The sequence below is a fragment of the Lentimicrobium saccharophilum genome (assembly GCF_001192835.1).
Taxonomy (GTDB): domain Bacteria; phylum Bacteroidota; class Bacteroidia; order Bacteroidales; family Lentimicrobiaceae; genus Lentimicrobium; species Lentimicrobium saccharophilum.
Window position 1 is genome coordinate 2,553,468 of sequence record NZ_DF968182.1, and the last position, 57,671, is coordinate 2,611,138.

The 57,671-nt window shown below is 48.1% G+C and carries 41 protein-coding genes (1 of these 41 only partly in view); 24 read left to right on the forward strand and 17 right to left on the reverse strand.

Translation table 11 applies throughout. The features are described from left to right. The 4 genes in view from TBC1_RS09860 to TBC1_RS09875 are tightly spaced (at most 46 nt apart) and all read right to left on the reverse strand, a layout consistent with a single transcriptional unit that may run on beyond the window. Positions 1-1,358, reverse strand: partial view of a S46 family peptidase gene (locus TBC1_RS09860; RefSeq protein ID WP_082189553.1) — the 5' portion only. The gene continues 856 nt to the left of window position 1, outside the view; only the first 1,358 of its 2,214 coding nucleotides appear in the window; the start codon lies at positions 1,356-1,358; the stop codon falls past the left edge of the window. A gap of 18 nt (positions 1,359-1,376) precedes the next feature. Further along, positions 1,377-2,468, reverse strand: coding sequence for a mannose-1-phosphate guanylyltransferase (locus TBC1_RS09865; protein WP_062041563.1), 1,092 nt, complete (start codon positions 2,466-2,468; stop codon positions 1,377-1,379). Between the two features lie 46 nt (positions 2,469-2,514). Next, positions 2,515-3,156 (reverse strand): SprT-like domain-containing protein, encoded by a 642-nt coding sequence (locus TBC1_RS09870; protein WP_062041566.1) that lies wholly within the window; start codon positions 3,154-3,156, stop codon positions 2,515-2,517. Then, entirely contained in the window at positions 3,143-3,328 is a 186-nt protein-coding gene (locus TBC1_RS09875; RefSeq protein WP_062041568.1) for a hypothetical protein, read from the reverse strand. Before TBC1_RS09875 ends, TBC1_RS09870 begins: the two co-directional genes overlap by 14 nt. Positions 3,329-3,808: 480 nt before the next feature. On the opposite strand from TBC1_RS09875, the gene TBC1_RS09885 reads away from it, so the two are divergent. The 4 genes from TBC1_RS09885 to TBC1_RS09900 all read left to right on the forward strand — a co-directional run bounded on the left by TBC1_RS09885 (position 3,809) and on the right by TBC1_RS09900 (position 7,038). Further along, positions 3,809-4,849 (forward strand): hypothetical protein, encoded by a 1,041-nt coding sequence (locus TBC1_RS09885; RefSeq protein WP_062041574.1) that lies wholly within the window; start codon positions 3,809-3,811, stop codon positions 4,847-4,849. A gap of 168 nt (positions 4,850-5,017) precedes the next feature. Next, positions 5,018-5,764, forward strand: a complete 747-nt coding sequence (locus TBC1_RS09890; RefSeq protein WP_201781648.1) for an MlaE family ABC transporter permease — start codon at positions 5,018-5,020, stop codon at positions 5,762-5,764. Beyond that, positions 5,761-6,504 carry an ABC transporter ATP-binding protein gene (locus TBC1_RS09895; RefSeq protein WP_062041577.1) on the forward strand — a complete coding sequence of 248 codons (744 nt, stop codon included), beginning with the start codon at positions 5,761-5,763 and terminating at the stop codon, positions 6,502-6,504. The genes TBC1_RS09890 and TBC1_RS09895 overlap by 4 nt, the downstream gene beginning before the upstream one ends. A 9-nt stretch (positions 6,505-6,513) precedes the next feature. Further along, positions 6,514-7,038 (forward strand): CvpA family protein, encoded by a 525-nt coding sequence (locus TBC1_RS09900; protein WP_062041580.1) that lies wholly within the window; start codon positions 6,514-6,516, stop codon positions 7,036-7,038. Between the two features lie 41 nt (positions 7,039-7,079). On the opposite strand, the gene TBC1_RS09905 is transcribed toward TBC1_RS09900, so the two are convergent. Next, complete coding sequence (locus TBC1_RS09905; RefSeq protein ID WP_062041583.1) at positions 7,080-7,571, reverse strand: deoxycytidylate deaminase; 492 nt, start codon at positions 7,569-7,571, stop codon at positions 7,080-7,082. A gap of 296 nt (positions 7,572-7,867) precedes the next feature. Here TBC1_RS09905 and TBC1_RS09910 point away from each other — a divergent pair, with 296 nt between their 5' ends. From TBC1_RS09910 to TBC1_RS09920, 3 genes are read left to right on the forward strand one after another with little or no spacing between them, the layout of a single operon-like run. Beyond that, entirely contained in the window at positions 7,868-8,248 is a 381-nt protein-coding gene (locus TBC1_RS09910) for a BlaI/MecI/CopY family transcriptional regulator (protein WP_062041586.1), read from the forward strand. Then, the gene (locus TBC1_RS09915) at positions 8,245-10,605 is read left to right on the forward strand and encodes a M56 family metallopeptidase (RefSeq protein WP_062041589.1); all 2,361 of its coding nucleotides are present in this window, start codon (positions 8,245-8,247) and stop codon (positions 10,603-10,605) included. The genes TBC1_RS09910 and TBC1_RS09915 overlap by 4 nt, the downstream gene beginning before the upstream one ends. 10 nt (positions 10,606-10,615) lie before the next feature. Further along, positions 10,616-11,071 (forward strand): toxin-antitoxin system YwqK family antitoxin, encoded by a 456-nt coding sequence (locus TBC1_RS09920; protein ID WP_062041592.1) that lies wholly within the window; start codon positions 10,616-10,618, stop codon positions 11,069-11,071. 22 nt (positions 11,072-11,093) lie between these two features. Here TBC1_RS09920 and TBC1_RS09925 read toward each other — a convergent pair whose 3' ends face one another. The 5 genes from TBC1_RS09925 to TBC1_RS09945 all read right to left on the reverse strand — a co-directional run bounded on the left by TBC1_RS09925 (position 11,094) and on the right by TBC1_RS09945 (position 17,797). Then, positions 11,094-12,824 carry a carboxylase gene (locus TBC1_RS09925; protein WP_082189554.1) on the reverse strand — a complete coding sequence of 577 codons (1,731 nt, stop codon included), beginning with the start codon at positions 12,822-12,824 and terminating at the stop codon, positions 11,094-11,096. A gap of 739 nt (positions 12,825-13,563) precedes the next feature. Next, positions 13,564-14,457, reverse strand: coding sequence for an Omp28 family outer membrane lipoprotein (locus TBC1_RS09930; RefSeq protein WP_062041595.1), 894 nt, complete (start codon positions 14,455-14,457; stop codon positions 13,564-13,566). 24 nt (positions 14,458-14,481) lie between these two features. Then, positions 14,482-16,158 carry a DUF6029 family protein gene (locus tag TBC1_RS09935; RefSeq protein WP_137305569.1) on the reverse strand — a complete coding sequence of 559 codons (1,677 nt, stop codon included), beginning with the start codon at positions 16,156-16,158 and terminating at the stop codon, positions 14,482-14,484. A gap of 73 nt (positions 16,159-16,231) precedes the next feature. Then, positions 16,232-16,759, reverse strand: a complete 528-nt coding sequence (locus TBC1_RS09940; protein WP_062041601.1) for a TlpA family protein disulfide reductase — start codon at positions 16,757-16,759, stop codon at positions 16,232-16,234. Positions 16,760-16,804: 45 nt separating this feature from the next. After that, entirely contained in the window at positions 16,805-17,797 is a 993-nt protein-coding gene (locus tag TBC1_RS09945) for a type I phosphomannose isomerase catalytic subunit (RefSeq protein ID WP_062041604.1), read from the reverse strand. 197 nt (positions 17,798-17,994) lie between these two features. Here TBC1_RS09945 and lipA point away from each other — a divergent pair, with 197 nt between their 5' ends. Further along, positions 17,995-18,855 carry a lipoyl synthase gene (gene lipA / locus TBC1_RS09950; protein WP_062041607.1) on the forward strand — a complete coding sequence of 287 codons (861 nt, stop codon included), beginning with the start codon at positions 17,995-17,997 and terminating at the stop codon, positions 18,853-18,855. 72 nt (positions 18,856-18,927) lie between these two features. Here lipA and TBC1_RS09955 read toward each other — a convergent pair whose 3' ends face one another. Continuing rightward, positions 18,928-23,679, reverse strand: coding sequence for a T9SS type A sorting domain-containing protein (locus TBC1_RS09955; RefSeq protein WP_062041610.1), 4,752 nt, complete (start codon positions 23,677-23,679; stop codon positions 18,928-18,930). A gap of 109 nt (positions 23,680-23,788) precedes the next feature. Beyond that, positions 23,789-25,888 carry a T9SS type A sorting domain-containing protein gene (locus TBC1_RS09960; protein ID WP_082189555.1) on the reverse strand — a complete coding sequence of 700 codons (2,100 nt, stop codon included), beginning with the start codon at positions 25,886-25,888 and terminating at the stop codon, positions 23,789-23,791. A gap of 649 nt (positions 25,889-26,537) precedes the next feature. Here TBC1_RS09960 and TBC1_RS09965 point away from each other — a divergent pair. The 10 genes from TBC1_RS09965 to TBC1_RS10010 all read left to right on the forward strand — a co-directional run bounded on the left by TBC1_RS09965 (position 26,538) and on the right by TBC1_RS10010 (position 39,551). Beyond that, positions 26,538-27,185, forward strand: coding sequence for a DUF47 domain-containing protein (locus TBC1_RS09965; RefSeq protein WP_062041616.1), 648 nt, complete (start codon positions 26,538-26,540; stop codon positions 27,183-27,185). 14 nt (positions 27,186-27,199) lie between these two features. Beyond that, positions 27,200-28,948 carry an inorganic phosphate transporter gene (locus tag TBC1_RS17435; protein WP_082189556.1) on the forward strand — a complete coding sequence of 583 codons (1,749 nt, stop codon included), beginning with the start codon at positions 27,200-27,202 and terminating at the stop codon, positions 28,946-28,948. A gap of 11 nt (positions 28,949-28,959) precedes the next feature. Further along, entirely contained in the window at positions 28,960-30,345 is a 1,386-nt protein-coding gene (locus TBC1_RS09975; RefSeq protein ID WP_062041619.1) for an OprO/OprP family phosphate-selective porin, read from the forward strand. Between the two features lie 31 nt (positions 30,346-30,376). After that, positions 30,377-32,449, forward strand: coding sequence for a lamin tail domain-containing protein (locus TBC1_RS09980; protein WP_082189557.1), 2,073 nt, complete (start codon positions 30,377-30,379; stop codon positions 32,447-32,449). Positions 32,450-32,551: 102 nt separating this feature from the next. Continuing rightward, on the forward strand, positions 32,552-33,193 hold the full coding sequence (locus tag TBC1_RS09985; RefSeq protein WP_062042958.1) for a hypothetical protein: 642 nt from the start codon (positions 32,552-32,554) through the stop codon (positions 33,191-33,193). Between the two features lie 14 nt (positions 33,194-33,207). After that, the gene (locus TBC1_RS09990) at positions 33,208-33,675 is read left to right on the forward strand and encodes a CYTH domain-containing protein (RefSeq protein WP_062041625.1); all 468 of its coding nucleotides are present in this window, start codon (positions 33,208-33,210) and stop codon (positions 33,673-33,675) included. 17 nt (positions 33,676-33,692) lie between these two features. Further along, complete coding sequence (locus tag TBC1_RS09995; protein WP_236695650.1) at positions 33,693-35,312, forward strand: SLC13 family permease; 1,620 nt, start codon at positions 33,693-33,695, stop codon at positions 35,310-35,312. Between the two features lie 35 nt (positions 35,313-35,347). Further along, positions 35,348-36,805: a hypothetical protein gene (locus TBC1_RS10000; RefSeq protein WP_062041628.1), complete on the forward strand. Its 1,458-nt coding sequence runs from the start codon at positions 35,348-35,350 to the stop codon at positions 36,803-36,805. 10 nt (positions 36,806-36,815) lie between these two features. Beyond that, positions 36,816-37,958 (forward strand): T9SS type A sorting domain-containing protein, encoded by a 1,143-nt coding sequence (locus TBC1_RS10005; RefSeq protein WP_062041631.1) that lies wholly within the window; start codon positions 36,816-36,818, stop codon positions 37,956-37,958. Between the two features lie 144 nt (positions 37,959-38,102). Continuing rightward, positions 38,103-39,551 (forward strand): SDR family oxidoreductase, encoded by a 1,449-nt coding sequence (locus TBC1_RS10010; RefSeq protein WP_062041633.1) that lies wholly within the window; start codon positions 38,103-38,105, stop codon positions 39,549-39,551. 2 nt (positions 39,552-39,553) lie between these two features. Here TBC1_RS10010 and TBC1_RS10015 read toward each other — a convergent pair whose 3' ends face one another. Next, on the reverse strand, positions 39,554-40,876 hold the full coding sequence (locus TBC1_RS10015; protein WP_082189558.1) for a cyanophycinase: 1,323 nt from the start codon (positions 40,874-40,876) through the stop codon (positions 39,554-39,556). 93 nt (positions 40,877-40,969) lie between these two features. Here TBC1_RS10015 and iadA point away from each other — a divergent pair, with 93 nt between their 5' ends. Further along, positions 40,970-42,136 (forward strand): beta-aspartyl-peptidase, encoded by a 1,167-nt coding sequence (iadA, locus tag TBC1_RS10020; RefSeq protein ID WP_062041640.1) that lies wholly within the window; start codon positions 40,970-40,972, stop codon positions 42,134-42,136. A 38-nt stretch (positions 42,137-42,174) separates the two neighbouring features. Here iadA and TBC1_RS10025 read toward each other — a convergent pair whose 3' ends face one another. Together TBC1_RS10025 and TBC1_RS10030 are read right to left on the reverse strand one after the other, a co-directional pair. Then, complete coding sequence (locus TBC1_RS10025) at positions 42,175-43,083, reverse strand: nitroreductase family protein (RefSeq protein WP_062041643.1); 909 nt, start codon at positions 43,081-43,083, stop codon at positions 42,175-42,177. Positions 43,084-43,314: 231 nt separating this feature from the next. Next, complete coding sequence (locus TBC1_RS10030; RefSeq protein ID WP_062041646.1) at positions 43,315-45,135, reverse strand: ABC transporter ATP-binding protein; 1,821 nt, start codon at positions 45,133-45,135, stop codon at positions 43,315-43,317. A 127-nt stretch (positions 45,136-45,262) separates the two neighbouring features. Between TBC1_RS10030 and rbfA the strand changes: the two genes are divergently transcribed. From rbfA to TBC1_RS10055, 5 genes are all read left to right on the forward strand, one after another. After that, positions 45,263-45,601, forward strand: a complete 339-nt coding sequence (gene rbfA, locus TBC1_RS10035) for a 30S ribosome-binding factor RbfA (protein WP_062041650.1) — start codon at positions 45,263-45,265, stop codon at positions 45,599-45,601. A 26-nt stretch (positions 45,602-45,627) separates the two neighbouring features. Then, positions 45,628-46,869, forward strand: a complete 1,242-nt coding sequence (locus tag TBC1_RS10040; protein ID WP_062041653.1) for an FtsX-like permease family protein — start codon at positions 45,628-45,630, stop codon at positions 46,867-46,869. Between the two features lie 278 nt (positions 46,870-47,147). Then, the gene (locus tag TBC1_RS10045) at positions 47,148-51,068 is read left to right on the forward strand and encodes a C25 family cysteine peptidase (protein WP_062041656.1); all 3,921 of its coding nucleotides are present in this window, start codon (positions 47,148-47,150) and stop codon (positions 51,066-51,068) included. A gap of 20 nt (positions 51,069-51,088) precedes the next feature. Then, the gene (locus tag TBC1_RS10050) at positions 51,089-54,922 is read left to right on the forward strand and encodes a C25 family cysteine peptidase (protein ID WP_172668870.1); all 3,834 of its coding nucleotides are present in this window, start codon (positions 51,089-51,091) and stop codon (positions 54,920-54,922) included. A gap of 431 nt (positions 54,923-55,353) precedes the next feature. Continuing rightward, entirely contained in the window at positions 55,354-56,262 is a 909-nt protein-coding gene (locus tag TBC1_RS10055) for an NYN domain-containing protein (protein WP_062041662.1), read from the forward strand. A 46-nt stretch (positions 56,263-56,308) separates the two neighbouring features. On the opposite strand, the gene TBC1_RS10060 is transcribed toward TBC1_RS10055, so the two are convergent. Beyond that, the gene (locus TBC1_RS10060) at positions 56,309-56,914 is read right to left on the reverse strand and encodes an outer membrane beta-barrel protein (protein ID WP_062041665.1); all 606 of its coding nucleotides are present in this window, start codon (positions 56,912-56,914) and stop codon (positions 56,309-56,311) included. A gap of 53 nt (positions 56,915-56,967) precedes the next feature. After that, positions 56,968-57,585, reverse strand: a complete 618-nt coding sequence (locus tag TBC1_RS10065; protein ID WP_062041668.1) for a CAP domain-containing protein — start codon at positions 57,583-57,585, stop codon at positions 56,968-56,970. Positions 57,586-57,671 lie beyond the last annotated feature (86 nt).

A 57,671-nucleotide genomic window follows, 5' to 3' on the forward strand; every position in this document is an offset into this window, starting at 1 on the left:
GACAATAATTTCACATCCGTCGGACGGTTATAGTTTTTGAAATGCCGCTCCACACTTTTGGTGAGCGCCTGTTTCATCCGGTCAATTTTTTCCTGTGAAGGGGCTTTCTCTCCGAGCTCATTTCCCAATCCGGTGAACGACTGGGCAAGGGTCATCACTTCGGCACCGCGCATCACCGATTCAATAAAGTACCAGCGTTGCAATGTATATTCTCCGTAGGTTTTATAAGCTGCTTCGATATCGCTGAGTACCTTCCCGTATTTCTCCATCCTGACGGGATCAGCATTCACCCATACCTGAAATTCATTTTCGATCTTTTGCTTGTCTTCCAGCACCTTCAGCCTCTTCAGGCCCCTGGTCTGACCGATAAAGTACTTCCAGTAATTGGAAACACCAGCATACTTCGATGCATATTTGATGGCAACTTCCCGGTTGGCATCCATGTCCTTGCGCATGATATCCAGCTTTTTCCCGCGTATCTTTACGATGGTGGGATTGCTGATTTCAATGGCAAGATTAACGCCCCAGGAGGTAAGATAGCGGTCGGTACTTCCCGGATATCCCATAATCATGGCAAAATCGCCCTTTTCATAACCATCGAGCGAAACAGGCAGGTGATGCCTTGGCTTCATAGGAATGTTCTCATCTGAGAACGACGCCGGTTTGCCATCCGGACCGGTATATACCCTGAACAGAGAGAAATCTCCGGTATGGCGCGGCCACAACCAGTTATCGGTGTCGGCCCCGAATTTACCGATGGATGATGGAGGGGCCCCCACCAGCCTGACATCACGAAAGACTTCGTAAACGAAAAGGTAAAACTCATTTCCATTAAAGAATGAAGCAACCCTGGCATCATAACCGGTACCCTGGGTGGCTTCCGACTGAATGGCTTTCGAAAGTTCAGAAATTTTTGCATTGCGTTCACGCTCAGTCATCTGATCATTCAGCCCTTCGAGCACGCGTGCAGTTACATCTTCGATTCTTACCAGAAAACGTGCGGTCAACCCTTCATTCGGCAATTCTTCTTTCAGGTTCATCGCCCAGAAACCATCGGCAAGATAATCATGTTCAATGGTACTGTGCGATTGAATGGCCCCATAACCGCAATGGTGGTTGGTAAGCACCAGCCCCTGGCTGCTGATCATCTCCCCGGTACATCCGTTCCCGAACTGAATGATGGCATCCTTCAGGCTCGAATGATTGATGCTGTATATTTCCTCAGCGGTGAGTTTCAACCCCTCTTTCTGCATATCGACATAGTTCAGCCGGTCAATCAGCAACGGCAACCACATCCCTTCATCTGCACGGCCAAGGGTAGCCAGAAATACAAAAAACAGAACAAACAGCTTTTTCATTTTGATTTATTGATTGAGTTATACATACTTTTCACCTTTTTCTATAAGCACATCATTCACAAACTGCCTGATCTGCTGCTCGTCACCCTTTCGGCAAACCAGCAACACCCCTTCATCTTCAACAACGATGTAATCGTCCAGTCCATGTAAAACCACCAACTTTTCCTTAGGCATGTTTACGATGCAATTCCGGGTATCATACATCATCACGTTCTGACCTACTACGGCGTTGCCCTGCTCATCCTTCAGGCGGGTTTCATAAAGCGATCCCCAGGTGCCCAGGTCGCTCCAGCCGAAATCGGAAGCCAGCACATAAACATTGTCGGCTTTTTCCATCACACCATAGTCAATGGAAATACTTTTACAGATGGTATAGGTTTTCCGGATAAAGGTTTCCTCTTCAGCCGTATTGTATTTCCCGATACCGGCCCTGAAAAGCTGGTCAACCTCGGGCAGGTATTTATCAAACGCGGCAAGGATGGATTTAAGCTTCCAGATAAAAATTCCCGAATTCCAAAGGAAATCACCGCTGGCCAGAAACTGCATGGCCATTTCGAGCTGGGGTTTTTCGGTAAATGTTTTTACCTTCCTGATCCTGCTGTCGGCAGCATAACTCCGCGACTCGTCAAACTGAATATATCCGTAGCCTGTGTCGGGACGGCTCGGCTGAATGCCCAGAGTCAGCAACCAGTCGTTTTCCCTTGCTGCATTGAGCGCCGACGTGACAACTTCAATAAACAGATCCTCCTTGAGAATTATATGGTCTGAAGGAGCCACAACAATATTGGCATCGGGATTTATCTGAAGGATGCGGTAATTTGCATAAGCGATACAGGGGGCAGTATTTCGCCTGGAAGGCTCGCAAAGTACCTGCTCCTCATGAATCAGTGGCAATTGTTCAAGAACCTGGCTTTTATAAATTTCATTGGTAACAATGTAAATATTTTCAGGCGGACAAATTCTGGTGAACCGTTTAAAGGTCGCCTGTATCAGCGTTTCGCCGTTGCCCAGGATATCAATAAACTGCTTGGGATGATGCTGCCGGCTCAGGGGCCAGAATCTGGCGCCGATGCCTCCCGCCATAATGATGCAAAAATTGTTTTTATTCATCTCCTTGATGGTTGGTTAGTCAATAATTTTGATTGCCTTTACCGTTTCAGCCAACACTTCCGGATTGCTCCGGAATAAATGGAACGATTTCGGCCAGTGGACTGAAGAGGTATACGCGCTTGTTGTTCAGACACTCACACTTGTATCGCTTCCTGAGCTTATTTCCTTTTCTGAAAACCCGTCCATCGGGCAACGCAAACACAGCCTCCTCCGGCAATTCCGAAATCAGGGTGACGTTCCGCGGCGGATCATAACCACGGAGTACAACGGCCAGATTGATATCAGATGTGCTGGAAGCAGCGGGATTGATCAGGTAATTGCCGAACGCCTTTCGGATATCTTCCGGAAGTATTCCATGAGCAAGATAAGGAAGGCTAAGACGTCGGTAAGCGTCTTTCCACTGCACTCCATGCGGTTGCAAATGACGCTTGTACTTCAGGAAAACCTCGGCATGCGCCATTTCATGCAAAAGTGTAACAAGAAAGCTGTAAGGATTGAGGGAATGATTCACCGAGATTACCGGCGGACGGGATGGACTTCCGCTCCGGAAGTCGCCCAGTTTGCTCCGCCGGGCCCTTGTAATACGCAATATAACATGGTTCTGGTTGAACCACGAAACTACCGGTTCTGAACATCCGGCAGGCAGGTAGGCTGACAGGGAATCCCCCGTTAACTTACTTCTGCTCATTATAACTCAGCATCATATATTGGTCGGCAGGCTTTACCAGACAACCGCAATCCCTGCTGCTGCGCCTGGCCTTTTTGTACTTATTCTGCTTGTAGGTCGGCGTTGAACAGGAAGCTGCACCAAGGGCAAACAAAAGAACGGGTATAAAAAAATAACTGCTTTTGAGTTTCATAGCATTGTTTTAATAAATGATTAGCGACTTCAAAAATAATAAATCCTTCATGGCTGATGGTAATTTATGGAACTTAAACAGGGATTATTGCTATTTTATCTGATCTTAACCCGCTGTCCTTCGGGAGTGCCGTTTTTAAATTACCTTAATTCTCCCCGATGCCATCAAATAAGATGATCCTTAGGATCTTTTTTCCGAAAACACCCAACATGAGTTTATCCTGAAAATATCATTAATGGATTTCATAAAAATCCAGGGCCCGGAATCACCAGAAACTGATGTAACCCTATTGACTTTTATTCCCGGTTTTAGTATCTTTATTCCCCTTTTCTCAAGCCTGTCCAGATTAATTGATACCCCGGCCACGCTAAGGTTTACTCCGGAGCACATTCAGTTGTTAAAGATTTGTTAATGCCCCAACATAATCATTTCTTCTTTGTTTAAGCCTGACCATAATCATTAACCAAAAGAGATTAAAACATGAAAACCAGAATCAAACATGCACTGCTTCTTATGATGACAGTGCCGTTTATACTCGTTTCGTGCCAGAAAAATGAGTACAACGACAAACCGGAAGCCACCGCTCCGGCGGCAGGGCAGTTGAAGACTGACCTGGTTTACTGCGGAACCCCGCTGGTAGCCCCTATGGTTAACTATGCGCAGTCCATCGCGCCTGCAACAGTTACAGTTATGAACGACGCCACCAACCTGCTTGTAAAGTTTGAACTCAGTGAACCGGGATGGTTTATCAACCTTCCGGCCCTGTTTATCGGAACTCCCGGGCAGCTGGCAGCCCTTCCGGGGGTGACCGTTGATTTTAACGGACCCAACACCGTTTATTTCAATTCAACAAGCGCTCCTTTCGGCCTTCCCATCGGACCCGGCAACTACGCCAATTACGGCAACTACTGGGAGTACTCCATGCCCCTCAGCGATTTGCCTGAATGCTTTGCGGTGGTAGCTTACGCAAGAATCAGGAATATTGACACCAACGGGTTCCTTGATATCTGGGGCAAGAGTCCTTCTAAAACCTCAGGTTACTATCTGAACTATTGCAGGCAGGAGTGCCCTCCGCCTCCCCCGCTCGGAGGATGTGAAACCGCTTATGCTTTCGGTGAGTCCGTGGCAAACTGCTTTATCAGCATTCCCGGGGTACAATCCAACAACTGGGGATGGTCCAACGGCCCGATAGGCGCCGGAAATTATTCATGGCCCATGTATGCCGGCGCGGGACAATGCAATATCGGCAACGGAACCCACGTCGGAACCCTAACGGTTAATTACACCCCGCCGACTGCCATTGTGACCTACACTGTTTTCGACGGATACGTGCTGAACGAAACCCATCTGTTTGTCGGTAATGACATCCTTCCAAAGAAAAAGAACAAATACACCACGGCGCCGGGACAATTCCCCTACAAGCACGGGAATCTGAACGGCGTTACATCCGACACATTCACCATCAACGGTTTGTCGGGCAATATCTATGTTGCCGCACATTCTGTGGTATGTGATGAATAAAGGCTTTATTCAATCCGCTGAAGTGCAGGATATTCGTCCTGCACTTTTTTTTCTGCCAGGCCCGGAGCGTTGTCCGGCACGATTCCAAATCCTCATTTCAGATTACATCATCAGATTCTGTAACCTTCTTTAAAAAATATTCTCTAATTTAGCACAAACGAAAATACCGTGCTTAAAGGATTTCTGTTTCACATCGGAAGGTATATACTATTGATGCGTCAGGTTTTTAAACGGCCTGAAAAACAATCGATCTATATCCGCCAGATAATGGTGGAAATAGATAATCTCGGGCTGGATTCGGTGGGAATTGTTGCATTTATTTCCACTTTCATGGGAGCCGTGCTCTGCATACAAATGGCTTTCAACATCGATACCCCCTTTATCCCGCTTTATACAATTGGTTTTGTAACACGGCAGTCGGTGGTGCTGGAATTCTCACCCACCATCATCAGCCTGATTCTTGCCGGGAAAGTCGGTTCAAGGGTGGCTTCAGAACTGGGAACTATGCGGGTAACCGAGCAAATCGACGCCATTGAGATCATTGGCATCAACCCGGCAACCTACCTTATTTTTCCGAAAATCATCGCCGTGGTGCTGATCAATCCCATTCTGATTACCATGAGTATGGTGATGGCTATTATGGGCGGATGGCTTGCCGGAATCCTCACCGGACTGGTGCCCACCAGTGAATATGTATACGGGATCAAGGCATTTTTCGAATCTTACGATATTATTTACGCCCTGATCAAAACGGTGGTATTTGCCTTCCTGATAGTCTCTATCTCGGGATATCACGGCTATTACACCAAAGGCGGCGCGCTGGAGGTCGGCGCTTCCAGCACCAAAGGGGTGGTACACAGCAGCATTGCCATCATCGTTTTTAATCTTATCCTCACCCAACTCCTGCTGTCATGATCGAAGCTAAAAATGTCTCCAAATCCTTTGGCGAACACCTGGTGCTCGATAATGTCTCATGCCGGTTCGAGGAAGGCATGTGCAACCTGATCATCGGGCAGAGCGGATCCGGTAAAACCGTGCTGATGAAATGCCTGGTCGGGCTTTTCGAAATCGACAAGGGAAATGTGGAATATGACGGAAGAATCTTCTCGAAGATGTCGTTTGATGAAATGAAGGTGATCCGGCAGGAAATCGGCATGATGTTTCAGGGCGGAGCACTCTTTGATTCGATGAACGTGGAAGAAAACATAATGTTCCCCCTCTCCATGTTTACCGATCAAAGCCTTGAAGAAAAGCTGGAAAGGGCCAATTTTTGTCTTTCCCGGGTGCGGCTCGAGAACGTCAACAAACTCTTCCCTGCCGAGCTGAGCGGCGGAATGAAAAAACGGGTGGCCATCGCCCGGGCCATTGCCATGAACCCCAGGTATCTGTTCTGCGACGAGCCCAACTCCGGCCTCGATCCGCTCACTGCCAACGTGATTGATAACCTGATCAGCGAAATCACGCAGGAATACAATATCACAACGGTAATCAATACCCACGATATGAATTCCGTGATTGAAATCGGCGACAAAATCGCTTATGTGCACAAAGGGAAACTCTGGTGGGAAGGAAACAAGGATACCATCCTGAAAAGCGATAATCCGGAACTCAATGAGTTTGTTTTTGCGACCGAGCTTACCCGTAAACTGAAATAAATCCGCCTTATGCACTGGATTGATATTGTAATACTTATATCGCTGGTTATCGCAGCGATCTCAGGTTTCTCGAAAGGGTTTATCGTCGGACTGGCTTCGCTGACAGGATTTGTCCTCGGTATTTATCTTTCACTCCGGTATGCGGGCGTCATCGAGCAGATTCTGTGCAATGCCACCGGCTCTCAGGCGCCTTATATGTATGTGATCGCTTTCTTTCTTTGTTTCATAGTGGTGGTCATCTTTGTCCACTTCCTGGGAAAATCGGTTGAAAAAATCGTGGAAATCGCCGCGCTTGGCTTTGTAAACCGCCTGGCAGGTGCGGGTTTTGGAGTGATCAAATCCCTGCTTGTATTCGCCATCATCATTCACCTGCTCAATGTATTTGACACAGGTCACAACATCATCAAGCCTGAAAGCAAGGAAAAATCGATCTTCTACAATCCACTGAGCCAGGTAATCCCCGGCGTTCTGCCGTTTCTCAAAAATCAGATCGACAGAAACAAGGATGAAAACGAAACGCCCGCCATCGTCTGACAAACAGCGATGACCGGAAGCAAACCGGGCGAAAGGATGGATTACTGGTTATCGTATTTCAGCGTATCCTCACTCACATAATCAAGTATAATTCCCGCTTCACGAAACATCTCTTCGGATTCCTGCCCGGCGTGATATTTCTTTTCACACACCACCCGTTCAATCCCGCAATTGATGATCAGCATGGCACAGGTACGGCAGGGGGTCATACGGCAATACAGCGTGGCGCCTTCCAGGGCAATCCCCAGCCTCGCGGCCTGGCATATGGCGTTCTGCTCGGCATGTACTGTGCGTACACAATGATTGGTCACCTTTCCGTCGTCGTGAACCACTTTTTTGAACAAATGCCCCACATCATCGCAATGCGGCAATCCCCTCGGCGAACCGACATATCCGGTAACCAGAATCTGCTTGTTGCGGGCAATCACGCATCCGCTCCGGCCCCGGTCGCAGGTTGCGCGTTTGGCGATGGTATTGGCCACCTCCATAAAATACTCGTCCCAGGTCGGGCGGATATATTTCTGTTCTTCCATAGTCGCAAAGCCGGTAATTTTTATTGGAAAACCGGTCAGCCTGCAAAGATAACATCTTAATCGGGTTGGCTTGCACAAGCGTCCCATATAATCAGAACCAACCCAACGCCTGACCATTTCTCACCTGTATCCCGATTGATTGCTTTTAGCAGGATTAACACACTTCTATTATATGCCTGATTTACATTGATTTACGCTTATGATAATTTTAATTCAAAAAAACACTTGACAAACTAAGTTTTTAGTTGTAGTTTTGTATGACTGAACAACTAATAATTTAGTTACACCGGAAAACAATGAAAGAACTTACCCGTGCAGAGGAGCAGATCATGCAGATATTGTGGCGCATCGGCAAAGGTCATGTGAATGATCTGCTGGAATATTTTCCCGAACCGAAACCGGCCTACAATACGGTTTCAACCATTATCCGCATTCTCGAAAAAAAGGAATTTGTGGATCATGAGGCCATTGGAAAATCGCACCGCTATTTCCCGAAAGTAAGCAAACGCGAGTATGCCCGTTTCACCATGAAACAAATGCTGAATGGCTACTTCAGCAATTCATACAAGCAGATGGTCTCCTTTTTTACCAGGGAACACGACCTTTCGCTGAAGGAAATGGAAGAGATCCGCCAACTGATAGAACAACAGATCCATCAGAAAAAGCAACTGCCATGACACCGGTTTTTATATACCTGATCAAAGCGGCCCTGATCAATGCCCTGATGCTGGGGGTTTATTACTATGCCATACGCCCCGGCCGCAACTTTTCATTAATGCGGGCGACATTGCTGGCCACCATCGTCCTGCCGCTGCTGCTACCCCTTATTCCGCAGCCTGTCATTCATCAGGGCGACACAGCAATACCGGTTTATGTGATTACATTGCCGGAGCCATCCGGAATGGTCACCATACAAGCCGGATCTGAAACCGCACCTGCGCCATTACCTCCACTTCATGAAATCATATATTATGCAGTTTCAGTGATCCTTTTACTGTCCGCAATGATCGCGGTATTGTCTGTATTGCAGAAAATACAAAAATCAAACGTCAGAATTACTGCCTACGGAAAAATATACATCGATGATAAAGCCACCAGCCCTTTCTCCTTCTTCAGGTGGGTATTTTTCCCCGGCAGCAGTCTTGAGCTTCCCGGAACAGAATTACTGCTCAGGCATGAATTCAGCCACGTAAGGCGGCGCCACAGCATCGATCGAATGATATCCGCGCTATTCAGGTCCTTCTTCTGGTTTAGTCCTTTTGCACACCTCAGCCATAAATTATTGGCCGAGGTAAATGAATATCAGGCTGATGCCGACGCAATTCAGGTAACCGGCGACAAGGAAGGTTACAACAACCTGATGATAGAATTTGCTGGAATTTACAAGAACAACCCCATAAGTCATCCCTTTAGTGCACACTTAAAAAAACGCATCATTATGCTCAATCACCTCAAGCCCGGCAAACTGAACCTGACCGCCATCGTTACCGGTATGATGCTGGTGGCTGCTTTTGCCATCCTTTCAGCCATGATACAACCGGGAACTTCTTCCACTGAAACCATTGGCCCTGAGCAGAACATTCAGGACCTGCCGGAAACCGCAAACACCCTGTACGCCAACATTGAGCAAACCCATGGACAGGCAGGCGCTGCGGAAGACACCACCCTAAAGGAAGCGGCCTATCCGGGCGGGGAAGCTGCCAAGCTGAAATTTCTGCAGCAGAACATCCGCTACCCGGCTGAAGCCCGGAAGAACAACATTCAGGGCACGGTGCTTTGCAGATTTACCGTGGAAACTGACGGAAAAGTCACTTCACCGGAGATCATACGGGGGATTGGTAGCGGCTGTGATGAAGAGGTAATCCGGGTAGTGGCTTTGATGCCGCGCTGGCAGCCTGCCGAAAAAAACGGGAAACCGGTGCGATCATCCATGGTGATGCCGGTCAAGTTTGCCCTTTCGGGCGATTCGGACGATGCCGTTTCGGAAGAAGTCTTTATGGTAGTGGAAAACCCGCCTCAGTTCCCCGGCGGCGATGAAGCGAGGGCAAAATATTTCTCCTCGGCCATCCGGTATCCTGAGGAGGTCAGAAAAGAAAAAATCGAAGGGACCGTGTATGTTACCTTTGTGATTGAAAAGAATGGCAGTATCAGCAACGCGAAGGTAATCCGGGGCGTAGACCCCAGGCTTGACAAAATTGCCCTGGACGCGGTAAACGCGATGCCCGCCTGGACGCCCGGCACGCAGCGGGGAAAAACGGTAAGGGTGCAATTTAACATCCCGGTGAAGTTCAGCCTTAAAAGTGAACCGGCAAGACCAAAAGAAGTGAAAACAACCAGTCAACTCCCTGACGGCAGGGAAGTTTACAACGTGGTGGATGAAACGCCTGAATTCCCCGGTGGAATGGAAAAACTGGCTGAGTTTATAAGCGCGAATACCAAATACACCGAAACCGCGAAAAAGGAAAAAATCGAAGGGACTGTTTATGTTTCATTCGTGATTGAAGCCGATGGAAGCGTAAGCAATGCTCAGGTTCTGAGAGGTATAGGCGGAGGACTAGACGATGTTGCCAGAGAGGCTGTAATGAAAATGCCCGGTTGGAAGCCCGGGAAAAAAGACGGTGTGGCTGTTCCGGTAAGGTTCAATATGCCTGTGAAGTTTAAACTTGATCCCAGCGCGCCCGACAAACCCATGGAACTGCCCGAAAAGATCGTTTACCAGGGCCGTGAGGTGTATTACAAAGCGGAGCAGATGCCCGAATACCCGGGAGGAAATGATGCGTTGCTGAAATACTTCAGAAATTACATATCCAACCTGGAATTTGACTCAGAACACGGTAAATCAACCATCTACGTAAGTTTTATTGTAGAACCCGATGGCAGCATCACACCGGCTGGAATTGCAGGCTCGCCTGAAGTTACTGTTTCCGATAAATTTACGGAAGCCATAGGAAAGATGAAAAACTGGAAACCCGGCAAAACCCGGGGAGCAGTGGTTCCGGTGAAACTGAACTACTTTTTCAGGTTAAACAAGTAGTTGCCCGCGTATGATCTGCCGCCTGATCCTCTTATTGCTGATTGTACCGGCTTCCGCAAATGCCACCGGAGGATGGCCGCTCAGGGCGAAAACCAACCGGTATAACGAAAACGGCCTGCGCGAAGGGCGCTGGATCTATTACTGGGATGATGGGCAGAAAAAGCCGATGAACAAGCTCCGCTTCAAAAACGGGAGGGAGCACGGCCTGAACCGCTATTACAATGAAAATGGGAAGAAATGGCTGAAATTCAGGGCTTTCAAGGACGGCAGAATGAATGTCACCTATTATGATGACCACGGCCGCCGGGAAAAGAAAGGCAAGGCGCTGATGATATACGACAAGGCTGAACTCAGGTATTGCTGGCACGGCAAGTGGAAATACTATGAGAACGGACGCTATGTCCGTGAGGCGGTGTACAACATGGGCAATGAAACGCCCGTACTGCGGAAACAGCGACGGCGATGAAAAGCAATCCGTTAACTGACAATCAGGAATGCCCCAGCGTATCCGCGCCTTCCGTGGTCCAGTCGTAGTTGTACAACCCTTCAAGCAACCGCTGCTGCTTTTCCTCGGGTGAGAGGCTTTCATAAGCCTGTTTCTCGGCTTCAAACGCGGCGCGCTTTTCGGCTTCCACCCGGTGAATCTCATCCAGGTATGCCTGCTCCACCCTGCGCTTCAGAAAATCGGTAGCCACGGCCGGGAATAATTCAAGCAGTAATTCTTCCTTTTCATCAGCAGCAAGTTTCACTCCGCCGTATTCATGGAAAACAGGATTTTCCTGACGCTTGTAAAACCGGGTATCATAGGGTGTTTCGTCTCGAACGCCCGCGATGCTGTATCGGAATTCAGGATCAACCGGAACAGGCGTTTTGCCGTAAATCCCCTTCACCAGATTGACAAACTGAATCGACTTTGTGGTGTACATGGGTTGCCCTTTTGACTCATCAATGGCGCAGTTCACCGCCTGCACTCCCACAATCTGGCTGGTTGGCGTCACCAGGGGCGGGCAGCCGGCATCCATGCGCACGGAAGGAATTAATTCAAGTGTCCGGGGAAGCAGTTTTTCCAGCTTCAGCTGTTTCAACTGTGCCAGCATATTGGAATACATTCCTCCGGGCACTTCCGCCTCCTTTACCTTCTCATCCGGCTCCGGAAAATTAAAATAACTCTCAATCCTGCCGCAGGTGCTCAGCAGATCATCTTCCTTGTCAGCCTTGGCATAGGCAATGGCCAGTTCAAACAGCTCATCAATATCCCTGGGCAGTTTGTCCGTAACAATATTGAACTCCTTCGGAAATTCCTTATACTGATCATATTCAGCCAGTTCGAGCCTGATTTCGCGGAGCAGGGCATCTATCTGCACCACCGCTTCACGATTTACCCCCGTTTCAATATTCATGCGGTCGCAGAAAAGCTGGATGATCTCAAACGAAGCGGCTGCCGTTCCGCCCGAGAATGACATGATGTTGGTGTCCACAATATCCGCGCCGTTCACGATGGCCATCAGGGTGGAAGCCAGGCCATAACCCGGCGTGCAATGGGTATGGAAATCTACCGGGATATCCAGGTTTTTCTTCAGCAGCCTCACCAGCCTGCCCGCCCTCAGGGGCGGAACCAGCCCGGCCATGTCCTTGATGGAAATCATGTCGGCGCCCATTCCCTGAAGCTTCAGCGCTTTATCGATGTAATACTGGTCCGTAAAGATATGCGTCTGCAGCGGTTTGGCCTGCAGCAGCGCTTTCAGCCTTTTGAACCGCGAAAAATAAGGATCAACGGTGTAGCAGATGGCGCAATCGGCGATGCCGCCGTTTTCTTTCACCGATGTGATGGTCGATCCGATGTTGTCGGTATCATTCAGGGCATCGAAAATCCGCATAATGCTGATACCGGATCTGATGGCGTTCCGGTTAAACCCGTCAATCACATCATCCGGATAAGGATTGTAACCAAAGAGGTTTCTTCCGCGCGACAGGGCGGTGAGCTTCGTGGTATCTCCGACGCCCTCCCTGATCTTTTCCAGCCTGTTCCAGGGATTTTCATTCAGGTAGCGCATCACCGAGTCGGGCACCGCCCCACCCCATACTTCCATGGCATAAAAGCCGGCTTCACGGTACAAAGGCAATACCCGGTCAACCTGCTGCTGGGTCATGCGGGTGGCAAACAACGACTGCTGTCCGTCGCGTAAGGTCAAGTCTCTGATTAAAAGCTTTTTAGTCATATAGTAGTGAAAATATGTATAAACAGACAACGCAATACAATCGGGAAAAATTATACCGGGACAATTATTTCTGCCTATGCGACAAAAGTAAAAACTTTAATATTCAATGCGATAGGAAACGAAAAATAAAAGATTAAATCAAACTGACGGGGACTTCCGCTATGTGATGTGCCTGTATTGACGCTCAATAGTCCGATAAATTTAAGAACCGCGCAAGGACGCAAAGATCCCGCAAAAGTGGCGGGGCTGGCAGCAATCAATTGATTATAAATAATTTGTCATCACTAAGCAGGTTTTCATAATCCGCTATAAATCAATTTATTATAAATTTTCAACGGAATATTGAGCTCTGCAACCTACCTTTAAATGTTTGCCACCATCCCGAACGCGAAAAGGACACAAAAGCACAAAAACGCACCAAAGATTTTTTCTCTTTTCATGAAGAAACCGCTGGGCGGCATTTGCAATACAGCCCTGAACACAGGATAATTTGTAAAAAACAAGGAATTTCATTGAATGGCAAATTCAATGATGTATCATGCGGAATTACATCCAATCATCCGGAAGCGGAGTGCACCCCGCCGGTGGCGGCGGGAGATAAATTCCGGATAGCCGGGGACCTGGTAAAAAGAGTCTGATACCGGGAAGCCGGCACAGGAGCTTATTGTTGAATTGCAAATCCGATGGTATGTCAGGCGGAATTCAAATTCCGCTTGGCCGGGCCCGGATAAAACCAGGGTTAAATTACATCCACCTCGATCGCCTGAAGCACCTCTTTGGTGTCATCATCATACACAAAAGCAATCACACTGCAGTTTTCAGGCACATTTTCCTCTTTAAGGATATATTTGAATGATTTCACCAGCGATTCGGGATTCGGCGTTCCCGCAACGGCAATGCTGCTTCCCCAGGTTGATGTAATGGCCGAACGCAACACATGATTGTGTACATATTCCTCGATAACCGGCGTATCGCCCGAGCCGGGATCATTGTTCTTCTGCGGCTTCACAATGCCGTTTTCGGCAAGCACCACCACCAGTCTGAGGTTTCTGTCAAGCGTAGTGATAAACCTGGTCTTGATATGGGTGCACAGCTTCCTTTCCGCAGCGTCATAGTCGTTGATCATCTGCAGATCAAGCAGCGGCTGTGTTGACAGGGCGTCGGTTACGTTAGCGCCCCAGGCGGTCGGCGTGATGATGTGGTTGTTGGGATGTCCCCTGCGGTTAACCATACCATTGGGATTGCCTACCATCCCGACCCCGAAAAAAACGTCCCAGGCAGTTCCGGCCTCCGTCCTGAAATCATAGGTAAAATCACCCCCGGGTGTGGGATTGGCAAAATACCCGGCATGCACCGCCAGCAGCACCAGTTTTTCTCCGTGTACTTCTTTAAGATCGTGCGCAAGCTTGGCCGCTTTGGGGCAGTTTACACAGGTGTGACCGGTGTAGTCCTCCAGCAGGACCCGCTTCTGCACCGCTATTACCGCGGGAAATTCAGGTACCGGACAGGCTGCCGTATCAAGCGACCCCGTTTTTTTGGTGAAGGGTTCCTCAATCTTATCGCATGAACTGATCAGGGCTATTCCCGAGAGCAGCAGAACCGTTCCTATAAATGCTTTTATGCTGATTTTCATCGTTTTGTCTTTTTCAGTTTACACTCAGAAAGAACTGGTCAGGGTAATGGTTAATCCGTTGGAAGCAGGTACATTGCGGCAGACGCCGCCGACACAAAGAATGCCTTCACGCTGCTTGCCGTAAGTAAGCGTCAGGCGGCTTGATCCGTATGTATAGCCCGCCGAAACCGCCGGATAATGAAACCTCCTGTCCTTGTCCGGATTACCGTAATTGTACTGATCTGCAACCGTAAAGTACCACTTGGGCGCCACGGTATACTCGATCAGGAACTGCAGCCAGTCGCCTTCATCCTGTTTCGTGAGCAGGTGCTGATACTCCAGTTTCACGGCCCTTTTATCCGTAAGTCGGTAGGTACCGTCGGCAATAAAAATATGCGCGTTCACCATAGGATCGCCCGGATGCCCTTCAATTACATCAATATTATACTTCAGGTTTACGTAAGATACAAGCAATTTGAAATCGGCAGTGAATTTCCGCTGGATCTCAATATTGAAATCCCGGAAGTATAGCTCATCCCCAAAGACATTAAAAGGAGACGTATACCCTGCTGTTCCCGCCCCGCCGGGAACGGTGTCGCCATCAAGCGGATCGCGCTGTATGGATGTGATGCGGGAGTAGTTGATGGCAATATCGGTACCGTATTTTCCCCCGATCTTACTGCCCCGTTTGATCTTATAATTCACCTGCCCCTGAAGCGCCATTTCGCCGTTGGGCTGGGTGGCATAGGGGTACATAGCGGAGAGTGCATAGGCATGCTGGCGGGTGAGGGCCGGAAGATAATTGATATCCAGCGCGCTGCCCGTTTCGGTGCGTTTCGACTTATAACTCATGTTATCGGTACGCTTGGCCGAAACAATAACGCCCAGCCCCCTGGTGGAATAGGAGGTCTGCAACAGCAGCGACTCCCCGTTTTTATAGATATAATCATTCATGGCCGAGGGGTCGTTCATTTTGTTTGCATACTCCCCGTCGATAGCAAAACCACCCCTTGAAATATTGAAACGGGCCGCCCACGAAGCCACATTGGCAGGAAGGACCAGCAGTTCATCCGGCCCGGCTGAAATCTCTTCAGTGTCCTGATACTTGCTTACGAAACTTCCTCCCAGGGTTACCCTTGTCATGTATTTCGCTTCCTTATCGAAAATATCGTTCAGGGCAAACTCACCGTCAAGTCCGCGAACGATGCCAGGTCCCTGTTCCCAGAAATAACGCTGGGTACCGATCAGACCTTTCAAAACAACACCTTCGGTCGGGCTGAACCTGACTTTGGCGCCTTTCAGGGCATTGTCGTAACCAAGGTTCCGTTCTTCGTAACTGCGGAGCACCATACCCGAGCCGAACTGCTCGTAAAAATTTCCCACGGTGATCTCAAACTGCTCGTTTCTCCAGGAACCAAACCAGTAAGGTACACCATTACCCTTATAGCGGGGATCGTACCCAAGGATGGGATTGAGGTAACTTTCAGCGCGCAGGCCGGCACTGAAGTTTCCATTGGTATAAAGCAGGTTGGCAAATGAGTTCATGCGCATCTTTTCAGCTACCTCAAAAGCCCCGATGGCCGAGTCGGCACGGTAAACCTGCGCATCGAGCTGAAAATTGCCGCTTACGCGACCGCCTTCAAGAAAATTCTGGGCACGAACAACGGGAGCAGCCAGCAAAAGCAATGCTGCTGCAAACATGGTCAGGGAGGTTGTTTTCAATGGATTCAAATTGAAAGGGTTATTCCGGTTTTTAAACTTTTCGATCCTGAGATTGGCTGTTGATCTCCGGGCATCAGTGAGATTCTACCGATTCTCCGCGGTTGAGTTTACGCACCATCTCAATCAGCTGAAGCTCGCTGCCTTCGCTGAAGGAGGTATGCTGCCATACGATCTCTCCGTTGCCGTTCACCAGGAATGTGTGGGGAATCATATTCACGTTCATCGCGCGTTTGAAGTCGCCGTTGGCATCCAGCAGCACTTCATAATCCCAGCCTTTGCCGTTTACGGTAGGACCTACCTTAGAGGTTGACCTGGCATCGTCGATGGACACGGCCACCAGCTTCACACCGGTCTCCTCAACCCAGTCCTGATAAACATCGGCAATGGTGGTCAGTTCGTTGATACAGGGCTTGCACCACAATGCCCAGAAACTGACGATCATCGGTTTGCCGTCATTGTTTAAATCAGCAGTATTGAATACTTTGCCATCCAAAGTTTTAACATTGACTGCAGGCAGTTTTTTCAGGTTTTTTTCAGCATCCTGGGCTGCAGCGCCCATCACAAAAGTGAGCATCAGGGAGAAGAAAATAATTTTTTTCATGTCGTTTTGTTTGTTTCTCAGCTTTCAATTCAATAATCATGCCTGTCAGGCAATGTAAACTTCAAGGATCTCCGAAGGTGACGAAGGAATTATATCAACCCTGTCGATGCCTGCAGGAATCAGCACAGCCTCTCCCTGCGAAAGGGCAATCTGCGGCTCGGTAGTTCCGTCGTGAACCAGGGTCACCGATCCGGCCACACATACATAAATCACAAACGAGTCCAGCTCGCTGTAATCCTTGCCCAGGGTTTTGTCAAGGCTGATCAGGTTGGTGGTGAAAAACGGACTTGTCACCAGGTTGGCCGACCCATTCTTATTCTGCTCATATTTTGACTTATAATCGTCGTAAACATTGAAGTCAATGGCATCCAGGGCTTCCTCAATGTGCAGCTCCCGCGATTTACCTTCTTGGTCAACCCGGTCCCAGTCGTAAATCCGGTAAGTAGTGTCGGAAGTCTGTTGTATTTCGGCCAGAAAGGTACCCGGTCCCAGGGCGTGCACCCTTCCGGCAGGCATATAGAAAACGTCACCCTTCTTTACCTTCTCCACATTCAATATATCGCGCAGTGTTTTGTTATGGAGGTGGGTGAGGTAGGTTTCCCTGTCCACCTTCCGGCTGAAACCGCTGATCAGTTCTGAATCCGGATCGGCATCAATGATATACCACATTTCCGACTTGCCATAACCGATGTTGCGCTTCGCGGCCAGCTCGTCATCCGGATGAACCTGAATGGAAAGGTAATCCGCGGCATCAATAAACTTGACCAGGATGGGAAATTCATCACCGAACCTCTCATAAACAGCATCCCCGACCAGGTCGCCCATGTAAATCTCTACCAGTTCATTCAGGTCGTTTCCTGCAAGGAACCCATTGACAATCGCGGTCTGATTGCCATCCACGCCCGAGAGTACCCAGGCTTCACCGCAATTGGGCAGGGGGGAAAAATCAATTCCAAGTACTGACCGGATCTTGGTCCCTCCCCAGATCTTATCTTTGAGTACAGGTTTGAATTTTAGCGGATAAAGCTGGTTCTCCATAAGTAACTATGAATTTAACATTGACCCTCAGAACGTCGGATGGAGGGTAAAATTTCCCGGCAACGGGGTAAAATTACAATTAAAATCAATCATTCAAATAGTCACATACTTAATTGGTAACTTTGTAAAATCTTAAAAGCCCCCTTATTGAATTATTTTAAAATGTTTGATTTGTTGCAGCGATTCAGATTTCAGCAATGGCAGAAGAGAGGAAAAAGCATCTTAAAAAGCCTGACTGGTTAAAAATCAGGCTGCCCGGAGGAAAAAATTATACCCGGGTCAAAGAAATTGTTGAAGGCAACCACCTTCACACCATCTGCAGCAGCGGCAACTGCCCGAATATGGGTGAATGCTGGAATGCCGGAACCGCCACATTCATGATACTGGGGGATATCTGCACCCGTTCGTGCCGGTTTTGCGCCACCAAAACCGGCAGGCCATATTTTGCAGATCCCCTCGAACCTCGGCGGGTAGCTGAATCAATCAGGCTGATGAAGCTGAAGCATTGTGTCATTACCTCGGTTGACCGCGACGATCTGCCTGATGGCGGGGCGGCACACTGGGCTGAAACCATCCGGCAGGTCAGGACCATTAACCCGGGAGTCACCATTGAAGTGCTGATCCCAGACTTCTCAGGCAACCTGAAGGATGTTGATAAAGTGATTGCGGAAAAGCCGGATATCATATCGCACAATCTTGAAACGGTGCGCCGGCTTACGCCATTGATCAGAAGCGCCGCCCTTTACGACAGGAGCCTGGAAGTGCTGAAACACATTGCTGATTCTAAAACAGCAGCTAAATCGGGAATCATGGCCGGAATCGGTGAAACCGGGGCCGAAGTTCTTGAAACAATGGATGACCTGCTGTCGGCCGGGGTCAGTATTATGACCATTGGCCAGTATCTTCAGCCTACGCGCGCTCATCTGCCGGTTGAAGAATACATCACTCCGGAAATATTTGAAAAATACCGTATTGCAGGAATAGAAAAGGGATTCAGGCACATTGAAAGCAGACCTTTGGTAAGGTCATCCTATCACGCTGAAAAACATGTGCTTTAAAAGCCGGGTATAGGCACAAACAAAACGCAGCACCCGGATGGATGCTGCGCCCTGAAAAACATTCATCAATAACTACCTCACAATAAGTTTATAGCTAAACTGTCGGGAGTCACTGATTATGCTGGCTACATAAATTCCTGACGGGATATTCAGGTTCAGGAAGTAATGATTGCTGCCCTGCAGCTGACCGCTGTAAACCTGCTGACCCTGAAGGTTGTAAAGCATCAGGCTGAGTTTACCGGTATTTTCTGTCTGCACCCTGATTTCCTTGTTATAGGAGTATATGGCCAGGCCGCTGTTTTCCGGCCGGTCAATCCCGATGGAAATCAGGTCAAGGAGCAGTACATTGTCAAGTCCGCCGGAAGGATTGCGTGTGTCGGTTTCTATCCAAACCCCTGAAGGAACTTCATAGGTATGTAAAATGGTTCCGTCTTCACCGCTGCGGATTTCCACGCGCTGCACTCCGGCATCGTTCACATTCGGTACAATTCCGCCCCATGATCCGTCAGTTCCGGCTACCTCACTGATGTAAAAAGGCGCATAAGAAGTGATGGAAGCAAAGTCCACTTCGCTGGTTTCGATATGGGCTGCATAAAGCGGGCGGCCTGTGCCAGCGGTGTTGTCATAAAGCAATGCAAAATCCTTGGGGGTATCTTCACTGATACCCATGATGGCCGTTCCATAAGTGGGATCAGCTTCAGTTCCGAACTGCAGCACGGTAGCATAATCGGCAGTGGTGAGGCGATGGGCAACATCGCTTCCCCCGGCACCATCATTCAGCGAAATGCGCATGTAAAGCTGGTTACCCGGCGTGAACCTCGCGTTACCGGTCGGCTCTGCGATAAACCATCCGGTGTATGCTCCGGTGGCATCGGTGGTAAATTCGCCGTACTCACCCGGATTTGCCAGGGAGGTGCTGGTGGTGCGCAAATAGGTTCCGTCAGCGGCGATAAAGATGCAGTTACCCGCACCATCTGCCGTTGGCAGGTCCGATTCAAGCACAACCTTGTTGAAATACCTGTAAGTTGCTTCAGGCGTCAGGTTTTCGAGAGTAGCCCAAAATGCATAAGGTACACGGGTATTGTTGGTACCGTTGATTCCCTGAACAAACTGCGGCAGGATCACACCCGAAATTCCCGGCTGCACAGCGGCGGTAACACTGCCATTGCAGGTAACCACTTTATCTGTTGCACCTCCACCGGCATTCAGAATGGTTTGTCCGCTGTAATCGCCAGCGGGGAGTCCGGCAACCAGGCGAACGGAAACGGTTACCGGCTGGCCGGTAATCACGCCTTCGGCAAACGGAAATTCCAGGGAAGCAGTAAAGTTTACTCCATCCGCTGACAGTTCATAATCTTCAGGTGCAGAAACCACAATATTTCCGCTGCCTTCAAGATCAGTTCCGCTTAACAGATAGGTCTGAATTTCCGAAGGTCCGCTGCCTTCAACGTAAGTAAATCCGCTAAGGACTGAAGGGCTGACCGAAAGAACAGGTTCGCCGGTAGGCATCAGGTCAATAACAAGGATATCCACATCTCCACCGAAAGGATTGCGGGTGTCATAAACTCCCCAAACCCCGTCCTCGGAAGTATGCACAGCCACCAGGCTTCCGTCAGCTCTGCTGCGCTCCTCGATCCTGCGAATGCCATCGGGAAGAAGGTTTGGAACAATACCGCCCCAGGAGCCGTTATTCCCCTGAACTTCAGATGTATAGAAAGTAACATACGTACCAACGGCTGTAAAGTCGATCCCGGTGGTTTCAATACTGGTGCCGTAAACCGGACGACCTGAACCGTTAACATTATCATAAAGATATACCATATTGCCGGATGCAGCTTCGGAGATTCCCCGGATTCCGGTACCTTCGCCAGCCTGGTTTACCGTCCCGAAATTAATCACCTCAGCCGAAGCTATGGTTGTAAGGCGGGTTGCCACACTGGTTCCATTCTCACCATTATTCAGCATAATACGCATGAAGACCTGGTTACCGGGCGTGAAGCGGTCATTTCCGCTGGGCTCGGTGATAAACCATCCGCTGTATGAGCCGGAAGCGTCTGTGGTAAACTCCCCGTACTCACCGGCATTGGCCATGGAAGTGCTGCTGGTTCTGGTAAAGGATCCATCAGTATTGACAAAAATCACGTTACCGGCTCCGTCGGTAGTGGGCGAATCGGAGCTGATCACCACCTTGTTGAAATAGCGGTAGGTTGCATTGGGAAGCATATTACTGAGTGTTGCCCTGAAGGCGAAAGGCACCCGCTTTGCATTCGTGCCGTTGATTCCCTGAATCCACATCGGAACCGTTTCGGAAGAGAGAACAGGCACGGGATACGTAACACTACCCGAGCAGGTAACAATGGCATTGGCAGCATTTCCGCCTTCATGCACAATCTGCTGACCGTTGTAATCGCCCACGGCCAGCCCGGCTTTAAGCCTGACTGAAATGGTGAGGGGCTGTCCGGTGATAATACCGCCAGCAAATGGTAGGCTCAGGGATGACGAAAATGCAGTACCATCGGAAGAGATTTCATAATCCGCAGGAGCAGTAACGGTAATATTTCCGCTGCCCTCCAGATTTGCAGCACTGAGTGCATAGGTCTGTGTATCCGATGGTCCATTTCCGATCACATAAGCAAAGCCTGTTAGTGAAGCCGGAGAAACTGAAATTACCGGAGTATTGGCAGCAATCAGGTCGATCACCAGCACTTCATCCAGCCCGCCGGCAGGATTGGCTGTTGCGGTTGCGCCCCAGACTCCGTCAGGTGATGTATCTGTATTAACGATTGTCCCGCCAGCCAGGGCGCGTTCCTCAATTCTTCTCACACCGTTGGCATTCACATTGGGAACGATACCTCCCCATGCGCCATTGACGTTATAGACATCGGTCGTATAAAATGTGGCATAAGTGCCGGCAGCCACATAATCGACACCGGTCACTTCAATGCTTGTACCAAAAATGGGACGACCGGTGCCATTCGTATTATCGTACAGGAAAGCAAAGTTCTTCGGCGATGCAGTGGAAATTGCGCGGATTGCGGTTCCTTCAACAGCGGTAGAACCAGTCCCGAAACCGATTACGGTAACATAATCAGCTGTGGTAAGTCTGTTCACAACGGTTGTGCCATCGTTCCCGTCGTTGATCATGATGCGCATAAACACCTGGTTACCAGGTGTAAATCTTGCGTTTCCTGTTGCTTCGAACAAAAACCAGCCGCTGTATTGCCCGGTGGAATTTGCAGTAAATGTCCCGTAAACATTTGACCCGCCGAAACCGGGGCTGCTGGTTCTGGTAAATGTACCTGTTGCAGCATCAACCAATATCGGATTTCCTGCACCATTTGTGGTAGGTCCGTCAGCAGAAGTCACCGCCTGGTTGAAATACCGGTAAGTGGCATTTGGCTGCAGGTTACCGAGCGTTGCATAAAAAGCGAAAGGCACCCTGGAATTAGCAGGTGTATTGCCATTGATATACAATGGAAGCACTGCGGAAGTGATGGCAGGAGCAGGTGATATAACGATTGATGAACTGGTGGCCTGGGTCAACCCGCTTGCATTCGCGTTCAGTGTGTATGTACCCGCAGCACTGAAAGTTATGTCGTTAAAGGAAGCTACGCCAGCCACGGCTGCACGGGTAACCGTTCCGCCAAGCGTACCGGTACCGGTAGCAATGGATAAAGTAATATCTCCTGTATATCCGGGATCTACCGTGTTGTCACCACGGCGCGCTTCAACAGTGAATGTTGCAACTGCATTTCCCTGTGTTCCGGCAGCCGGGAAATTGACGAATGCCAGCTGGGTGGCAGGGGAGGTAACTAAATAACTTTGTAGTCCGGAAGTGGTAGAAGCCGCATCATCATCTGTTGCTGTGATGGCGTAGTATACAGTTGTTCCGTCCGGTTGAGCCGGTATGTTGCTGACAGTTGAATAGGTATTGCCTCCTCCAAGGGTCATGTTGATTGAATTGGTAAGACTTCCACTTGTGAGACCCCAATTCAGTACAACTGAAGAAATAGTGCCATCTGTGTCAGTCACATCAGCAGCTACAGAAACTGTGGTTGATGGAGTGATTCCTGAAGCCGGGGTTTGAACAATATTTGTGATTGATGGGGGAACATTTCCTCCTGAAGTACCTGTAATCACAATATCATCTATCCCTACCCATTCATCACTTCCCGCAGCATTTGTTGTAATAATCCTCAATTGAAGTTGTGCCTGATTCAGGGTAGCCGAAGGCAATGTTACACTCACGGGCGTTTCCAGTGTTGCCAATGAGGGCCCTGATGTAGCATCAGCAACAAAACCCTCAGGTATATTTACAAAATCGCCGGTGGTACCTGACCTGTATTGCAATGCAACTGGTTGAACCGCATCATCTGCCGAACCATCAATGTCTCTGAGATTGTATGATACCTGAACACTTGTTAATCCTTCAGTATTAAGATATATAACGATATATGGCGCGTCCGCAGTCCCTGATCCCTGCAAGGCGACAACAGGATTTGTAATTTCAAATTCTGTCACCCCACCTGAGGTATAACTATTTGGATCAGTTTGATTCGCATTAACATCTATAACAGGGGTTCCTTCTGAGAGAACTGTCTGCGGATCAACCCCTGTTGCGGAAGTAAGATTATCTCCCCGGTAACCAATGATACTGGGAACCCCGGTCCAATCATCATTGGTTGTGATTAATCCCGTATTTGTCCAGTTCTGATTGAATGCCCCACCTGCAAGATTATGATAGGTCTGGCCAGTCATTTCCAATGCGGTGAACAAGAAAGTAATCACCAGCATTACAACATTTAACCTCTTAAATTTCATCATAATAAGATTATTGTTAATTTAAAAAGACACTTATTCAATATACAATTCAAAGCGGGGTAATGATTTATTAAAAGGGAATAAATCAAACTACCCCGCTAAAGAATCTGTTTTACCTCACCATCACCTTCCAGGCAGCAGTGCCCTTGTCGCTGAGAATGCGAACAATGTAAGCGCCTGCGGGTACATTCAGGGTATACGAAGCCTGGCTGCCACTGATGGTATAGCGGGAGACCTCTTGTCCGAAGAGGTTGATGACCTGGATGCTTCCGTTCACCACCTGATCCAGCTGAATGCTGAGCTCTTTGCCATAGGTGAAAATTTTACCAAACTGGTTTTCAGGAGCACCGATGCCAAGGGTAGTATTGATTACCAGCACATTATCAATGCCTCCGGCAGGATTCTTTGTATCCACAGTACCCCATACACCATCATCATCGGTATAATTGCTGACGATGGCTCCGGTAGTCAGGCTGCGCTCTTCAACCCGTTTTACCCCTTCCGTGTTGATATTCGGCACAATGCCGCCCCAGGCGCCATCGGTACCTGCCACATCATTGGCGTAAAATTCCGCATAGGTCCCTGCAATAAAACTTACCCCTGTGGTTTCTATCTGGGTGCCATACAGCGGGCGACCGGTTCCGGCAGTATTGTCGTAGATAAATACAAAATTTTTCGGAGTAAAATTGCTGATCCCGCGGATGGCTGTTCCGGTCGAGTCGGCAGCGCTGGTATAGAAACCCAGCGATTTAACACTTTCGGTAATGGTAAGACGGGTGGCTTCAGCAGTTCCGCCGGTACCGTCATTAAGCATAATGCGCATAAACAATTCGTTGCCCGGTTTAAATCTGGCATTGCCGGTAGGCTCGGTAATAAACCAGCCGCTGAAACTACCATTGGCATCTGTTGTAAACTCACCATACTGACCCGGAGTTGTCATGGAAGCACTGGTAGTGCGCACAAATTCCCCGGTAGAGGGATTCACGAAAATGCAATTTCCTGCTCCGTTGTAATCAGGACCATCGGATCCACTTACAATCTTATTGTAAAAACGGTAGGTTGAAGATGGCAGAAGGTTAGAAAGTGTGGCATGATAGGCAAACGGCACCCTGTTGATGTTGGATGGAGTGGCCCCTTCGATAAACTTTGGCAGAATGTAGGCCGAAATGGATGCAGGAGTGGAAGTTGAAACACTGCCGCTTAAAGGGATCTGAAGTTCGGGGGCGCCGCCGCCGGTAACGGTGAAAACACCTGAATAACTACCGGCCGGCAATCCGGCTTTCAAACGGATACGTACAGGAACATCCCCGGTACCGGGGAAACTTCCGTTCTCGTAAACCACATTGCCCGGATCGCTTATAAAATTAACGCCATCAACGGAATACTCATAATCAGCTGAAGGGGTCATTGTAACGGCACCTGATGCCGGGGTCAGGTTGAAGGCGTTCAGGGTGGTAATCTGCATTTCAGAAGGACCAGCACCTTCCAGGTAAGTAAATCCTGATAAGCTTGAAGGCGTTGCAGTAATCATCGGAGAGCTGCCTACACCTTTGAATGTGACATTGTCGTAACGGAGGGTTCCGTTAGGACTGTAGGATGAGGTTGAGGTCGCGGCACCATATTCAGAACCGTCAACAAATTCGGTCACAATTCTGACGCCAAATGCAGCATTGCCGTCAACGCCTGAAATACCTGAGAAATCAGCACTTCTCTGATACCAGGTATCGCCCGCGTCCGCAATATAGCGTCCGTTATCAAAACCTTTATCCACTCCCGCGGCGGTATTGACGGCGTTACCTTCATTGGCTTCAAAGTCTTCCCAATCGGTTCCGTTCAGCGTATACTGAACCCTGAGCCTGTTGGCAGAAGTATTGCTGTGCCGGCCATCCCAGCTAAGGGCTATGGCGCTGTAGCCGGAGGTAGAAACCAGAAACTCAACCCCTGCGGTACCTGATCCGGTTCCCTGTGCGGGATAAGCAGCTGAATTCCAAGCCCGCCCGCCGGTACCTGTTCCGGTATACCCTGTTGCGAAGGTGGCTGTAGTTCCGCCAATCAGTGCGGCGGTTCCCGACCCGGTGCTGGGTGTAATCACATCGCCCTCAAAAGTCCACTGTGTAATGGTAACCTGGGCATTTGCCATTTCAGCGGTGAAACCAAAACCGGCAAACAGTAATAATGCCAGCATGAACATTCTCGTGTAATTTTTCTTCATAAAATATTGGATTAAATGGTTGAAACTTCAGATGTTTATAGGGCAGGAGGGAATAATCTTCCCGGATTTCCATTTTACAAATTTAGTGGAATTTTGGATTCAACATGTTAACAAATCCTAAAGATTTGCCGCTGTCCGATTAAATATTATCACTGTTCAACGGTCGCACTGATATATTACTCAAAATCTATAAATTAGGCTAAAACAATTAACCGCATTATCACTGCAAGCATGAACGCAGCGGGCCTTTTTGCTGAGTAAAGGCTTAATTTTAAAGTTTAGTCTGATCCTTACAAGCAAACTGCCCGGAAAATATTTTTCAAACTCTTTTATGAAAATTCACTTCCTAAATTAGCCCGGATACAAGCTAATAATCCAAGACCGGTCTGGATATGGCAGAACCTCAGCCAGGCAATCTCAATAAAAAAGGGAATAAATAACCAAACAATACCTCTACATCTAATAAAATAATGACTAATTAATCAAAAAGTAGCCTCTACATATTTTAATTTATAATACTGTCTATTAATTTCTTAAAAAATTTACTTTCCTCTACATCAAAGATTGACCGTAAAAATAAGTACACAACAATTTACATTTAAGATTCACAAGATTTCTTAGCTTTGATTGGTCTTTAAACGGATTTTTTATGTTTCTGTTCAAACATGCCGCAAAATCCATTGAACTGATAGATAACTTCCTGAATATCATTGATCAGGGGGCAATTCTATTCAAAGAGGGGGTCAGAAATTACCTCTACGGCAACAGGGAAAATTTTCTGAGCAATCTGCAAACGCTCTCATCACTTGAAACTGAGGCGGATATCATCAAGCGGAAAACGGAAAACCTGCTTTATACGCAATCTCTTATGCCGCAGCTGAGGGGCGATATCCTGAAGCTGCTCGAAGAGCTTGATAATATTATTGATCTTGCCAAGACGAACCTGTTTCAGTTTGATGTCGAGATTCCGTTTATTCCGGCCGAATTAAACCAGGAGTTGGTAAAACTTACCGAATTATCGGTTTCTGCCATAGAGTCGGTGATACCGGCGGCAAGGGCATATTTCAAAGATCCTGAATCGGTCAAAGAAAAACTGCACAGAGTATATTTATATGAGAAAGAGGCTGACAAGCTGGCTGATGCAATCAAACGCAGGGTTTTTCATGAGATGCCCAACCTAAAGCTCAGCGAAAAATTTCATCTGAGGTATTTTACCTTACATATAGAAATACTGTCGGATGCTGCTGAGAAAACAGCCGATGTATTGTCGATTATGGCTATTAAACGTACCATTTAACATCAGGTAACCGGATGTTGCTGCTGATCTTTCTGTCGAGCGGGTTATTCCTTGGTTGGTCCCTTGGGGCCAATGATGCGGCGAATATTTTCGGGTCGGCGGTAGGATCTAAAATGATCCGTTTCAGGAAGGCTGCATTCATTGCCAGTATTTTTGTGGTCCTGGGCGCAGTTTTTCAGGGCCGGGGCACGGCCGATACCCTCTCAAGCCTCGGAGCCGTTGACGCATTGGCCGGAGGATTCACCGTTTCGCTTTGCGCCGCGCTTACTGTGTTTTGGATGACCCGTTATGCCATTCCGGTATCCACCAGCCAGGCAATTGTCGGAGCGATCATCGGCTGGAGCATGTTTGCAGGTCTGCCCACCAATTATACCGTACTTACAAAGATTGTATCCACATGGGTATCAGGCCCTGTTCTCGGAATGGCCTTTGCAGCAGGGCTTTTCCTGCTTCTGAGGGGATTTCTCCGGCGAACCAAAATCCATGTGATCAAACTTGACTCTTATATCCGGATCTCGCTGATCGTGGCAGGGGCTTTCGGAGCTTACAGTCTGGGGGCCAATAATATTGCCAATGTCATGGGGGTATTCGTCAATGCCGCCCCGGACGTTTTGCTTAATTTCGGCCTTTTCACCCTCGACGGGGTTCAGCTGCTGTTTTTGCTGGGCGGGCTGGCCATTGCACTCGGAATATTTACCTATAGCGAAAGGGTAATGCACACGGTTGGCAACGGCATCCTTTCGCTCAGTCCCGAGGCCGCCATTGTGGTTGTTTTATCGCAGGCCCTGGTGCTGTTTATCTTTTCGTCTTCCTCACTATCCGCTTTCCTGATGTCGATGGGTTTACCGGCAATTCCGCTGGTACCGGTTTCAAGCACACAGGTGGTGGTGGGTTCGGTGATCGGAATCGGATTGGTGAAAGGGGCCCGCGAAATCAAATTAAAGGCGCTCGGTGAAATTGCAGCCGGCTGGGTGGTTACCCCGCTGGCGGCCGGTATCCTTACCTATATCGCCCTTTTCTTTGTTCAGAATGTATTTAAATTGCAAGTGTTTTCAATCAAAGCAGAGGGTACCAAAATTCATCTGGATACCGGAACTGCCGTAGCTGAAAATGCCCCGGAAATTAATCTGATCCTTCCGGCCATCCTGGCAATGTCTGCTTTGGCAATTATTATACTGATCTTCCTGGTATTCCGTCAGCAAAAACTGCGGCTTAAAACTGAAAATGAGCTACTTCATCAGCAAAATAACTATTACCAGGCTCAAAAGACACTGAGTGGAATGGAAGTTACGGCTGTGCATCTTGAAAACAGCCTGCTGAGCCAGAAACTGGAAACCAAACGCCGCGAATATATCAACATCGCCCTGAATATCTCTTCACAGAGGGAGTTTCTGCAGTCTGTTGCCGCGAAAATCGATGAAATCAGGCTGGTCGGGGATCAGCAACAGCTACTGGAACAGCTGAATGACTTATCCCTTATGGTTAAACAGAAGATGAACTTCAGTGATGAAACGGAAGAGTTATATGCGCAGATAGAATTGATCCACAAAGATTTCAGGCAGAAACTTGCCAACGCTTTTCCTGACCTGACAGAACAGGAAAAACGGCTGGCGGTGCTGTTGCGCCTGAACTTTTCATCCAAGGAAATCGCTTCATTGATGGGTATATCTCCTAAAAGCGCTGAAATTGCCCGTTACCGCTTAAGGAAAAAACTGAATCTCGGAAAAGGCGAAAGCCTCACCTTTTTTATACAGAACCTTTAAAAACCATAAGTATGAGAAAAATGAATCATCCAAAATTAATGCTGGTGCTTGCAGTTTTCTGGTTAACCGGCGGTTATGCCCTGGGACAGGAAACCGACACCACGGTGCGTTATAATCAGTATGGTGCCAGAGTGAACCGTACGCCGCTGAAAGCGGAGGAGAGGAACGGGATACTTGTGCTGGAAAGCAAGGACCAGAAGTACAAAATATGGTACGACGCCCGTGTACAGGTGGATGGCGCCATGTTTTTCGGCGATACCTACAACCCCATCGGCAACGGAACATCCGTCCGCCGTGCCAGGTTTGCCGTCAAGAGTCAGTTTACCGAAAAATGGTATGGCGAGTTTGACCTGGACATTTCCAACTCGGAACTGGAACTGAAAGATGCCTACCTGGAGTTTTCGCCTAATGAAAGACTGAGCCTGCGTGCAGGAAATTATAAGGAGGGGTTTTCTTTTGAGTCAACAACCACTTCAAGGTATCTGACCTTCATTGAGCGCCCGAACGCAGTCAATACCTTTGCTCCTTCCCGTCATATCGGGGTTGGAGTGATGTACCACAAAGACTGGCTGTTCGGGATGGGAGGAATCCATTTCCAGACAGTCGGAGATCCCGAAGAAAGACTTTTCTCGGAAGATAACAATAAGGATTACGGCACCGATGAAGGAGTATCGTTTACCGGTAAGCTGGTTGCCATGCCCTTCCATAACGACTTCAATAAAGGGTTGCACATCGGGATAGCCGGTTCGTATCGGACTCCGAAAACGGATGCAGAAATCAGGGGTCATGAGCGTTACAGCACCCGTTCACTCACCTCGATCAACCGCAAGAAATATATGGATACCGATCTGATTTCCAATGTTGATCATATCGTGCTCGGCGGTCTGGAGTTCGCGGCTTATCACAAAAATTTCCGTTTTCAGGGTGAATATCTGATGAGCAATGTACACCGCAAAAAATGGGATGAGGAAATGCCTACCGAAAAATTTGACGGCTGGTATGCTTTTGGCAGTGTACTCCTGTTCGGTGGAAAATACAATTACAATACCAACGATGCTGAATTTACACAGCCCACCCGTGGAAAATCCTGGGGTGATGTGGAGCTTGCCTTCCGCTATGATTACCTGAGCCTGAATTCAGGCATGGACCAGATTATGGGCGGCGCCGGTGAAGGTTATACATTCGGCATCAACTACCATGTGAATAACAATGTGAAGATCATGCTTAACTACGCCTACCTGAACCACGATCGTTATGCAAGCGGCAAAAACAAACTGTTTGTTGGCTATGACGAAAACGGTGCGCTGACCAAAGACCCACGGAAAGTGGTGGATGCCAATGGAAAAGCAGGTGATGATTTTAGTTTCGTCAGCGTCAGGTTTGAGGTTGACTTTTAATTCATTTTCTAAATCCTAAAAATCTATTGCAATGAAAACACGAAATATATTGCTTTTACTGATCATCATCGGGTTGAATTTCACTTCCTGTGTGAAGGATGAGGTATTTGAAGGCCCCCCGGTACTGAGCGAACTTTCCATAACCCCTCAGGCCCCCGGCGAAAGCGACATCGTTACGGTATCTGTAAAAGCTACCGACATGAACAGCATCAAATCGGTAAAACTGCATTATGCCGTCGACGGCGTATCAGCCACCGGAATAAGCATGTCGGCTGGCTCCACCTCCAATGTATACACCGCGCAGATTCCGGCCCAGGGTGCCGGTAAAACGGTAACTTACTATGTGGAGGCCGAAAACGAGTCAGGGAAAAAAGCCTATACGCCTGAAGGAGCGCCGGCCACCCCGGCTGCCTACACGGTTGGCGCCCCAAGCATTGTTCTGAACGAGGTTTACAGCAGGGGAACGGTTGAAGCCCCCGACTGGGTGGAAATATACAACAACTCCGACAGCCCGGCCGATATCAGCGGCTACAAGGTTTACGATCCGGGCGGACAATCGGGTTCGAAACCAAAGAAAGAAATCCCGGCCGGTACCATACTCCCCGGCAAGGGCTTTTATGTGATTGTGGTTGACGACGGTACAGAAAGCGGATTCGGCCTTTCAAGCGGTGGAGATGAAGTATGGCTTGAAAATGCCTCAGGAAACATCATTGACAATGTAGCTCATCCGGCATTTGAACCCAGCCAGTCATACGGCCGCATTCCTGACGGAACAGGCACATGGCAGATTCTAGACAATATTACCCGGGGCACTGCCAACGACGACTCCCCTCCCGTCCCTGTGATTCTGATCAATGAAGTATATAGCCGCGGCACAACCGAAAATCCCGACTGGATAGAAATCTATAACGCCACCACAGCCAGTATGGACATCAGCGGATATAAAGTATATGACAATGGCGGACAAGCCGGCACCAAGCCCAAAAAAGAAATTCCGGCAGGAACCACCATCCCGTCCAAAGGATTTTATGTAATCATAGTGGATGATGAAGACGCCAGTGGATTCGGCCTTTCAAGCGGAGGTGAGCAGGTATGGCTCGAAAATACTTCCGGCACCGTGATTGACGATGTTACCTTCCCTGCATTGGAGGAAACCCAGTCATACGGACGTTATCCGGACGGAGACGCCAACTGGCAGGTGCTTTTTGTCGCCACACCGGGCTCCGCCAACGACAACTCCCCGGCCCCATCAGCCGTGGTACTGATGAATGAAATTTATTCGCGCGGAACCACAGAAGATCCCGACTGGATAGAAATATACAACACTTCAACAAGTGTGGCTGCAGATATCAGCGGTTATAAAATCTACGACAGTGGCGGACAGGCCGGCACAAAGCCGAAAAAGGAAATTCCGGCCGGCACCGTTATTCAGCCGGGAGGTTTCTTTGTAATTGTAGTGGATGATGAAGACGCCAGCGGTTTCGGCCTTTCGAGCGGAGGGGAACAGGTTTGGTTTGAGGATGCTGCCGGAACGATAATTGACGATATTACATTCCCCGCACTGGCTGAAACGGAATCCTACGGCCGTTTTCCTGATGGAACATCCAACCTTCAGATTCTGAGCGTTATAACCAAAGGTGCAGCCAACGACAACTCCACCCCTCCTCCGGCTACCATTATTCTGATGAATGAAATCTATTCAAGGGGAACCACCGAAGATCCCGACTGGATTGAGATTTATAACGGCTCTGCCTTTGATGTGGACCTTTCGGGATACAAAATTTACGACGGCGGCGGACAGGCCGGCACCAAACCCAAGAAGGAATTCCCGGCGGGTACCGTGATTCCGGCTGGCATCTTCTGTGTGATTGTTACTGACACCGAGGACGAAAGTGGTTTCGGACTCTCCAGCGGTGGTGAACAGGTATGGCTCGAAAATGCGGAAGGCACTGTAATTGACGATATTACCTTCCCGGCCTTTGAGGAAACACAATCGTTTGGGCGAAAACCTGACGGTTCTTCAAACCTTGTGACTTTTACCGAGATCACCCGCGGATCATCCAACAACAACGCCGGCACGCTGCCCAAAGCCAGGCGGAAATAATAACCCGGCCTGACAGGTTCCGCCAAAACCTGTCAGGTCTTTCTTTTATCCTGATTGCCGGCTGTAAGCAGCCCGGATGCAGTAACTTATAACCTTCTGAATATGTCAAAAGAAAAAATAGAGATCGGGGAACAATCAAAACCCCGTTTTGAATTCCGTACGTTTGGCCAGAATTTCGATGAGATCCATAAACGTATGGCCAGGCTCTCCGTCCCCATTCCCGAAAAAGTCTGGGAGCGGCACTCCGACGAAATCTACATTATGTCGCGTACCAACGATATCAACAATACCAAAATCCGCAACGGCAAAATGGACATAAAAACCTATGTACAGAACGTTGACGGGCTTGAGCAATGGAACCCACTCATGAAGGGCGAGTTCCCGATGAAAACCGAAATGCTTCTGAAGGAGGTTTTCCCCGCTTTTCAGGTGGAAATCCCTTCGCTTACAAAAGATGAGTACACCTATGAAGAGTTTATGCAGATGATCAACGCACATCCTGACCTTCAGGCAGTGAGGGTGTATAAGCAGCGGTTCGGGTACATGGTGAATGATACCATCTGTGAATACGGCATCGTGCTGATAAACGGCGCAAGGGTGGTTACCATTAACTCCGAATCAACCGAGTTGAACGATATTCTCAAAACCATGAAGGATATCGGTGCCGAGGGGATTGAGAATATCAATTACCTTCAGGCCATAAAGAGAGTTATCGGCATGATTGACAAACCATTGGCTAACTGATAAAATTCACTGTAATGGGAAAAGAGATAGAACGCAAATTTCTGGTAAAGGGCGAGTTCAGAAATCTTGCCCACAAGAAAACCCGCATCACCCAGGGTTATCTTTGCTCGGTGCCTGAGCGCACGGTAAGGGTGCGCACCAAGGGCGATCACGGTTACATCACTATAAAAGGGATTGGCAATGAATCGGGGGCAAGCCGCTATGAGTGGGAAAAGGAAATTTCGGTGGAAGAAGTGCACGACCTGCTCAAAATCTGCGAACCGGGTGTTATTGACAAGACCCGTTATCAGGTAAAAGCCGGGCCACATACCTTTGAGGTCGATGAGTTTTACGGTGAAAATCAGGGGTTGATTGTTGCCGAAGTTGAACTCTCCAGTGAAGACGAGAATTTTGAAAAACCCGGCTGGCTGGGCGAAGAGGTAACCGGAATCACCAAATACTACAATTCCATGCTGATGAAGCATCCGTTTACAAAATGGTAAAGTAAGCACTTACAATTATGAATCAGGAAGATATGACGAAAGGCAGAAGCGAAGATCTGCTCGATATGCACAATTACCGCATCGAGAAACTTCCCAAACGGGAAAAGTCAGGCTTTGAACGCTGGCTGGCGCTTGCCGGACCTTTGCTGGCATTATCGGCCTTTATTTTATTTGCCTTTGTCATCAAGCTGCCATTTCTGCAGGATATAGATCCGGCAGGGCTGGTATCGGCCGAGGCGAAAAAAGCGTTCGAAAAGCTGGGCGCTTCCGGATTCACCCGCACGAATGAACTGATGCTGGCCATTTTCGTGGCCGGCATCATTCTCTGGATTACAGAAGCCATCCCCAACTACCTCACCTCCCTGATTATCATTGTGAGCCTGGTCCTTTCCGGCGTACTTACCGAGAAAGTGGCCTATGCCCAGCTGGGTCATCCGGTAATGTGGCTGAACATCATGTCGTTTGTGCTTGCCAGCATGCTGGTGGCAACGGGGGTTGCCAAGCGGTTTGCCCTCTGGTTTATCCTCAGGTTCGGAAAAAATGCAGGCTCCATTTTCATGAGTTTCATCGTTATCAATGTGGTGCTTTCGGCATTTATATCGGCAACAACTGCAAAAGCAGCCATACTGCTGCCCATTTTTATGGTGATTGCAGCCATCTACGGAGCCCACGGCGGCAGTAAGCGGAACAACTTCGGACGCAGCATCGTGCTTCAGAACCTGCTGTATATCAATATTGGCGCCAGCGGCTTTCTCACCGGTTCGGGCGCCAATCTGCTGGCCGCCGCCCTGATCGCCGGCGCCACCGGCAGCACCGTGTTTTTCTCTGACTGGCTTTTTGCCATGTTTCCGATGATGCTTGGAATGATCCTTATCGGCTATATCCTGGCCATGAAGGTGTTTTTCCCCTTGTCGCCTGAAGAACGCCTGCCGCAGATTGAAGGCGGTATGGCCCGCCTGAGGCAGGAATACGAAAAGCTGGGCAAGCTAAAACCGGATGAAGTCAAAGCAGTGGTGATTTTTGCATTGATCCTTGGCTTCTGGTCAACCGATCGCCTGCACGGAATCAGCCCGACTGCCGTGGCTTTTGTAGGCGGAGTGGTCGCGTTGCTGCCGCGCATTGGCATCATCAGATGGAATGAAGTGGACATTCCCTGGCACCTGATGCTTTTTTCAGCCGGCGCCTATACCCTGGGTTCAGGACTGGACGTCACCGATCTGCCCAGCATCAGTGTTAACGCATTTTTCGATCACCTCGGCATCAGTGACCAAACACCATTTTGGGTCCTTTACCTGATCCTCACCGGCGTTATGATTTTCAGCGCACTTATTTTTCAGTCGAAGACCATGCGTGCCATGATCTTTATCCCCATTGCCATTGGCGTTGCCGGCAGGTTTGATTACAGCATCATCAGCCTGGCACTGCCTGTAGCCTTTATGATAGAGCATGTATATGTACTGCCCTTCAACAGTAAACCGGCCGCTTTGCTATATGAAACTGACCATTACAGCCTTTCTGACACCTTTCGTTACGGTTTTACGGTGATGGTAATCGGCTGGATCATGAACATAATAGGCGGAGAAACCTGGTTCAGATTTCTGGGAATTACGCCCGACGGTGTCTTTGGGCTTTTCTGATCTGCCTGAAAAGTAAAAATGCTTAATTTTGTTTGATGATTGAGGATCTGGTTAAAATACACGACAAGTTTTCTGTTGAAATCAAGCTGGGTTTTTATGCACGGCGCAAACAACCGGTGAGCGACTTTGCCGTGAATACCTGGATTTTTATTCCCAACAGTCTGGATATCAACCGGGGAACCTATCAGAAAGCTGATTTTTATCGCGACCTGAAATCCAACATCAGGCTGATTACTCCTTCATATCTCTTACGCGATATCGCCGACAAGGAAAAACCTCCGTTTTCTTTACTGGAAAATGCACTTCAGCAGCTGGCTTCCGACCCTTCGCGCACCCGGACCGCTGAATACGAATACCATATCAGGATGTTCGTATCCATCGTGAAAAGCTCACTGCGTGAGGAAATCCAGCATATTCTTGAAAACGGACTTGACGAAGACCTGGATTACCTGGTTGATAATTTTGACAATTGCATCAATAACATCGCAGCAAATTTCCGCAGCCTGAAAAGGATCATCAATGTACCCTCCATCAGCAGGGAACTGATGAATTATTATTTTTTCGGTGACGAGTTTCTGAGCAACCTGTTCGAACAACATGCCTTTAAACTGATCGACGGGTTGAAAAAAAAGGGACACCTCACCGGGGATATCCGGGAAAAGATAATGGCACTGATTCATGCGGAAATCAATTACAAGAAGGAGAAGGGTTATCAGGTAGTTGAAAAGGAAAGTCCCAACCGCAACCGTAACCTGGTTTTCAGGTTGAGCTTACTCAAGAAATACGCGGAAAACGAGCTTTTTCTGAATACCAATCAGCGGCGCGACGGCGTCTGGATAGAGCAGGTTTACCTGAGTATTGCAGCAGGTTTGTCGATGGTTTTTGCGACTGCGGTCGCCTTTTCATTTCAGCAGAAGTACGGGAATTTCACCATGCCGTTCTTTGTAGCGCTGGTGGTAAGTTATATGCTGAAAGACAGGATCAAGGAGCTTACCCGGTATTACTTCGCTCATAAGCTGGGCCGCAGGTTCTTCGACCACCGCACCGACATCAGCCTGAGCGAACATGAGATCGGCTGGAGCAAGGAAAGTATGGTTTTTGTTCCTGAGAGCAAAGTGCCGGGAGAAGTGCTGAAAATCCGCGACCGCTCAGCCATCCTGGAAGCCGACAACCGGAACAACCGGGAAAAAATCATCCTTTATCGCAAACTGATCCGGCTGAACCGTCAAAGCCTGGATGAATGCAGCTTATACCCCACCAGCGGAATGAATGATATTATCCGGTTCAATGTCTCAAACTTTATCCAGAAAATGGACAACCCCATCGTTCCGCTGTATTCACCCGGAAATAATGACGAAATAGAAACAGTTAAGGGCGAAAAGATGTATTACATCAATCTGGTGTTGCAGTTCAAAAACGAAGACCAGCTTGACTATAAGCGCTATCGGATTGTCTTAAACAGAAAAGGGATAAATGAAATTGAAAAATTTTAGCCCGATACCCATGAAGGAACTTAACCTGTTATGGGTTTTTCTGGCCCTCATCGCTACATCGGCTGGCTGCCAGGGGGTGTCAATGCAAGGCTCGGGACCGGACATAAATCTGCGGACAATTACCCGGCTGCCATCAGCCCTCATCGAAAGTTCAGGAATTGCGGTAAGCGGCAGTAACAGAATATGGTCACACGAAGATTCGGGCAACAGCAATGAGTTGCACTGCTCCGACACTACCGGGAACCTTCTGAGAACTTTGGTTATCAGTAATGTATCGAATACAGACTGGGAAGACATCACTGCCGATAATGATGAGACCTGGTTTATAGGCGATTTTGGCAACAACAACAATCAAAGAACCGACCTGGCCATCTACATCATCCCTGATCCTGAAACCATTGAAGGAAATTCTGTATCTGCCGGGATCATCAATTTCAGCCTTTCTGACCAAACGGCATTCCCTCCGCCATCATCCGGCAGGAACTACGATATCGAAGCCATGGCCTGGTACGCCGATTCGCTTTATTTATTTACAAAAGACCGCAGTAATCCTTTTACCGGAATTGTAAAAATGTATGCACTGCCTGATCAACCCGGGAGTTACACCGCCCGGCTGTCAGGGTCGTTTTTTGCCGGAAGTACCACCGGCTCCGGAAGAGTTACGGCCGCTGATATAAACCTGCACACCGGCGAATTGATGCTGCTGACCAATGAAAAAATAATATCTTTCAAAGATTACCCGGATAACCGGTTTTTTGAGGGCACCAAAACCGAATATCATTTTATTACATCGCCCGGGCAGAATGAAGGACTTGCCTTTGTGAGCAGCTACAAGCTTTATATGACGGAAGAAGGCAGCGGCAGTACCACAGGTTATCTGTATGAAATTGTTTTACCTCAACCTCATTCTGCTGCAAATCAGGTATTAAATCCCAATGGTCTTTTTGTTTACCCCAATCCGGCAAAGGAATTTCTTGGGTTTTCCCGGAAAATTGAGGGAGAGGCGGCAGTGTATTCCGTCGCCGGAATTTTCATGAGAACACTGGCAGTGCATAACGGCACCGTCAACATTTCTTTTCTTAAACCAGGCTTCTATTTTCTATCCGTTATTATCAATCGGAGATGCTTCTTTGTACCTTTTCAGAAGGTTTGATTGTGGTTGGTGCTGTTGTTTCACAGATACTAATACTTTGGCTGTTTCCAGGCAGAACAGGGTTTTATCGCCTTTAAAATACCTGTATTCTTCCTTTCACCTGAGCATATTCTGATTTTTATTGTTATATGCTAAACTGGTTAAATGAAAGTAATATTATCCGGAGCCACCGGTTATATCGGCAAGCGACTGCTTCCATTGCTGATTGAAGCCGGGCATGAAGTTACCTGTATTGTTCGCGACCGCCGCCGGTTTCAATCGCACAGTAAAACCCCGGGGAAGCTTACGGTTACCGAAGGCGATTTTCTGAGGCCTGAAACCCTGAGTACTCAGAATATCAAGGCTGATATTGCATTTTATCTTGTTCATTCCATGAGTTCGGCCATCGACCGTTTTGAAGAAATGGAAGTTCAGTCTGCAAATAACTTTGTTGCCGCTGCCAAAAGCTGGAATGTAAAACAGATTATTTTTCTGAGCGGGCTTCAAAATGCTGCGTCGGGCTCCCCGCATCTGCTCTCCCGGTTGAAAGTGGAGCAGGTTTTAATACAGAGTGGTATTCCTTACACCATCCTCAGGGCAGGAATTATTGTAGGTTCGGGAAGTGCATCGTTTGAGATTATCCGTGATCTTACCGAAAAACTTCCTGTAATGGTGACTCCCCGCTGGCTGAATACCCGTTGTCAGCCCATAGCTGTCAGAGACGTTATAAACAGCCTGATATCGGTGATGATGCACACGCCTGTTTTTAACCGGGTTCTTGATATCGGCGGGCCGGACATACTCACCTACAAACAGATGCTGCTGCAATATGCCGAAGTAAGGGGCCTCCGGCGAAAGATTTTTATACTTCCGCTCATGACCCCGCGGCTTTCATCGTACTGGTTGTATTTTATTACAAGCACGTCCTATAAACTGGCGGTAAATCTGGTGAACAGCATGAAGGTGGAAGTAGTCTGCCGGGAAAATTATACCGAAAACCTGACAGGTATTAAACCGCTCACCTATAAAGAATCCATATCGCTTGCGTTTGACAAAATTGCCCGGCATCATGTGGTGTCAAGTTGGAAAGATGCACTGGTGAGCAGTAGCAAACGCTCAAGTCTTAAAGAATACATCGCTGTTCCTGAGTTCGGATGTTTTCACGATGTCAGGCAAACTGAAATAAAATGCAGCACAGGGGATGTAATTGCGAATATCTGGGGAGTCGGAGGAGAGAATGGCTGGTATTATGCTGATTTTTTATGGAAAGTCAGAGGATATATTGACAAGGTTGCCGGCGGTATCGGCCTCAGGCGCGGACGCACCAATTCCGATGAAATATTTGCAGGTGATGCCCTTGATTTCTGGAGGGTACTGGTGGCAGATAAATCTGAAGGCAGGCTGCTTATTTATGCTGAGATGAAATTACCCGGAGAAGCATGGCTTGAATATAAGATTATTGAAAACAATGGTGTTGCTTCTCTCAGACAAACGGCAACTTTCAGGCCCAGAGGCTTAAGCGGGAGATTGTACTGGTATGCAGTGTGGCCGCTGCACCAGATTATTTTCAAAGGAATGAACAGCCGCATGGCTGCAGCCAGGCTGGTTCCATAATATTAATAAACAGGACTTATTTCAATCTTAACCGGCTCAAAATCAAGCCGGAAGTTTTCCAGGGTATATTTCTTTTTGCCGTTTTCTCCGGAGGAAACATATGCCCGGCTCTGCAAAGTCTTTGAAATGACTACTGTAATCCCGGTTGTGCCAATAAATCCCGTTCTTCTAATCTCACTCAACAGTTTGTTGTTGGCAAGATAACGGGTGGCAAGCTCCCTGAAACCCGGAGCATCTGTGTCTAAAAGTCCCGACTGGGGAGGATTCAATAACCCATATTCCTCATTTCCATGGATGGGGAAGCGGCGTGCGGCCGGAGTTACTTTCATATCCGACAGGTTTATTTCATCGCCATGCTCCAGGTAGCTGAATTTCAGGTTGGCGATTTTTAACCGGGGAGCTGCTCCATTGATTTGTACTTCCTCAGCGTTCAAAATCGTGAGTCCGTTTTCACCGATGACCTGTATTTTATTTTCCGCGGCATAATAGATTAAAGCAGTGTTTTCGTCGACACCCACTCCAAAGCTTGCTTTGTCCCTGCTCTGAGCCAGTGCCATACACAATCTTCCCAGCCTTGCTCTTTGATTAAAATGCTGGTCAACAATGCCAAAGCGGAAGAATCCAAGTCCATTGGTCAGAAAGAGGGGTTCTCCGGGGCTATTCTCTCCTCCGGGCCCCGGTGCGGAGGTGTCAGAGCTTAGTCCGAAGGCTCCTGACGAACTACCGCCGGCAATCATCACCGGCCCCATAATAGCTGCCCCGGCGCTGCTTCCGCCAATCATTCCGCCTCTTGCATAAACTTCATTTACAGCCTGTAATACCAAAGTCGGGTTCCCATCAGCCCTTATAAGCGTCATCAGCACCCTCATCTGATCTCCACCGGTAAACCATACCGCAGTGCAGGTTTTCAGTATTCCGGCAACCCGCTTGTCTTCGGCATTGCCGGCCCATTTTGATTCATCGGCAAATTCAGTGCTTTTGTCATCCATCATGGCAACATTCACCAGATGAATGTTGCCTGGCTTTACCCCATAACTTATAAGCGTTTCCTTAAAGCCTTCGAAAGCGCTTACCGGAGCACCACTGGCGGCAGGAATCACCCCGAAAACCGCCTTTTCGGCACCCCCGGCCAGCTCAAGAATTTTTTCGTATACCGCCTTATTCTCACTTTTTAAAGCGCCACCGGCAATAAGCAGGCTCCCTTTCTGCTGTGCAGAAACTCCGGGCATCATCAACCGGGATATCAGAAATAGAAACAGAACGCTGTACTTCATTTTGCTATAAGTAAGTTGCAAAAATACCAACTCAGGGCGTAGGTTGTTCATCCTTCCCGAACTTCCTGTGTTTCCCTCTGTACTGATTTCTGCTTCGAAAGCCCACTTTTGTTAATTTTGTAAACCACCATCAAAAACACGAGTATGATGTACCTGATAAAAAATGCAACTGTATACAGCCCCGAAAACAAAGGTAAGAACGACGTGCTGATTGCTGCGGGTAAAATAATTTCCGTAGCTCCGGTGATTGAGATTCCTGAAAGCCTGAATATTAAAATTATTGAAGCTGAGGGACTTATACTTACCCCTGGCTTTATTGATGCCCATGTTCACATTGCAGGTGCCGGTGGCGAAGGGGGACCTGCCAGCCGTACACCGGAACTGCAGTTGAGCGATATGATCAAAGCCGGAGTTACTACGGTAGTAGGCTGTCTGGGTACCGATGGAATCACCCGGAGTGTGGAAAGTGTGCTGATGAAGGTAAAATCTCTGCGGGCCGAAGGAGTGTCGGCCTGGATGTACACAGGCTCCTATCAGGTACCGGTTCCAGCCATTACCGGGGATATTGCACGCGATATTGCATTGATTGACGAAGTGATCGGAGTCGGAGAAGTTGCCGTTTCTGACCACCGCTCATCGCTGCCCACGGTGGAGGAGCTTAGCCGGATCGCGGCTCATGCGCGCGTAGCGGGAATGATCGGCGGAAAAGCAGGGATTGTCAACATTCATATGGGGGATGCCAGAGACCCTTTCAGGCCCCTATATCAGGTTGTAGAAAGCAGCGAGCTCACACTCAGGCAGTTTCTGCCTACCCACATCAACCGGAACGAATATATCTTTGAGGATGCCAAAAAATATGCTTTGCAGGGCTATGTTGACATTACCACCAGCTCATATCCCTATTTCCCGGAATATGAAATAAAACCATCCAGTGCACTCAGGCAGCTTCTGGATGCCGGGGTTCCCGCTGAACACATTACATTCACATCGGATGCCTGCGGGTCGTTGCCCGGATTTGATCCTGTAAGCGGAGATCTGGTGAGGCTCGAAAGCGGGCTGCCTGCCTCCAACCTCACAGAGCTGCGTGATGCCGTGCTCGACGAAAAAATTCCACTGGAAACTGCCCTTCAGGTGCTTACCTCAAATCCTGCACGAATCCTTAAGCTAAAACAAAAAGGGAGAATTGCTCAGGGTTTAGACGCCGACCTGCTGCTGCTGAACCAGCATTTTGAAATTCATTCGGTATATGCTCTTGGCGTTTGCCTGATGGAAAATTACAAAATTCTGAAAAAAGGGACATACGAAAGATAAAGCGTTCCAGCCAATTCTCAAAAACCTGACAACGGATATCAGGCATAAAACACCCGTTCAAAACTGCGTTGGATGGTCTTCCGGTATTTCACCTGCGGATATCCGAAGACAACCATTATGGAATCATGCATTTTGGATGGCAGGTGATATTTTTTCCTGAAATCAGGTCCCATGCTCTTCAGGAACGGTCCCACACTCCCGATCATGCAGGCGCCAAGTCCCAGCGATTCGGCGGCCAGGGTAGCATAGGTTGCCGCAATGTAAGGATCGGCGGGATCGCTCAGGTTACCATAAAACATCATGGCCAGGGGCGCATCGTATAAAAGATAGTTTTGCTCCTTTTTCCTTGTTTCAGAAAAGAAATTCACCATTGGAATTATAAAAGACTTAAACATCAGATAGTTGTCTTTCCCGATAAAGGGGCGCATCAGGTTCAGGGCCAGGGGCGATGCCATCCACCTTGCCCGCTGCAGCATATCGATAAAATCAAAAGAGAACGCCCTGACTTTTTCCTTTCCATCGAGTATCATCACACCTACGTCAGAGGGCGGAAGCCCCATGGGGGCCGTCACCGCCATCGCCAGAATCTGTTCTGTGATTTCGCGCGGTACCGGCTTATCCCTGAAATCCCGGATGCTCCTGCGGTTAAGCATCAGCTGATAGAGCGAAGTATAATCCGGGAGATGGTCCGCTTTCAGGGGTTTAAAATCGCCGGGCGAAAGGGTTCGTCCCTCGACCATAATGGCATCGCGGGGGCATACAGCCACGCACTGTCCGCAGCCAATGCAGCCAAACAGCGGTTGGTCGCTTACTGTTAAGGTATGATCTTCAATTAACAGCGAAAAATCCTTGCAGACTTTAACACATAATCCGCAGAGGTTGCATTTTTCATGGTTTATGACGATGCGGGCATTTTCGGTGCCTGTGCGGCTGGTAACTACTGACATGATCTGAATTTTTTCAGCAAAGTTAGTCTGCAAGACAGGTGAATACCAGATAATTTTTAAAATAATTCCTCATTTTCACACATCTTCTTACCGGATGACCGGTCCGAACAGCCACTTCCGGCCAGCTTAAACAGAATACAATTTTAGTCCGTTTTACAGCCAGGCATTAAGTTTTCAACGAAGAAAGATGAAAGTCATCTGAAAAAGCAGCAGTAAGTGAATTTTGAAGGATTATGCCAGCGCCTGCATATCGTGCAGCCGCCTGTACACCCCCTGAAGGGCCATCAGTTCATTGTGGGAGCCCCGCTCTGCAATTTCGCCCTTATGAAGCACAATGATTTCATCGGCATGCTGCACCGTGGACAGCCGGTGGGCAATCACCAGCGAAGTACGGTTTTGCATCAGGTTGGTGAGGGCCTCCTGAACCAGGCGTTCCGATTCGGTATCCAGGGCCGAGGTAGCCTCATCGAGAATCATAATCGGCGGGTTGCGCAACACCGCCCGGGCAATGCTGATTCGCTGACGCTGCCCGCCCGACATTTTCACGCCCCGGTCGCCGATATTGGTCTGATAACCCTCGGGCATCTCCATAATAAACTCGTGCGCATTGGCCACCCTGGCGGCTTCCATCACCTGCTCTTCCGTAACGCCCTGCAGCCCGAAAGCGATATTGTCGAAAACCGAGGCATTAAAAAGTACGGTTTCCTGCGAAACAATACCCATCAGCGCCCGCACATCGCTGATGATACAATCCCGGATGGGTACCCCGTCGATAAGGATTTCGCCCTGCGTGACATCGTAAAAACGGGGCAGAAGATCCGCCATCGTTGATTTACCTGAGCCGGAAGCACCCACCAGCGCGATGGATTTCCCTCTCGGGATTACCAGATTGATCTCTTTCAGCACATCTTCCTGCCCATAGCGGAACCATACACCCCGGTACTCAATTTTTTCGCGGAATTCCTTAACGGGAAGGGCATCCTGCTTTTCGGTGATCACCTCTTCAGCAGCCAGGACATGTTCGATACGCTCCACTGAAGCTGCACCTTTCTGAATATTATAAATAGCAGTAGATAAGGCCTTTACAGGATTGATTATCTGGGAAAAGACCAGAATGTACATGATAAACAAAGCCGCATCCAGGGTCGAGCCCGGCTCAAGAATAATTTTACCGCCATACCAGATCACAAATACGGATACGGCAATCCCCAGAAACTCACTGAGCGGGGAAGCCAGATCGCGTTTGCGGTATAACCTCACCATCAAACGGTTATAGCGGTGATTGGTTCCCCTGAAATTGCGGTTGGCCCAGTCAATGGCATTAAAGGCCTTGATGTTCCTCAATCCGCTGATGGTTTCTTCGATGGTTGAAAGCAACTCGCCCATCTTGATCTGGCCTTTTGCGGAAGTCCGTTTGAGGCTCTTCCCGATCTGCCCGATGATCAGTCCGGTAACCGGCAGCAGCACCAGCACCATCAGCGTAAGCTCGTAATCAAGGATAAACAGGGTGACCAGGTACGAAAGAATATACACCGGATCCCTGAACATCATTTCCAGCGAGCTCATCACCGACCATTCCACTTCCTGAACATCGGTGGTCATGCGCGAAATGATATCGCCCTTTTTCTTTTCCGAGTAAAAAGACAGCGGGAGAATCAGAATTTTATGATAAAGCGCGTTGCGGATGTCTTTCACTACTCCGTTGCGTACTTCGGCAATGTAAAACATCGCCATGTACCTGAAAAGGTTCTTGAGGAGGTAAACCACCACCAGTGTTCCACAGATATAGGCCAGAACGGTTAATTCATTGTATCGTGTGATCAGCTGACCGATTTCGAAATAAAAGTAATCCTTGATGGCATTCACGTTCCATTCAAAATCGGGCCGGATTTCCATCGGTTTATCAAGCTTGAAAAGGATATTGAGGACGGGAACCACCGCGGCAAACGACACCAGCGAAAAGATCACGCTCAGAATATTGAAAAGGATATTCAGCAAGGCAAATCCCCAGTAAGGAATCGCATACCTGAGAACTTTTAAGAGGTTTTTCATAGGAAAGGCTACTGCTGTTAAAGCAGTGGGGCAAAGATATGGCTAAAACAGCTTTGTTGGTTCATCGAAAACGCTTACTCAGTCGAATAACGCAAGGGTTCTTTCTTTTATTATCTATCTTTGCATCATGGAAAGTACAAGACAACAGAAGATTTCGAGACTGATACAAAAAGACCTGGGTGAAATATTCCGCCTGCTGGCCCGTGATAATTTCCCCGGATTTCTGATCACCGTTACCAAAGTAAACATTACACCCGATCTCTCCCTGGCGAAAGTCTACCTGAGTTTGTTCGGAGCCGGAAGCAAAGAAGATATTTTCAGCAGGATCAACGCCCATAAAAAAGAGATCCGGCATCAGCTTGCCCTGCGGGTGGGTAAGCAAATGCGGGTTATACCTGAACTTGCCTTTTTTATTGATGATTCACTTGATTATATAGAGAACATCGATAATCTGCTGAAATCCTGATATTTTCTAACCTTAAAACGGGTAAATTGAGATTACCGCTTTTCATCGCCTGGAGATACCTGAAATCAAAAAAATCACACAATGTGATCAATATTATTTCAGGGGTTTCGGTAGCCGGAGTCACCATAGGCACCATGGCGCTGGTAATCGTGCTTTCCGTCTTCAACGGGTTTGAAAGCCTGGTCATTTCGCTTTTCAATACTTTTGACCCTGAAATAAAGGTCATGCCTGCCCGGGGAAAAACCTTCAGCCCGGATACCTACCCCTGGGACAAAATTGCCGGAATACCCGGAGTCAGGGCGCAAACCGGAACCATAGAGGAGAAAGTCCTGCTGCGCTATGACAATAACCAATACCTGGCCACCCTCAAAGGGGTAGATCACAATTATGAAACCTGGACCGGCCTCAGCAGCATGATTACCGAAGGGGCGCTGATGCTGGAGTTTAACGGGAAACCGCTTGCCATCCCCGGGCAGGGCGTTGCTTACTATCTCGGTTTGAATCTTGACAATTTTCAGCGCGAAATCGAAGTATATGCGCCCCGGCGCAAAGGAGCGATCGGTGTAAATCCCGAACAGGCATTCAACCGGATGGATATCAGACCTGCTGGGATATTCTCCATTCAGCAGGATTTCGACTCAAAATATATGATTGTCCCGATATCCTTTGCCCGGGAAGTACTTGGGTATGAAGGGGAGCTTTCATCCGTCGAAATTGCCTTAAACCCGGGCACTGACATGGTAAAGATACAATCCGGCATCAGACAGTTATTGGGAAATAACTTCGAAGTGAAGAACCGCTTTGAACAACAGGAAGTACTCTACCGCATCATGCGGTCAGAGAAATGGGCCATTTTTATGATCCTGGGATTTATCCTTTTCATCGCGACTTTTAATGTAATCGGATCCCTTTCGATGCTTATCCTCGACAAACGCAAGGATATCGCCGTGCTTTACAGTATGGGTGCTGACAGCAAACTGATAAGAAAAATCTTTTTAACAGAGGGAATGATGGTTTCATTCAGCGGCGCCATTGCCGGAATGATCCTGGGCGCTCTGGTTTGCATGATTCAGCAACGATTCGGGCTGGTCAAAATCAATACTGAAGGCGGATCTTTTCTGATCGATGCTTATCCCGTGCTTATGCAGGGAATGGACTTTCTTTACATTTTCCTGATCGTTTCCGCAATCGGATTCATCGCTGCCTGGCTACCGGTAAGGAATGCAGGTAAAATCGGATCGTTGCCGGCATCCCTCCATTCAAGGTAACATCCTTGTTTGCCGTTCAATCACCGGACAATAAGTGGAAGATGGTATTACCAATGGAATTTTTCCTGATTAACAATGGCCTGACTAAATAAAAAATTTTTCAAAGCACGGGGAAATCCCACCGCAAATTGACCGAAAAAATCAAAAAAAATGGCTAATTAACTGTTGTTCTTGCTGTTAAACAATCTGTTTTTTTTAGCTGAAACGTTGGATTGATCTGATTTATATATAGATTTGCAGGGCACTATGAACGGGATCACCCTTTTAATTTCAAATTCATGAAAAAAGTTTTACAACAATTGCTTTCAGCCGGAATTCTGGCAGTTATTCTGTTGACCGGTCAATTCTCCATTGCCCAGGTTGTGCTCAATTCAACCCGGGCAAACGGCATTACACTTGAAGAAAATGCTTTCCAGGGTATAAGGGTTAAAAATACCTTCACTTCCTTTAATTTCTTTGATGTAAATACGGATGAAGGTTTATTTACCGAAATTTCAGCAAGTGGCTATACTTTTACCTGGGAAGAAGGCTCCCCAAAACTGCCTGTTATGCGGAGGCTTATCGAGATCCCTGCCGGTGCAGTTCCCGAGGTCAGGGTTATTTCATACGATGTCAGGGAATACACCCTCGGTGATTTCGGCATCTTCCATCCCCTGATGCCAACCCAGCCGGGCGTTGCCAAAAGCCATCAGGGCAATATTGATTTTGTAATTAAAAATGACGTTTATCAAAAAGACCATTTTCTGAAAAACACCCTTGCAAAAGTTGAGGTTATCGGCACCATGCGCAATACCCGTGTCGCCCGCCTCGAAATTGCCCCGGTTGAATATAATCCGGTGCAGGGGACGATCAGGGTTTACGACAATGTTGAAGTGGATATCAGATTTAACGGCGCCGATTATGCTGCCGCCACCGAACTTTACAGCAAGACACGTTCACCTTTTTTCAGCGGATTTTCATTCCTGAATTCATTGCCCAAAGGATCCTCACAAAGGGAAAACCTTACCCGTTACCCTGTTAAGATGGTAATAGTTTCCGACCCGATGTTTCAGGCAACGCTTCAGCCTTACATTCAGTGGAAGACCAGAAAAGGGTTTACGATGATTGAAGCTTACACCAATGATCCTGCCGTAGGAACAACCACCGCTTCCATCAAGAGTTATCTGCAGAATATTTACAATTCTGCAACACCCGAGGATCCCGCCCCCAGTTTTGTATTATTTGTGGGTGATGTGGCGCAGATCCCGGCCTACAGCCAGGGCGGGCACGTAACCGATCTTTATTACTGCGAATATACCAACGACATCCTTCCTGAAATCTATTACGGTCGTTTCTCTGCCACCTCCGTAGCGCAGTTGCAGCCCCAGATCGATAAAACCCTGATGTACGAACAGTACCTTTTCCCGGATCCTTCATTTCTGGGAGAAAGCCTGATGATATCGGGCGTCGACGGAAGTTATGCAGCCATCCATGGCAATGGTCAGATAAATTACGGAACATCAACCTATTTCAATGAAGCCCATGGGATAAACAGTCATACCTATCTCTATCCGGCTTCGGGCAGCGCCTCTTCTGCCATTATCCAGAATGTTAGTGATGGCGTGGCCTATGGAAATTACACCGCACACGGCAGTTCAAGCGGTTGGGCAGATCCTTCATTTGAAATTTCTGATATCCCCGGCTTACAGAACTACGGAGAATATCCCCTGCTGGTCGGAAACTGCTGCCTTACGAGCACATACAATACCAATTGTTTCGGAGAAGAACTGCTCAGGGCTCAGGATAAGGGTGCTATCGGGTACATCGGCGCCTCGAACAGCACCTACTGGGACGAAGATTTCTACTTCGGCGTGGGTGTAGGTCCGATCGTTCTCAACCCAACCTACGAAAGCACGACGCTTGGAAGTTATGACAGGGCTTTCCACGATCATGGCGAGGCGTTTGAAGATTGGTTTACCACGCAGTCGCAGATGTTTTTCTCCGGAAACCTTGCCGTTACCGAGTCCGGTTCCTCCAGAATTACCTATTACTGGCAGATCTATTGCCTGATGGGAGACCCCTCCCTGATGGTTTACTTCGGGGTGCCGGAACCTATGAATGTTACCTATGAGCCGCTGATGCCCCTGCAATCAGATGCATTTACGGTAAATGCCGCTCCCTATGCCTATGTTGCCATTTCGAAAGACGGGATTTTATACGGAAGCGCCCTGGCCGATGAATCCGGGGTAGCGGTGGTTGAACTGGATCCCATTTCCGTACCCGGCAATGCCGACGTCATCGTTACGGCACAAAACAAACAGCCATATATCGGCACTGTTTTGGTCGCATCCCCGGAAGGGCCCTATGTGTTACTTCAGTCGCAATTGGTCAATGACCAGAATGCCAACAACAATCAACTACCGGAATATGATGAATCATTCGGGTTCAACATGGAATTGAAAAATGTCGGGAATTCAGTGGCTGAAAATCTTACGGTTACACTTACTACCAACAGTCCTTATGTAGAAGTGAAGGAGGGTACTGAAACCTGGCCGGCTATCGGGCCCGGTGAAATCGTGAGCCTTGAATATGCTTTTGAGGTCACCACCAGCATGTGGCTTCCCGATCAGCATCCCGCCGTTTTTGAACTTACCATCACTGACGGAGTTGAAACATGGCTTGCTTCCTTTACAACGAAACTCAATGCGCCCCTGCTTGCTGCAGGCGATCTTATCATTGACGATTTCCTGCAGGGCACCGGAAACGGAAACAGGCGGCTGGATCCCGGAGAAAATGTATTGATCTCTTTCCCGGTAACCAACCAGGGCCACTGTGCCGCACCACAGACATTCGCGCATCTGTTTACCGAAAGTGAATGGCTGGATATAGACCTGATTCAGTATGAAATCGGTGAGATTGAAAGTGAAACCACCAGAAATGCCGTCTATCAGGTGGCCGTCAGCCCGGATATTCCGGTCGGAACCATCGTCGATTTTTATTTTGCCAATGCATCCGGGGTTTACAGTTCATCAATGGTATACAACCCAAAAGTAGGTCTGATCATTGAAGACTTTGAAACCGGAGATTTTTCGTCATATCCCTGGGTGAATACCAGTGCCGTGCCCTGGACAATCACCTCAACATCGGTCAACAGCGGAACCTATGCCGCACGTTCCGGAGCTATCGGACATAATGCCTCGACCACCCTGCAGATTACCATGAACGTTTTGTCAGATGACGAAATTTCATTTGCCCGCGCGGTATCCAGTGAAAGCGGATATGACTTCCTCAATTTTTATATTGACAACGTCGAAAAAGGAGCCTGGTCGGGTAACGAGTCATGGGGAACTGTTTCTTATCCGGTATCCCCCGGACAACATACCTTCAAATGGACCTACAGTAAGGATGGCAGTGCTACAGGAGGGTCGGATGCAGTATTTATCGATGACATTAATTTCCCCTCCTCCAACGGAAGCGGTCAGGGAACAGAGTTGGCCGTTAAAGCCTTTGCCTATCCTGCTTCTTTCTGTGGTGTGGGTGAAGCCAATCTGTTCGCTTTTGTGACCAATGCTTCGGGTCAGGTTCAGCACAGCTGGTCGCCTGCCGATCTGCTGTCAGACCCCGGAATATTTAACCCGGTGGCCACTCTGTCAGAAAGCACCGATTTTATAGTGAATATTGTGAACCTGCTATATGCAGCCAGCGATACCCTGCAAATCCAAGTTCTTGATATTCCGGCCACACCCGTTATTGAACAGCAATCAACGCAGCTTGTCTCCAGCGCATCAGAAGGTAATCAATGGTATAACAGCCAGGGCTTAATTGAAGGCGCTGTTTATCAGATATATGAGCCGTTGGCTTCGGATTACTACTATGTGGTGGTAACCTCAGCGGATGGCTGTTCGTCAGAGCCGTCAGAGGAAGTATACTTCTCCGGGGTTGGCGTTGAATCTCCGGAAGCTGCAAGCGAAATGACCGTTTACCCAGTTCCTTTCCGCAATCAGCTCAACATCAGTTTCAGCCTTACAAAAGCCGGCCAGGCAAAAATCAGCCTGCTCAACCTGCTGGGACAGGAAATACAGACCATTACCGAAGGAAACCTGAACCAGGGAAATCACTCTCATATATTCCATCCTTATGGGCTGAAGCCCGGAATATATTTCCTGAAATTGCAGGCCAATGATAAAACCACCGTCAGAAAAGTTGTTTACTCTGAATAAAAACCGAAAAAATGAACTTTATGCGATTAAAAACGAACTTCACCATAGTCATTCTCCTGGTTTTAACCGGAGTAGTTTCCGCGCAGAACTGGGTTACCATCACTTCAGATCAGCCGGTTGCCGCCCATACCACCCTGTTATCCTCGGATGCTTCTACATCAGTGGTTGAATTTGAGTTAGCGGGTTTTAACCTGATTCCGGTAACCACACCCCGCGGTGATGCTTTTGTTGTGGATCTGGAAGGAGCTTCGCCCATGCTGGAAAAAGGAATGCCTGACCTGCCCAAACTCACCGCTTCATTGATCATTCCCGATAATGCACTGATGGATGTAAGGGTAATTTCATCAAGCTATATTGATTACCCCTTTATCGACATTGCACCTTCAAAAGGGAATTTTACCAGGGACATTGACCCGGCAACCGTGCCTTACACATACGGCCGGGCTTATGAGCAGGACGCGTTCTATCCTGCACAAATGGCAGACCTGCGCGACCCCTATATTCTGCGTGACCACAGGGGACAAACGATTATTGTCAATCCGTTCAGCTATAATCCTGTAACCAGAACCCTCAGGGTTTATCACCAGATGACGGTGGAGGTTTTCCAGTCAGGCTTGTCGACCCTTAATGTACTGGAGCGCAATTCACAGCCGGAAACCACAGTGGATGAATTTCAAAGGATTTATGAAAGACATTTTCTGAACGCACACAATGGATCAAGATATACCCCGCTGGAAGAGCAGGGAAATATGCTGATTATTTCTCATGGTGCCTTTATGGCTGATATGCAGGATTTTGTCGACTGGAAAAAGACCATCGGAATTCCTACAGAAATCGTTGATGTTTCAACCATCGGCACCAATTCCACAGCCATCAAGAATTTTGTAGCCGATTATTACGCCACCAACGGATTAACATTCCTGCTGCTGGTTGGTGACCACGCTCAGGTTCCAACGGTAACCACCGGAAACATCGGAGGCCCGTCTGATCACGCTTACGGTTACCTGGCCGGAAACGATCATTATCCTGAAATCTTTGTTGGCCGCTTTTCTGCCGAGAACTCAGCGCAGGTGCAGACTCAGGTGAACCGCAGCATTGCTTATGAGCAAAACCCGGATGTAAACGTCGACTGGTTCTCAAAAGGCTTCGGCATTGCTTCAAGCGAAGGGCCCGGCGATGACGGTGAGTATGACTGGCAACACATGCGCAATATCCGTACCGACCTGATAGGTTATACCTACACGGCTGTCGGTGAACTGTATGACGGAAGTCAGGGAGGCGAAGACCTTCCGGGAAATCCGAATTCAGGACATGTGTCAGCTGAAGTGAACACCGGACGCAGCATCATCAATTATGTTGGTCATGGCAGCCAGACATCCTGGAGTACAACCGGTTTCTCAAACAGCGGCGTAAACGGGCTCGACAACAACAATATGTGGCCTTTTATCTGGTCTGTGGCCTGTGTCAACGGAGACTTTCTCAACAACACCTGCTTTGCTGAAGCCTGGCTCAGGGCATCCAATGCCAACGGACCTACAGGGGCAGTTGCTACATTAATGTCTACCATCAATCAGAGCTGGAATCCTCCCATGGACGGGCAGGATGATATGGTCGATATTCTGGTGGAATCTTACGAGGATAACATTAAGCGTACTTTCGGCGGGATTTCTATGAACGGGTGTATGAAAATGAATGATACTTACGGTGCTGATGGCGCTGAAATGACAGACACCTGGCTGATTTTCGGTGATCCTTCGCTGATGGTAAGAACTGCTTTACCGCAAGACCTGAGTGTAAATCATAATCCGGTTGCTTTTATCGGTTCAAACCAGTTCACAATAACCTGCAACACCCAGGGGGCGCTGGCATGCCTGACCCTTGACGGAGAAATCCTCGGTACAGCTGTTGTCAATGGTGGAACAGCCAACATTACAATACCGACCCTCACCAACGTAGGAACAATGAAACTGGCGGTAACCGCTTTTAATCACATCCCCTATATTGCTGATATCGATGTACTCCCGCTGGAAGGTCCCTATGTTGTTTATAATAACTACAGCATCAATGATGCCGCAGGAAATAATAACCAGCAGCTGGATTACAACGAATCGGTAATGATGGCCCTGGGACTGAAAAATGTTGGAACCGAAGATGTTGAGAACGCAATTGTGACCATTTTCTGCACCGACCCGTATATTGCCCTTACCGATACAGTTGAAGTTTATCCGCTGATCGCTGCTGGCCAGATTGCCGCTGTTGCTGATGGATTTGCTTTCAGTGTAAGCAGCGATGTCCCTGACGGATATGCCATTCCATTCTCTTACACAGTTATTGCCGGAGAAAATGAATGGTCAGGGAACTTCAATGTGATTGCACATTCTGTCGTGCTCAATTTTGCAGGAAATATCCTCACCGACACTCAAGGCAACAACAATGGCAAAGCCGATCCGGGGGAAACCTTCCAGATGAACCTTTCCATCGTCAATGCCGGAACAGCGCCTGCTTCGGACGTTTATGGCCTGCTCAGCTCCGATGATCCCAATGTAATCATACACACCGACAGCATCAGCTATGGCACAATCGGGGGTTATGAAACCATCAGCGCCGAATTTACGGTAACTGCCCTGCCTTCAACACCCACTGGACACACCGTTCAATTTATAATTACCATGTCGGCAGGCGGAGCTTTTACCTCAACCGCGCCTATCAGCGTGGTCATCGGGCAGATCCCGGTTCTGATCATCGACCTTGACGGAAATCATAATTCAGGCCCGGTAATCAGAAACTGTCTTACCAATCTTTCGGTAACTGCTGATTACCTCACTTCGTGGCCCCTGATCCTCGGACCTTATCAGTCGATTTTCGTCTGCCTCGGCACCTATACTTCCAATGCCGTGCTCACCAATACCCAGGGCCAGGCACTGGCTAACTTCATGAATGCAGGCGGTAAGGTTTATATGGAAGGCGGGGATACCTGGGCATATAACGACCCAACCCCGGCTCATCCGATGTTTATGATTGATGGAGATACTGACGGCAGCGGTGACCTTAAAACCCTGAACGGCGAGAGCGGAACCATGGCAGAGAACATGTCCTTTGAATTCGAGGGCGACAACAACTACATCGACCGCCTGTTACCCCTCGAAAATGCTGTGCCACTTTTCAGGAATTCCTTACCTGAGTACTTCACAGCCATCGCATACGACGGCGGTAACTACAGAACCATTGGATCATCATTTGAATTCGGTGGGCTGAGCGACAGCGACAGCCGCTCGGTAAAAGACTCTCTGATGATGGAGTACATCAACTTCTTCGGACTTAGCAGTTCAGCCCCGTTACTTGCCAACTTTATTGCTTCCGAAACAAAGGTTTGTGAACTTGAAGAAATTGAATTTACAGATTTCTCCGCTGGTAACGTCATCTCATGGGCGTGGAGTTTCCCCGGCGCAGTTCCTGACACATCCAATGAGCAAAATCCGGTGGTAACCTACCGTGAACCCGGCGTTTATGATGTCACCCTCACCATCACTGACGGAGTATCATCCCAGACAATTGTGAAAGAAGGATATATAACCGTGGATTACTGTATGGGAGTAATCAGTTCTGAAGCGAGACAATCCGTGCAGGTGTTTCCAAATCCGGGAACCGGCTATTTCAATATTAATCTGGATGGATTCTCCGGGCCTGTAACCCTCAGGGTATTCAACACTGCCGGAAAAGAATTGATTACCCGGACAGCTCCCTTCTCAGGTTCTGCAGGGCTTGACCTTTCAGGTTTCTCAAACGGCATTTACATACTTTTGGTAGAGACCAATGACATCCGTCAGTATGTAAAGCTGATTGTGAACCATTAATAAAATACAAATTTCTGCTTACAGTGGCCGGTGCGTAAGGTACCGGCCATTTCTGTTCAGAAAATATCCTATGGTTTGCTTTCCTGAAGCTAATACAGTTCACCCCGCCGGGCCGGTATTCTGTTGTGACTTTAATTCCTGTCAACTTATATCTCCTGCTTCACAATCCGGTAAAGGGTCTTATCAGGCAGGAAAAAACGCCACTCACTTCAGGAAGGCCCACCGGCTAAGGAACCATTATGTATTGCAGTAAATGATTCAACATCTGAAAGGAAACAAGTGTTTTTTTAACACTTTTTAAAAAATATCGAAACCAATGGTTAATTTATTGAGTATCTTTGCAAATTGAGGGTAAAAAAAAGACATTGGGAGCATAAAAGCTAAGCATAAATATCAATTTTTATTATTTCTAACCATTATTTTATATCAAAATGAACGACACGAATAGTATGATCAAAATTGGCGTTTTTTATGATGGCAATTATTTTCTTCATGTAAGTAATTATTATTACTACGAGCACGAACGTAATGCGCGGATAAGTATTGAGGGATTGCATAACTTCATCCGCAATCGTGTTTCAAAGGAGGAGGGAATTGACGTTAAATTGTGCCACATTGTTGATTCACATTACTTCCGGGGGAGGTTAAGTGCTTACGAAGCACAAAGCAGCGAAAACAAGCTTTACGCTGAAAGGATATTTGATGATATCCTGATGGGAGAAAAGGTAATTACACATTACCTGCCATTGCGCATGCGTGGTGGAAAACGTGAGGAAAAAGGGATTGACGTATGGCTCGCACTTGAGGCTTACGAGTTGACCGTTTTCAAAAAATTTGATGTTCTGGTGCTTATCGCATCCGATGGGGATTACGTTCCGCTCGTGCGAAAACTCAATACACTTGGAACAAGGGTCATGCTGCTGAGCTGGGATTTCAGGTATCAGGACATGAACGGACGTGAAAGTGTAACACGCACATCCCAGGAATTGCTTGAGGAGGTGACTTATCCTGTGGCCATGCACGAACTGATCGACAACCGGCTGAACAAGAATGACGCCGTGATATCGAATCTGTTCGACAAACAGGATGAAAACCGGATGAAATACATCAACAAACCGGTCCCTGAAGGTGTGCAACGCAGCCGTACCCTCAATATGAAGAGTGGATACGGATTTATCGCGTTCCCGCCCAACAACCTGTTTTTCCATTACGAAGATGTCCTCGATGGCAACTTCAATGAAATCATGGATGGAGATATGGTCGAATTTGAAATCCGGCGTAACGAGCGCGGCGAAGAAGTCGCCTACAACGTCAGAAAAATTGAACCCGGTTTACAATAAAGGTTTCAATTATAAAAAAAGCCGGCTCTGAATAAGCCGGCTTTTTTTATAAAGTATAGTAGGCGGAAAGTATCAGCGCATCGCTGAACTGCCCGTATCCCCAGAATCGCCAGACATCGCCCGAAACCCTGTTTTTTCTGATTGAAAACAAAGAGTTGTCCGTACGTACATTGAATCGTATCCGGTCGTTCAGGTGAATGGACATACCTCCGACAAAACAAAGATTTTGTCCCCGGAAAGGCGATTCAACGGTTTCATAACCATTAAAGGTCTCCCTCTGGTGGATCAGAAAATTCATGGCCAGGCCGGCTTCAAATCCAAGCAGCTCATTGTAATTTATCCTGTATAGAAAGGGCAATTCAATATATCCGAGGCGCATGATATACGTATCGAAACGGTTCCTTTCAAAATCAGGGTTCTCCCGACTGCCTTTCTGGATATACCCCAGTTCCATCTGAACCGAAGACCGCTTTCCTGTAGCCAGGCTCACCCAGACACCCGGATTGATGCCAGCTTTGTGATAGCCGGAATACATATCCCCGGCCACCTGGCTGCCGACAAGTCCCGCCCTCACACCACCGGAGAATTGCTGAGCCTGCAAACCAAGGGTTAAAAAGGGTAATATTGATAATAATGAGTAAAATACCTTCATTTCTCAAAGTTACGAACTCCAATATACTTTCCGGAAATAAAGGTAGGGAAATTTTATTTACCGGTGCATCCTTCAGGTGATCCGGCCCGGTCGGGTAACTCTCCGAACCAGATAACGGCATATCCGTCAAAAACGCCGACACCCATAGCCTTCCAGTTCGCTGTTGTCCATTTGCCCCGGTTAATAATAAGGTCATGATGCCCTTTACTGCTTTTCCATCCTTCAAGGGCATCCAAAGCAAAATCTCTTTCCGAGGAATAATCATGGTTTGAGTAAAAAGCGATTTCATAACCATCTCCGGTGTAACTGGTCAATTCGCGCGGTTTATTCCACATACAGGAGGCTTTCCGGTGGTCTTCGGTATAGCAGCATGAACTCCATCTCGGATCAGTTGACCAACTGTGCATGTTGCACTTACCGCCGATATGATAATTTTCTGCAAGGTCCAGTACATGTAGCCGGGCTACCTGCGACAAGGAAACCGACAAAGGAACCGGAGCAAGCTTTTTCATGCTCCTGTATGCATTGATCGCTGAAGCAAGTTCTTTTTCCGCTTCATTCAGGCAATGCACCGGGGTTTCCTCCACGATAGCGGTATCGTGCCCCGCGGATGGCTGACTGTAACCCTGAAAAATCAAAAAAAGCGCGAGTACGGGAAGGATCACTTTCATTTTTTAGCAATTATAGTTCAGAATATAACGTGGCCTTCGCTATAATGTTATGCAGTTGTATTATCCTTTCCGGCTTTATTAATACA

Excerpts from the sequence above, each read along its gene's own strand:
- TBC1_RS09865 (WP_062041563.1), bottom strand. The coding sequence starts at position 2,468 with ATGAATAAAAACAATTTTTGCATCATTATGGCGGGAGGCATCGGCGCC.
- TBC1_RS09870 (WP_062041566.1), bottom strand. The coding sequence starts at position 3,156 with ATGAGCAGAAGTAAGTTAACGGGGGATTCCCTGTCAGCCTACCTGCCT.
- TBC1_RS09875 (WP_062041568.1), bottom strand. The coding sequence starts at position 3,328 with ATGAAACTCAAAAGCAGTTATTTTTTTATACCCGTTCTTTTGTTTGCC.
- TBC1_RS09885 (WP_062041574.1), top strand. The coding sequence starts at position 3,809 with ATGAAAACCAGAATCAAACATGCACTGCTTCTTATGATGACAGTGCCG.
- TBC1_RS09895 (WP_062041577.1), top strand. The coding sequence starts at position 5,761 with ATGATCGAAGCTAAAAATGTCTCCAAATCCTTTGGCGAACACCTGGTG.
- TBC1_RS09900 (WP_062041580.1), top strand. The coding sequence starts at position 6,514 with ATGCACTGGATTGATATTGTAATACTTATATCGCTGGTTATCGCAGCG.
- TBC1_RS09905 (WP_062041583.1), bottom strand. The coding sequence starts at position 7,571 with ATGGAAGAACAGAAATATATCCGCCCGACCTGGGACGAGTATTTTATG.
- TBC1_RS09910 (WP_062041586.1), top strand. The coding sequence starts at position 7,868 with ATGAAAGAACTTACCCGTGCAGAGGAGCAGATCATGCAGATATTGTGG.
- TBC1_RS09915 (WP_062041589.1), top strand. The coding sequence starts at position 8,245 with ATGACACCGGTTTTTATATACCTGATCAAAGCGGCCCTGATCAATGCC.
- TBC1_RS09920 (WP_062041592.1), top strand. The coding sequence starts at position 10,616 with ATGATCTGCCGCCTGATCCTCTTATTGCTGATTGTACCGGCTTCCGCA.
- TBC1_RS09925 (WP_082189554.1), bottom strand. The coding sequence starts at position 12,824 with ATGACTAAAAAGCTTTTAATCAGAGACTTGACCTTACGCGACGGACAG.
- TBC1_RS09930 (WP_062041595.1), bottom strand. The coding sequence starts at position 14,457 with ATGAAAATCAGCATAAAAGCATTTATAGGAACGGTTCTGCTGCTCTCG.
- TBC1_RS09940 (WP_062041601.1), bottom strand. The coding sequence starts at position 16,759 with ATGAAAAAAATTATTTTCTTCTCCCTGATGCTCACTTTTGTGATGGGC.
- TBC1_RS09945 (WP_062041604.1), bottom strand. The coding sequence starts at position 17,797 with ATGGAGAACCAGCTTTATCCGCTAAAATTCAAACCTGTACTCAAAGAT.
- lipA (WP_062041607.1), top strand. The coding sequence starts at position 17,995 with ATGGCAGAAGAGAGGAAAAAGCATCTTAAAAAGCCTGACTGGTTAAAA.
- TBC1_RS09955 (WP_062041610.1), bottom strand. The coding sequence starts at position 23,679 with ATGATGAAATTTAAGAGGTTAAATGTTGTAATGCTGGTGATTACTTTC.
- TBC1_RS09960 (WP_082189555.1), bottom strand. The coding sequence starts at position 25,888 with ATGAAGAAAAATTACACGAGAATGTTCATGCTGGCATTATTACTGTTT.
- TBC1_RS09965 (WP_062041616.1), top strand. The coding sequence starts at position 26,538 with ATGTTTCTGTTCAAACATGCCGCAAAATCCATTGAACTGATAGATAAC.
- TBC1_RS17435 (WP_082189556.1), top strand. The coding sequence starts at position 27,200 with ATGTTGCTGCTGATCTTTCTGTCGAGCGGGTTATTCCTTGGTTGGTCC.
- TBC1_RS09975 (WP_062041619.1), top strand. The coding sequence starts at position 28,960 with ATGAGAAAAATGAATCATCCAAAATTAATGCTGGTGCTTGCAGTTTTC.
- TBC1_RS09980 (WP_082189557.1), top strand. The coding sequence starts at position 30,377 with ATGAAAACACGAAATATATTGCTTTTACTGATCATCATCGGGTTGAAT.
- TBC1_RS09985 (WP_062042958.1), top strand. The coding sequence starts at position 32,552 with ATGTCAAAAGAAAAAATAGAGATCGGGGAACAATCAAAACCCCGTTTT.
- TBC1_RS09990 (WP_062041625.1), top strand. The coding sequence starts at position 33,208 with ATGGGAAAAGAGATAGAACGCAAATTTCTGGTAAAGGGCGAGTTCAGA.
- TBC1_RS09995 (WP_236695650.1), top strand. The coding sequence starts at position 33,693 with ATGAATCAGGAAGATATGACGAAAGGCAGAAGCGAAGATCTGCTCGAT.
- TBC1_RS10000 (WP_062041628.1), top strand. The coding sequence starts at position 35,348 with ATGATTGAGGATCTGGTTAAAATACACGACAAGTTTTCTGTTGAAATC.
- TBC1_RS10005 (WP_062041631.1), top strand. The coding sequence starts at position 36,816 with ATGAAGGAACTTAACCTGTTATGGGTTTTTCTGGCCCTCATCGCTACA.
- TBC1_RS10010 (WP_062041633.1), top strand. The coding sequence starts at position 38,103 with ATGAAAGTAATATTATCCGGAGCCACCGGTTATATCGGCAAGCGACTG.
- TBC1_RS10015 (WP_082189558.1), bottom strand. The coding sequence starts at position 40,876 with ATGAACAACCTACGCCCTGAGTTGGTATTTTTGCAACTTACTTATAGC.
- iadA (WP_062041640.1), top strand. The coding sequence starts at position 40,970 with ATGATGTACCTGATAAAAAATGCAACTGTATACAGCCCCGAAAACAAA.
- TBC1_RS10025 (WP_062041643.1), bottom strand. The coding sequence starts at position 43,083 with ATGTCAGTAGTTACCAGCCGCACAGGCACCGAAAATGCCCGCATCGTC.
- TBC1_RS10030 (WP_062041646.1), bottom strand. The coding sequence starts at position 45,135 with ATGAAAAACCTCTTAAAAGTTCTCAGGTATGCGATTCCTTACTGGGGA.
- rbfA (WP_062041650.1), top strand. The coding sequence starts at position 45,263 with ATGGAAAGTACAAGACAACAGAAGATTTCGAGACTGATACAAAAAGAC.
- TBC1_RS10045 (WP_062041656.1), top strand. The coding sequence starts at position 47,148 with ATGAAAAAAGTTTTACAACAATTGCTTTCAGCCGGAATTCTGGCAGTT.
- TBC1_RS10050 (WP_172668870.1), top strand. The coding sequence starts at position 51,089 with ATGCGATTAAAAACGAACTTCACCATAGTCATTCTCCTGGTTTTAACC.
- TBC1_RS10055 (WP_062041662.1), top strand. The coding sequence starts at position 55,354 with ATGAACGACACGAATAGTATGATCAAAATTGGCGTTTTTTATGATGGC.
- TBC1_RS10060 (WP_062041665.1), bottom strand. The coding sequence starts at position 56,914 with ATGAAGGTATTTTACTCATTATTATCAATATTACCCTTTTTAACCCTT.
- TBC1_RS10065 (WP_062041668.1), bottom strand. The coding sequence starts at position 57,585 with ATGAAAGTGATCCTTCCCGTACTCGCGCTTTTTTTGATTTTTCAGGGT.